This window comes from Crenothrix polyspora, from assembly GCF_900163755.1.
Taxonomy (GTDB): Bacteria; Pseudomonadota; Gammaproteobacteria; order Methylococcales; family Methylomonadaceae; genus Crenothrix; species Crenothrix polyspora.
Window position 1 is genome coordinate 1 of sequence record NZ_FUKI01000001.1, and the last position, 57,671, is coordinate 57,671.

Annotated in this window: 51 protein-coding genes and 2 tRNA genes (1 of these 53 running past the window's edge); 22 read left to right on the forward strand and 31 right to left on the reverse strand. The window is 41.9% G+C overall.

Features of this window, described 5'->3' with window-relative positions; genetic code table 11:
* The first annotated feature begins 300 nt into the window (after positions 1-300).
* Positions 301-459 (forward strand): hypothetical protein, encoded by a 159-nt coding sequence (locus CRENPOLYSF2_RS18675; protein WP_176370973.1) that lies wholly within the window; start codon positions 301-303, stop codon positions 457-459.
* A gap of 549 nt (positions 460-1,008) precedes the next feature.
* On the opposite strand, the gene CRENPOLYSF2_RS00010 is transcribed toward CRENPOLYSF2_RS18675, so the two are convergent.
* The 20 genes from CRENPOLYSF2_RS00010 to CRENPOLYSF2_RS00105 form a co-directional block, all read right to left on the reverse strand.
* Positions 1,009-1,974: a DHH family phosphoesterase gene (locus CRENPOLYSF2_RS00010; protein WP_087141926.1), complete on the reverse strand. Its 966-nt coding sequence runs from the start codon at positions 1,972-1,974 to the stop codon at positions 1,009-1,011.
* An 8-nt stretch (positions 1,975-1,982) separates the two neighbouring features.
* Entirely contained in the window at positions 1,983-2,597 is a 615-nt protein-coding gene (cysC, locus tag CRENPOLYSF2_RS00015; protein ID WP_087141927.1) for an adenylyl-sulfate kinase, read from the reverse strand.
* Positions 2,598-2,635: 38 nt separating this feature from the next.
* Complete coding sequence (locus CRENPOLYSF2_RS00020; protein ID WP_140396748.1) at positions 2,636-4,156, reverse strand: glycosyltransferase; 1,521 nt, start codon at positions 4,154-4,156, stop codon at positions 2,636-2,638.
* Positions 4,153-5,637, reverse strand: a complete 1,485-nt coding sequence (locus CRENPOLYSF2_RS00025) for a DUF1796 family putative cysteine peptidase (RefSeq protein ID WP_087141929.1) — start codon at positions 5,635-5,637, stop codon at positions 4,153-4,155. Before CRENPOLYSF2_RS00025 ends, CRENPOLYSF2_RS00020 begins: the two co-directional genes overlap by 4 nt.
* 114 nt (positions 5,638-5,751) lie before the next feature.
* Entirely contained in the window at positions 5,752-6,798 is a 1,047-nt protein-coding gene (locus tag CRENPOLYSF2_RS00030) for an RpnC/YadD family protein (RefSeq protein WP_087141930.1), read from the reverse strand.
* A gap of 36 nt (positions 6,799-6,834) precedes the next feature.
* The gene (locus tag CRENPOLYSF2_RS00035) at positions 6,835-7,869 is read right to left on the reverse strand and encodes an RpnC/YadD family protein (RefSeq protein ID WP_087141931.1); all 1,035 of its coding nucleotides are present in this window, start codon (positions 7,867-7,869) and stop codon (positions 6,835-6,837) included.
* Between the two features lie 119 nt (positions 7,870-7,988).
* Positions 7,989-8,912 (reverse strand): GDP-mannose 4,6-dehydratase, encoded by a 924-nt coding sequence (locus CRENPOLYSF2_RS00040; protein WP_087141932.1) that lies wholly within the window; start codon positions 8,910-8,912, stop codon positions 7,989-7,991.
* A 6-nt stretch (positions 8,913-8,918) separates the two neighbouring features.
* On the reverse strand, positions 8,919-9,329 hold the full coding sequence (locus tag CRENPOLYSF2_RS00045) for a hypothetical protein (RefSeq protein WP_176370975.1): 411 nt from the start codon (positions 9,327-9,329) through the stop codon (positions 8,919-8,921).
* Between the two features lie 34 nt (positions 9,330-9,363).
* Positions 9,364-10,395, reverse strand: coding sequence for a GDP-mannose 4,6-dehydratase (gene gmd / locus CRENPOLYSF2_RS00050; protein WP_087141934.1), 1,032 nt, complete (start codon positions 10,393-10,395; stop codon positions 9,364-9,366).
* Between the two features lie 195 nt (positions 10,396-10,590).
* Positions 10,591-11,850 (reverse strand): sulfotransferase family protein, encoded by a 1,260-nt coding sequence (locus CRENPOLYSF2_RS00055; RefSeq protein ID WP_087141935.1) that lies wholly within the window; start codon positions 11,848-11,850, stop codon positions 10,591-10,593.
* A gap of 502 nt (positions 11,851-12,352) precedes the next feature.
* Positions 12,353-13,150 (reverse strand): class I SAM-dependent methyltransferase, encoded by a 798-nt coding sequence (locus CRENPOLYSF2_RS00060; RefSeq protein ID WP_087141936.1) that lies wholly within the window; start codon positions 13,148-13,150, stop codon positions 12,353-12,355.
* Positions 13,147-17,172 carry a glycosyltransferase gene (locus tag CRENPOLYSF2_RS00065; RefSeq protein ID WP_087141937.1) on the reverse strand — a complete coding sequence of 1,342 codons (4,026 nt, stop codon included), beginning with the start codon at positions 17,170-17,172 and terminating at the stop codon, positions 13,147-13,149. Before CRENPOLYSF2_RS00065 ends, CRENPOLYSF2_RS00060 begins: the two co-directional genes overlap by 4 nt.
* On the reverse strand, positions 17,172-17,549 hold the full coding sequence (locus tag CRENPOLYSF2_RS00070; RefSeq protein WP_087141938.1) for a hypothetical protein: 378 nt from the start codon (positions 17,547-17,549) through the stop codon (positions 17,172-17,174). Before CRENPOLYSF2_RS00070 ends, CRENPOLYSF2_RS00065 begins: the two co-directional genes overlap by 1 nt.
* Positions 17,546-18,952: a hypothetical protein gene (locus CRENPOLYSF2_RS00075; RefSeq protein ID WP_087141939.1), complete on the reverse strand. Its 1,407-nt coding sequence runs from the start codon at positions 18,950-18,952 to the stop codon at positions 17,546-17,548. The genes CRENPOLYSF2_RS00070 and CRENPOLYSF2_RS00075 overlap by 4 nt, the downstream gene beginning before the upstream one ends.
* 69 nt (positions 18,953-19,021) lie before the next feature.
* Entirely contained in the window at positions 19,022-20,959 is a 1,938-nt protein-coding gene (locus tag CRENPOLYSF2_RS00080) for a coiled-coil domain-containing protein (protein WP_087141940.1), read from the reverse strand.
* Positions 20,956-23,994 carry a coiled-coil domain-containing protein gene (locus CRENPOLYSF2_RS00085; protein ID WP_087141941.1) on the reverse strand — a complete coding sequence of 1,013 codons (3,039 nt, stop codon included), beginning with the start codon at positions 23,992-23,994 and terminating at the stop codon, positions 20,956-20,958. Before CRENPOLYSF2_RS00085 ends, CRENPOLYSF2_RS00080 begins: the two co-directional genes overlap by 4 nt.
* Positions 23,995-24,103: 109 nt before the next feature.
* Positions 24,104-25,330: a glycosyltransferase gene (locus CRENPOLYSF2_RS00090; protein WP_087141942.1), complete on the reverse strand. Its 1,227-nt coding sequence runs from the start codon at positions 25,328-25,330 to the stop codon at positions 24,104-24,106.
* A complete protein-coding gene (locus tag CRENPOLYSF2_RS00095; protein ID WP_087141943.1) occupies positions 25,327-27,675 on the reverse strand; it encodes a glycosyltransferase family 2 protein in 2,349 nt (782 codons plus the stop codon). Before CRENPOLYSF2_RS00095 ends, CRENPOLYSF2_RS00090 begins: the two co-directional genes overlap by 4 nt.
* Positions 27,672-30,356 (reverse strand): glycosyltransferase, encoded by a 2,685-nt coding sequence (locus tag CRENPOLYSF2_RS00100; RefSeq protein WP_176370976.1) that lies wholly within the window; start codon positions 30,354-30,356, stop codon positions 27,672-27,674. The genes CRENPOLYSF2_RS00095 and CRENPOLYSF2_RS00100 overlap by 4 nt, the downstream gene beginning before the upstream one ends.
* Before the next feature lie 412 nt (positions 30,357-30,768).
* Positions 30,769-31,896, reverse strand: a complete 1,128-nt coding sequence (locus CRENPOLYSF2_RS00105) for a calcium-binding protein (RefSeq protein ID WP_087141945.1) — start codon at positions 31,894-31,896, stop codon at positions 30,769-30,771.
* A gap of 2,028 nt (positions 31,897-33,924) precedes the next feature.
* Between CRENPOLYSF2_RS00105 and cysZ the strand changes: the two genes are divergently transcribed.
* Positions 33,925-34,650 carry a sulfate transporter CysZ gene (gene cysZ / locus CRENPOLYSF2_RS00110; RefSeq protein ID WP_087141946.1) on the forward strand — a complete coding sequence of 242 codons (726 nt, stop codon included), beginning with the start codon at positions 33,925-33,927 and terminating at the stop codon, positions 34,648-34,650.
* A 38-nt stretch (positions 34,651-34,688) separates the two neighbouring features.
* On the opposite strand, the gene CRENPOLYSF2_RS00115 is transcribed toward cysZ, so the two are convergent.
* Positions 34,689-34,925, reverse strand: coding sequence for a hypothetical protein (locus tag CRENPOLYSF2_RS00115; protein WP_087141947.1), 237 nt, complete (start codon positions 34,923-34,925; stop codon positions 34,689-34,691).
* Between the two features lie 1,017 nt (positions 34,926-35,942).
* Between CRENPOLYSF2_RS00115 and uvrA the strand changes: the two genes are divergently transcribed.
* Positions 35,943-38,759 carry an excinuclease ABC subunit UvrA gene (uvrA, locus tag CRENPOLYSF2_RS00125; protein WP_087141949.1) on the forward strand — a complete coding sequence of 939 codons (2,817 nt, stop codon included), beginning with the start codon at positions 35,943-35,945 and terminating at the stop codon, positions 38,757-38,759.
* Positions 38,760-38,908: 149 nt separating this feature from the next.
* Complete coding sequence (locus CRENPOLYSF2_RS00130; protein WP_087141950.1) at positions 38,909-39,457, forward strand: hypothetical protein; 549 nt, start codon at positions 38,909-38,911, stop codon at positions 39,455-39,457.
* A 190-nt stretch (positions 39,458-39,647) separates the two neighbouring features.
* Here CRENPOLYSF2_RS00130 and CRENPOLYSF2_RS00135 read toward each other — a convergent pair whose 3' ends face one another.
* A complete protein-coding gene (locus tag CRENPOLYSF2_RS00135) occupies positions 39,648-40,526 on the reverse strand; it encodes a peptidylprolyl isomerase (protein WP_217884042.1) in 879 nt (292 codons plus the stop codon).
* 200 nt (positions 40,527-40,726) lie between these two features.
* Here CRENPOLYSF2_RS00135 and CRENPOLYSF2_RS00140 point away from each other — a divergent pair.
* From CRENPOLYSF2_RS00140 to CRENPOLYSF2_RS00150, 3 genes are all read left to right on the forward strand, one after another.
* Positions 40,727-40,802, forward strand: a tRNA-Phe gene (locus CRENPOLYSF2_RS00140).
* 26 nt (positions 40,803-40,828) lie between these two features.
* Positions 40,829-40,904, forward strand: a tRNA-Phe gene (locus CRENPOLYSF2_RS00145).
* Positions 40,905-41,223: 319 nt separating this feature from the next.
* Entirely contained in the window at positions 41,224-43,572 is a 2,349-nt protein-coding gene (locus CRENPOLYSF2_RS00150; protein WP_087141951.1) for a zinc-dependent metalloprotease family protein, read from the forward strand.
* Between the two features lie 358 nt (positions 43,573-43,930).
* Here the strand turns inward: CRENPOLYSF2_RS00150 and mobA are convergent, their stop codons facing one another.
* Positions 43,931-44,554 carry a molybdenum cofactor guanylyltransferase MobA gene (gene mobA / locus CRENPOLYSF2_RS00155; RefSeq protein ID WP_245807834.1) on the reverse strand — a complete coding sequence of 208 codons (624 nt, stop codon included), beginning with the start codon at positions 44,552-44,554 and terminating at the stop codon, positions 43,931-43,933.
* A gap of 237 nt (positions 44,555-44,791) precedes the next feature.
* Between mobA and CRENPOLYSF2_RS00160 the strand changes: the two genes are divergently transcribed.
* Together CRENPOLYSF2_RS00160 and CRENPOLYSF2_RS00165 are read left to right on the forward strand one after the other, a co-directional pair.
* Positions 44,792-45,376: a beta-class carbonic anhydrase gene (locus CRENPOLYSF2_RS00160; protein WP_087141953.1), complete on the forward strand. Its 585-nt coding sequence runs from the start codon at positions 44,792-44,794 to the stop codon at positions 45,374-45,376.
* A gap of 154 nt (positions 45,377-45,530) precedes the next feature.
* The gene (locus tag CRENPOLYSF2_RS00165) at positions 45,531-45,920 is read left to right on the forward strand and encodes a hypothetical protein (RefSeq protein ID WP_087141954.1); all 390 of its coding nucleotides are present in this window, start codon (positions 45,531-45,533) and stop codon (positions 45,918-45,920) included.
* A gap of 101 nt (positions 45,921-46,021) precedes the next feature.
* Here the strand turns inward: CRENPOLYSF2_RS00165 and CRENPOLYSF2_RS00170 are convergent, their stop codons facing one another.
* Together CRENPOLYSF2_RS00170 and CRENPOLYSF2_RS00175 are read right to left on the reverse strand one after the other, a co-directional pair.
* Positions 46,022-46,408, reverse strand: a complete 387-nt coding sequence (locus tag CRENPOLYSF2_RS00170) for a hypothetical protein (RefSeq protein WP_087141955.1) — start codon at positions 46,406-46,408, stop codon at positions 46,022-46,024.
* Positions 46,409-46,830: 422 nt separating this feature from the next.
* Positions 46,831-47,232, reverse strand: coding sequence for a hypothetical protein (locus tag CRENPOLYSF2_RS00175; RefSeq protein ID WP_087141956.1), 402 nt, complete (start codon positions 47,230-47,232; stop codon positions 46,831-46,833).
* 736 nt (positions 47,233-47,968) lie between these two features.
* Here CRENPOLYSF2_RS00175 and CRENPOLYSF2_RS00180 point away from each other — a divergent pair.
* The 7 genes from CRENPOLYSF2_RS00180 to CRENPOLYSF2_RS00210 all read left to right on the forward strand — a co-directional run bounded on the left by CRENPOLYSF2_RS00180 (position 47,969) and on the right by CRENPOLYSF2_RS00210 (position 52,576).
* The gene (locus CRENPOLYSF2_RS00180; protein ID WP_087141957.1) at positions 47,969-48,259 is read left to right on the forward strand and encodes a type II toxin-antitoxin system Phd/YefM family antitoxin; all 291 of its coding nucleotides are present in this window, start codon (positions 47,969-47,971) and stop codon (positions 48,257-48,259) included.
* On the forward strand, positions 48,249-48,677 hold the full coding sequence (locus CRENPOLYSF2_RS00185; protein ID WP_087141958.1) for a putative toxin-antitoxin system toxin component, PIN family: 429 nt from the start codon (positions 48,249-48,251) through the stop codon (positions 48,675-48,677). The genes CRENPOLYSF2_RS00180 and CRENPOLYSF2_RS00185 overlap by 11 nt, the downstream gene beginning before the upstream one ends.
* A gap of 1,451 nt (positions 48,678-50,128) precedes the next feature.
* The gene (locus CRENPOLYSF2_RS00190) at positions 50,129-51,322 is read left to right on the forward strand and encodes a hypothetical protein (RefSeq protein ID WP_087141959.1); all 1,194 of its coding nucleotides are present in this window, start codon (positions 50,129-50,131) and stop codon (positions 51,320-51,322) included.
* 88 nt (positions 51,323-51,410) lie between these two features.
* Positions 51,411-51,596, forward strand: coding sequence for a hypothetical protein (locus CRENPOLYSF2_RS00195; protein ID WP_087141960.1), 186 nt, complete (start codon positions 51,411-51,413; stop codon positions 51,594-51,596).
* Between the two features lie 95 nt (positions 51,597-51,691).
* Positions 51,692-51,922, forward strand: a complete 231-nt coding sequence (locus CRENPOLYSF2_RS00200) for a hypothetical protein (RefSeq protein WP_087141961.1) — start codon at positions 51,692-51,694, stop codon at positions 51,920-51,922.
* Between the two features lie 128 nt (positions 51,923-52,050).
* A complete protein-coding gene (locus tag CRENPOLYSF2_RS00205; RefSeq protein WP_087141962.1) occupies positions 52,051-52,302 on the forward strand; it encodes a ribbon-helix-helix domain-containing protein in 252 nt (83 codons plus the stop codon).
* Positions 52,289-52,576, forward strand: a complete 288-nt coding sequence (locus CRENPOLYSF2_RS00210; RefSeq protein ID WP_087141963.1) for a type II toxin-antitoxin system RelE/ParE family toxin — start codon at positions 52,289-52,291, stop codon at positions 52,574-52,576. The genes CRENPOLYSF2_RS00205 and CRENPOLYSF2_RS00210 overlap by 14 nt, the downstream gene beginning before the upstream one ends.
* Positions 52,577-52,733: 157 nt before the next feature.
* On the opposite strand, the gene CRENPOLYSF2_RS00215 is transcribed toward CRENPOLYSF2_RS00210, so the two are convergent.
* The 3 genes from CRENPOLYSF2_RS00215 to CRENPOLYSF2_RS19065 are packed head-to-tail and all read right to left on the reverse strand — an operon-like array spanning position 52,734 to position 53,417.
* Positions 52,734-52,982 (reverse strand): hypothetical protein, encoded by a 249-nt coding sequence (locus tag CRENPOLYSF2_RS00215; RefSeq protein ID WP_087141964.1) that lies wholly within the window; start codon positions 52,980-52,982, stop codon positions 52,734-52,736.
* Positions 52,969-53,211 (reverse strand): BrnT family toxin, encoded by a 243-nt coding sequence (locus tag CRENPOLYSF2_RS00220; protein WP_336469707.1) that lies wholly within the window; start codon positions 53,209-53,211, stop codon positions 52,969-52,971. The genes CRENPOLYSF2_RS00215 and CRENPOLYSF2_RS00220 overlap by 14 nt, the downstream gene beginning before the upstream one ends.
* A complete protein-coding gene (locus CRENPOLYSF2_RS19065) occupies positions 53,139-53,417 on the reverse strand; it encodes a hypothetical protein (protein ID WP_245807835.1) in 279 nt (92 codons plus the stop codon). Before CRENPOLYSF2_RS19065 ends, CRENPOLYSF2_RS00220 begins: the two co-directional genes overlap by 73 nt.
* Before the next feature lie 80 nt (positions 53,418-53,497).
* Between CRENPOLYSF2_RS19065 and CRENPOLYSF2_RS00225 the strand changes: the two genes are divergently transcribed.
* Positions 53,498-53,920, forward strand: coding sequence for a putative toxin-antitoxin system toxin component, PIN family (locus tag CRENPOLYSF2_RS00225; RefSeq protein WP_087141965.1), 423 nt, complete (start codon positions 53,498-53,500; stop codon positions 53,918-53,920).
* The gene (locus tag CRENPOLYSF2_RS00230; protein WP_087141966.1) at positions 53,917-54,144 is read left to right on the forward strand and encodes a toxin-antitoxin system HicB family antitoxin; all 228 of its coding nucleotides are present in this window, start codon (positions 53,917-53,919) and stop codon (positions 54,142-54,144) included. The genes CRENPOLYSF2_RS00225 and CRENPOLYSF2_RS00230 overlap by 4 nt, the downstream gene beginning before the upstream one ends.
* A 110-nt stretch (positions 54,145-54,254) precedes the next feature.
* Here the strand turns inward: CRENPOLYSF2_RS00230 and CRENPOLYSF2_RS00235 are convergent, their stop codons facing one another.
* Together CRENPOLYSF2_RS00235 and CRENPOLYSF2_RS00240 are read right to left on the reverse strand one after the other, a co-directional pair.
* On the reverse strand, positions 54,255-54,545 hold the full coding sequence (locus tag CRENPOLYSF2_RS00235; protein WP_087141967.1) for a type II toxin-antitoxin system RelE family toxin: 291 nt from the start codon (positions 54,543-54,545) through the stop codon (positions 54,255-54,257).
* The gene (locus tag CRENPOLYSF2_RS00240) at positions 54,535-54,783 is read right to left on the reverse strand and encodes a type II toxin-antitoxin system Phd/YefM family antitoxin (protein ID WP_087141968.1); all 249 of its coding nucleotides are present in this window, start codon (positions 54,781-54,783) and stop codon (positions 54,535-54,537) included. Before CRENPOLYSF2_RS00240 ends, CRENPOLYSF2_RS00235 begins: the two co-directional genes overlap by 11 nt.
* 473 nt (positions 54,784-55,256) lie before the next feature.
* On the opposite strand from CRENPOLYSF2_RS00240, the gene CRENPOLYSF2_RS00245 reads away from it, so the two are divergent.
* The 3 genes from CRENPOLYSF2_RS00245 (at position 55,257) to CRENPOLYSF2_RS18680 (ending at position 56,130) form a co-directional block, all read left to right on the forward strand.
* On the forward strand, positions 55,257-55,493 hold the full coding sequence (locus CRENPOLYSF2_RS00245; protein ID WP_087141969.1) for an antitoxin: 237 nt from the start codon (positions 55,257-55,259) through the stop codon (positions 55,491-55,493).
* A gap of 195 nt (positions 55,494-55,688) precedes the next feature.
* Positions 55,689-55,910, forward strand: coding sequence for a PIN domain-containing protein (locus CRENPOLYSF2_RS19400; RefSeq protein ID WP_336469708.1), 222 nt, complete (start codon positions 55,689-55,691; stop codon positions 55,908-55,910).
* A 67-nt stretch (positions 55,911-55,977) separates the two neighbouring features.
* Positions 55,978-56,130, forward strand: coding sequence for a hypothetical protein (locus CRENPOLYSF2_RS18680; protein ID WP_176370977.1), 153 nt, complete (start codon positions 55,978-55,980; stop codon positions 56,128-56,130).
* An 80-nt stretch (positions 56,131-56,210) separates the two neighbouring features.
* Here CRENPOLYSF2_RS18680 and CRENPOLYSF2_RS00255 read toward each other — a convergent pair whose 3' ends face one another.
* Positions 56,211-57,014 (reverse strand): formylglycine-generating enzyme family protein, encoded by an 804-nt coding sequence (locus CRENPOLYSF2_RS00255; RefSeq protein ID WP_087141970.1) that lies wholly within the window; start codon positions 57,012-57,014, stop codon positions 56,211-56,213.
* A 200-nt stretch (positions 57,015-57,214) separates the two neighbouring features.
* On the opposite strand from CRENPOLYSF2_RS00255, the gene CRENPOLYSF2_RS00260 reads away from it, so the two are divergent.
* Positions 57,215-57,671, forward strand: partial view of a TlpA family protein disulfide reductase gene (locus tag CRENPOLYSF2_RS00260; RefSeq protein ID WP_087141971.1) — the 5' portion only. The gene runs 35 nt beyond the window's last position; 457 of the gene's 492 nt are visible here — the first part of the coding sequence; the start codon lies at positions 57,215-57,217; the stop codon falls past the right edge of the window.

Consider the following 57,671-nt stretch of genomic DNA (forward strand, 5'->3'; position numbering starts at 1 on the left):
TTTTTATTGCTGACCAGCTTAATACTCATAAGTCCGCATCGCTGGTGGAATGGGTTGCTAAAGCCGACATTCCGCACCCCTAAATAAAAATTCAGCATTTAAGCAACATATTGATATTTAATGAATTTTAGTATTTTAGACTTTCGAGTTAAAACAAGAAAAATTCATCTCTCGTTTGTTTTTTGTTAAATATAAGCTGATATAAATGACTTTGAAAATACGCCAAAAATTCAACAAGTTTATAACATACTGAAATTATTAAATTAAATTTAATCATAAAATTATGAATAGGGGTGCGGAATGTCGGCTAAAGAGTGCGGAGTGAAAGATAAATTGGGCGAGAAAGGCAAGACCGGTATTTTAAAGGATATGACAACAAGGGCTGACTTTTTGCAAAATGAGGGCCACAGGATCCGTTTTATTTACACACCCAAACCGACATTCCGCACCCCTAAATAAAAATTCAGCATTTAAGCAACATATTGATATTTAATGAATTTTAGTATTTTAGACTTTCGAGTTAAAACAAGAAAAATTCATCTCTCGTTTGTTTTTTGTTAAATATAAGCTGATATAAATGACTTTGAAAATACGCCAAAAATTCAACAAGTTTATAACATACTGAAATTATTAAATTAAATTTAATCATAAAATTATGAATAGGGGTGCGGAATGTCGGCCCAAACATTGTTCGTGGCTCAACCAGGTTGAAATCTGGTTTGGCATTTTATCGCGACGATTACTGAGGCGCGGCCAATTCCAGTCAACCGAAGAACTGAAGGAGCGGATTTTAAAGTTTATTGCATATTTCAATGAAACATTAGCCAAACCTTTTCGCTGGACCTATATCGGCAAGCCTCTGATGGTGTGAGGTTAATCCCGTTGACTTTCGATTTGATGTACTAGCTTTACACAAATATTGCCGTGTTTGCATCAAATATAGCCCGCGTCTGATGTATCAGGTTTAGAAAACTAACGTACAGCGTTTTTATTCTCGATTGCTAAATTTCACTTCAACGTTGCGTAAAATACCTCAAATTGTTGAATAAACGCATCCACTTGATCACTGGGCAAATGGTTGATACCGGCTGCCGCCTGCCGTCCTCCACCGGAAACAAAGCGGCTACACAAGACATCCGCGCCAACTTTATTAGCTAATGGCGCGCGCAGGCTAACTTGGTAATCTCCGCCTTCGCGCGGTACCAAAATGGCATTCGCCTTATTCGGATGTAAATTGGCAAGCTGATTGCCAAATACCCCGTTGACACGCCTAGCCCAAGGACTATCGGGCAACATAAACACGTTGACGGCAGGGCTTGCAAAAAACGACTTAACCGTTTGTGCTTTACCAATGTCCTCGTAATAACCTGTTTCTAATTGGTTAAAAATAAAACGGTTGCCAGTAATAAACTCAAGCGGGGATTGAAAACTGGCCATTTCTTGGTAAAGCTGCGCTGGCGCAAAATGTAAATCAGCCAGCTTAGCAGCGTAACTGTTGTAATTTACATAAATACCTAAGTTTTCTAGTTGCTGTAATTCAGCAGGGTTTATGGTTAAAGATGTCGCCAATTGTTCGGCAGAGTGGCGCAAATTATCGCCGAATGCCGCAACTATCGCCCACAGCGGGTATTTTCCGTGTAAATAGCGATTGACCAGCAAGCTGGTAGAGATGTTGGGATCGGTATCAATCAAGGTAAACAAATGAGGGTGCTGGGCAATTTCACCGGCTTGGTGGTGATCGACGTAAAAAATATGCGCCCCTTGGGACAAAAATTTATCTACGCTGTGCCGGTTTTTTTGCAGGGAAATATCCAATACAGTCAGTTGGTCGCCAGCATTGACAGTCACGTTATCCAACAATTGTATATCTCGCTTCACCCCGGTTATTAACTGTGACGGCAAAGGGTTATGCAAGCGCAATTGGATTAGGGCGCAAATACCGTCGGCATCGCCGTTAAAAATATCAAAATACATGACGTGAGTTACTCTTTGGCAGCACTAGCCACCACGCCGCGCTCACGTAGCATGGCTATGACCAGCTCAACGGATTGTTCTAGGTCAAGTTGCGTGGTATCAATGACCAGTTCCGGTGCATCAGGCTCTTCGTAAGGTGAGGAAATACCCGTAAAATCTTTGATTTCGCCTGCGCGGGCACGTTTGTACAAGCCTTTTACATCGCGTTCTTCACACACAGCAACGGGGCAACGGCAATAAATTTCCACAAAATCGGCATGCGGCAGTAATGCACGTACCCGTTCGCGGTCGGCGCGAAACGGAGAAATGAACGCGGTCAACGAAATGACCCCAGCCTCTAGCAAAAGTTTAGCCACCTCACCCACTCGGCGGATGTTTTCCGTGCGGGCTTCCGCAGAAAAACCCAGATCGGCGCATAACCCGTGGCGAACATTGTCACCGTCCAGCACGTAAGTTTGGCAATCCATGTGATACAAGCGCTCTTCCACCGCATGTGCCAGCGTGGATTTCCCTGCACCCGATAGTCCCGTAAACCATAGAACGATGCCTCGATGGTGGTTTTTTTGCTCGCGACGTAAACGGGTTACGGTGGCTTTATGCCACAGTACATTTGAAGAAGCCATGTTTTTTCCAGGTTTTTTATTAAGGTTTGTTATCAGCGTCAGTCTGATCGCCGAGTAACCATCTTTTCTATGCAATGTAATCTTGAGCGGTAGCGTAAACCAATTTCCTGTGCAGAAAATTGTGGCCAGTTATTTTCAAATACAGTGCCAATTTGAATGGGGTTAGTGACAAAATTGCGCATCAGTTCAGCGGCATGGTTAATATCGACATCAGCCCACAGCTGGCCTTTACCGTATGGATACTGATTTTTTTTAATTTTTACTAATTGATAACGCACTAAATTAACTTGTGCGGATGATTTGCAAAAATCCACATTACCCGAATAACCTGTTGTTATCACATGCAAACCCAGTTGCAAAGCCTCGGCAATACCACGGCCAAAACCTTCGGCTCTGTGCAGTGATACAAAACAGTCACAGGATTGATACAGTAGTAATAAATCGGGGCGAGAGAGTGTTATTTCGATGATATGAATACGCTTATCCGCTTTTGCCAAAGCCTTTAATTTTTCCCAAATAGCGTGTCGTTTAGCGGGTTTATGCACTTTAATAACTAAGCCCACCTGATCTTTTGAAAATTCATCCATAGGGAATGCTTGTAAAAAAGCATCTACACAGGCCTGTGGATTTTTGCGATGAATAGAAGAGTTCAGATCAAATGAAAAGCAAAATAATTTTGCCGTAACTGGCAAACAATAATGCTGCCTCGCCAGTATCTGTGAAGAAAATTTCGTCACTTCACCCAGCTCTACCGCCATTGGCATAATAAAAACAGGAACATCTGAAACAGCCGCCAAGGCATCGTAGGTATGTTGTGTGGAAACCCACACTTCATTCACTAAACGGGTTAAATCTTGCCACTCTGTTGGCCACTGCGACAACTCCCAAGGCCAATAGCCAATGTTGTAACGCCCTTGTATTTGCGTTTTACCCCGTTCTGCGTAATAGCGTCCATGTTCCAGAGCGGTCATGCAAAAAAGATTATACGCATACTCCCCTGTCTTAGAGACATAAGCCGCCATGCTATGATCATTTTGCGGAATTTCTTTACCTGGTGCGAAATTGAGCAGTGTAAAAGGTATTTTTGCAGACTGTAGAGCGCGAGCCGCCATACGCAAGTCTTCACCAATGCCTAATTGGCCATAAACATAGCCAATCAGATTGACCCCCCATTTTCGCTGATTGAAACTTTGGTATCGTTTTTTTTGCTTTTGCAGAAAGGGTGCTAAACCATGCTCAGCAATACCGTGGCGCTCAAACCAACCTTCAATTGCGTTTATTCCTTCTGCCAATGGATAAACGGCCTGCACATCGGGTCTTGTTGCATATACCAAGGCTAAAAGGCGTTTAAGCTGAGTTTGGCTATCAATCTCACTAAGAAACGCCCTTAAGTCATCATCTTCAATTAAAGATTGGTATTCGCGTGTACCACTGGTAACTAGCCACGATAAAAATTCAAGTCGATTAGAAGCATTTCGTTCGGGAAAAAGCTTACAGAGATCGGGGCGTAAACGCAGAATTAAAGACATAATCCACGGGCAGATGTCTTGTTCGCTCAATGGCGTCCCTCTTTGCGACCGTGTAACTCAAAATGCTGCCTGCCAGAAGCAAAGCGTCCTTGTTGTATGGCGGTAATGACATCGGGATAACGTTCTAAATAACTCGCTTCATCAAAACTGTCGTCAGTAATGACTGCCACGGTTGCTTGACGAGGATGGCGTAGCACATTAAAATTTTTTAAAATTTCAGATAACAGTTGATTATCTATTTCATTGACAAACTCAACACCGTTGGATGGGCAACTAACGCTAATTTCCAATACCGCAAAGTTATCACAATGATAAACAAGACAAGTTGAAGTCATTAAATTGTGTGTAACAATGTCTGGTTTAACAACAAGCTGCAACAACAAAACTGAATAGCCTGTACCAAAATTATTCAAAGCATCCATTATGGGTAAATAGCGACTCAGTTGAAATGATTCTTGCGAAATCATCACCAGTAAAGGGGGGTTAGGATTTGCCATTGCACCCCGAAAACGCTGCACCGCTCGTAAAAAATAGCCATAATCTTGGGGCTGATTTGGGGAGTGGTGATTAAAGAAATAACGAATACCAAAGTGTTCACGATAAAAACGATGTTCGCACAGGTTGGCTTCAGTTTGCATACGCTGCTCTATCGGTACGGGTTCGTACTGTACAGCATCTAAAAACAGTGTGAAATTATCGCGTAATATGTGCGTGGTGGCTTCTGGGTAAGAAAAAATCCAATCAAACGGCCCTGCAAAGGCACGGTAGTCCATGTCTCTTAACAATTTGGCGGCATGACAAAAACTGCCCAAAGATATGGCCTGAGAAAAAATGCGTCCTGCCCATGAGGGAACCAAGCAATGATTGGGTGCGGCACAATTATTATGCAATCGCGAATAAGCTAGCACGGTATCAATAAAACCGATACGATCGGGCAGTTGTCTGAGGGCTTTTAGCCAATAATCAAAGTCAACGGCTGTTGTTAAGGTTTCATCTAAAGAACCTAGCAAAACAGTCAAGCTACGCTTAAAAAAAACACTTGGCTGGCAAATAAAGCAATTATTAGCAAATTCAGCCAGTGGGTTTTCTGGTAATAGCATGGTGCAATGATTGATGATATTACCCGCCACATCCATTTGTACACCACGGCCATAAACCATTAGCCAGTGCGGATTAGTTAAAAAAGCATTGACTGCCAGCTCAACTGAATCGACGGTATAAAGATCGTCAGCGTTTAACCAACCAATAATTGTGCCTCGCGTTTGGCGCAGCGCCTTATTTAAAACCCTGGCTGGAACTACCTCGGATTCAGAAAACCAGCGTAGCCGATTGTCTTCAGCCTGTTTTTTCGCTAGCCAGTTAATGCTGCCATCAATTGAGCCACAATCAGCCACAATTAATTCAAGGTTGGTGTAGTTTTGTGACAATACACTTTCTACAGCCGCCATAATAAAAGTCTTCTGATTTGAAGAAGGCATCACTACAGAAATTAAAGGCTCGCCATGAATCATCGTTTAGACGGTATCTGATGATTAAAAAATCCGTTGGCACGGCGCTTGATAACAAAACTCAGGCCGCAGTGCCAACTGGCGAATAACATTCACTCCATTTTTTTCGCCCATACATCAATGGTCTTCGAAAACGGCCAAAAGCGTCGGGGCATCCAAAATGCGGTCAGTCCAGAGTTCAAGTTGTCTCAGGGTAGCCGTTTTCAAACGCAGTTGATATTCTTCGGTAAGCAAACCAAAACGTTTGGTCAATAAGCGTTCCAGTACAGCGGCTTCGCCTTCAAGTTTACCTTCAAGTTTACCTTCAAGTTTACCTTCAAGTTTACCTTCAAGTTTACCTTCAAGCTTGCCTTCAAGCTTACCTTCAAGCTTGCCTTGTTGCAGGCCACGTTGTACGGCCAATCGTTCGACACTAGTAACATAGGGCATTTTTGTTTCTCCTTCAATAATTTCAATATCTTGCCATAGTTTCTGTTCAAGTTCTTCAGGCAATCGCATCATCCAATCGAGAACGGCAAAAAAATCGAGGATGCGTTGCTTCTCCCAGTCATGGCGATAAAGCAGGCGTACCAATGTGCGCTTGGCTTGGTAGCGGGCTTGGGGGTCGCGCTTGGTTTGTCGCGTTTGCAAATGGGCGGCAGTAACCAATGCAAAAGGGTTAAAGCCGGTTTCAAGTTGCCCAGTTTGATCCGCATAATCAAGCAGTTTAACGACTGGAAATTTCAGGGTATGCAAACAACCGAGGATCTCAAAACCATAATGGTCTGGCCTCCAGTTATCTTCATCATCGGCCAGTACGGCAAGGCTGGCTATGGGGCAGGCATAACGGTCGAAAAGTCGATAGTTGTAGGTAAACATGCGTTTGGCGAAATCAACATCGCGTTGTCCTTGGATTTCAATGTGAATGTAAATCCATCGTTGCTCGCCACCAACCAGGGTTATTTGCACGAGAGCATCGGCGAAGCGTTTACCTAATTCGGCATCACGCACAACTTGCCGCAGTTCGGTGTTTTTGAATTCGTGGCCGCACGCCCAATCGATCTGGGTATGTGCGTCTGGAAAGTAAAATGCCATGAATTCGGGGAAGGCGTGTTCGAGCACGATTTTCCAAGGGCTGTCATAATCATCGGCGACGTTTTCGTCTTGGGGCTGTAATCTGGTCATCGGCTTTCAATTTTCATATTTATTTTTACCCATACATCAATGGTCTTCGAAAACGGCCAAAAGCGTCGGAGCATCCAAAATGCGGTCAGTCCAGAGTTCAAGTTGTCTCAGGGTAGCCGTTTTCAAACGCAGTTGATATTCTTCGGTAAGCAAACCAAAACGTTTGGTCAATAAGCGTTCCAGTACAGCGGCTTCGCCTTCAAGTTTACCTTCAAGTTTACCTTCAAGTTTACCTTCAAGTTTACCTTCAAGCTTGCCTTCAAGCTTACCTTCAAGCTTGCCTTGTTGCAGGCCACGTTGTACGGCCAATCGTTCGACACTAGTAACATAGGGCATTTTTGTTTCTCCTTCAATAATTTCAATATCTTGCCATAGTTTCTGTTCAAGTTCTTCAGGCAATCGCATCATCCAATCGAGAACGGCAAAGAAATCGAGGATGCGTTGCTTCTCCCAGTCATGGCGATAAAGCAGGCGTACCAATGTGCGCTTGGCTTGGTAGCGGGCTTGGGGGTCGCGCTTGGTTTGTCGTGTTTGCAAATGGGCGGCAGTAACCAATGCAAACGGGTTAAAGCCGGTTTCAAGTTGCCCAGTTTGATCCGCATAATCAAGCAGTTTAACGACCGGAAATTTCAGGGTATGCAAACAACCGAGGATCTCAAAACCATAATGGTCTGGCCTCCAGTTATCTTCATCATCGGCCAGTACGGCAAGGCTGGCTATGGGGCAGGCATAACGGTCGAAAAGTCGATAGTTGTAGGTAAACATGCGTTTGGCGAAATCGGCATCGCGTTGCCCTTGGATTTCAATGTGAATGTAAATCCATCGTTGCTCGCCACCAACCAGGGTTATTTGCACGAGAGCATCGGCGAAGCGTTTACCTAATTCGGCATCACGCACAACTTGCCGCAGTTCGGTGTTCTTGAATTCATGGCCGCACGCCCAATCGATCTGGGTATGTGCGTCTGGAAAGTAAAATGCCATGAATTCGGGAAAGGCGTGTTCGAGCACGATTTTCCAAGGGCTGTCATAATCATCGGCGACGTTTTCGTCTTGGGGCTGTAATCTGGTCATCAGCTTTCAATCCAGGTTGGACAAACAGGCGGCTATACTGCCATCCCTATTTGTTTTTCGGTTTTGTGAGAAGTTTTTATTGCAAGTCACCATAAATGCAATTTTCTCTGGTTTGATTATCAGCAACCTTTATTAGCTCTTGCCACGGCTTCGTCAAACATCCAGCGTAAGGTCGTTTCTAGTGGGATGTCTTCAATTGATCCCATAATATTTTCTAACTGTTTTCGATCTCCTTGCAATATTTTTACTTCATTAGCCCTGACAAAATCAGGATTAACACGAACTTCAATGTTATATCCTGATATTTTATTCATTAAGTTAATGACTTCTAGAAGAGTATATGATTTTCCACTGCAAACGTTGAAAATATCACTGATTGATTTAGGGGTTTCTAATAATCTCTTGTAAATAGACGCAACTGTCCTCACATCCGAAAAATCACGAGCAACTTCTAAATTTCCAAGCTCAATAACGGCCTTATGTTTGGCGTAATGTTCAACAATTTTAGGTATTAAAAAATGTTCAGCTTGACCGGCACCGGTATAATTAAAAGGACGGACAATCGTAATAGGTAACCGCGATTTATATAATTGTGCTACATATTCCATGGCCACTTTGCTAACGGCATAATCATTAGCAGGTGCAAACGGTGTTGTTTCTGCCAATAATCCACCCTGAGCATTACCATAGACATTGGCACTGCTCGCTAATAATACTGCTTTTATTGAGTCGCCTGCCGTCACTAAGGCTTCAAGCAAACAACGTGTTCCTAATACATTGGTGCGATAAATTGCGTCAATATCACCATGAGCAACAAAAGTGATCGCCGCCAGATGTACCACAACATCAGGTTGTACTGTTTGAATAATCCGTACTATTTGACCAGTATCATTTAAATCCCCAGTATAAATTGATTTAACCCCTGCTATTTCAGCAGTATTACTATGCGAAATACCAAAAACTTCATAACCTGATTTTTGTAATTCTATAGCGAGATAGCGACCGGTAAAACCATTAATACCCGTAATTAATGCTTTTGTCATAATATTTTATTTCAACTGCTTGGGTTTTATGTTTTTAACCCAAGGCGGATTTACTTTTATTCTGATCTTTACTGTTTTAAACCCTTTATTTTCAAACCAAGCTACACCTTCTTTAACTAGCGTTAGCACTATAAAGTAAATTCCGGCCTTCTGAGGGGCGGCTACTTTTATTTCTGTTATGAGCGATTGACCGGGAAATATTGATTTAATTAACTTGGTGCGTAAACCATCAAAAATATGCATTTCTCCGGATTTTTTTGACCAGTGATACGATAAGTTACACGGATTTATACCATCCGATGCCCATTCATCTGCACTGTCATTAAATATTTCAACTTTAATTGTTATTTCTTCCGAAGAAGTAATAGTAGATATAGGTTTTAATACTTTTAATTTACCGGCATATCCCATATTCATATATTTCTCGTTAATTACAGTATTTCTTAATAAATTAAAATGAAAAACCCAATTCATTTCTTCTAATATCGGCTTCTACCATCATTTGGCAAAGCTGCTCTAAAGATGTTTTTGCTTCCCAACCTAATTCTTTTTTAGCTTTTTCTGGATTACCAATTAATAATTCAACTTCAGTAGGTCGATAAAATTTTGGATTGACGCGCACTAGCGTTTTTCCACTTGCCGCCTCTATAGCCACTTCATTTTCTGCATGACCTTGCCAAGCCAAATCAAAGCCTGCTGCTTTGGCGGCCATTGTCACAAAATCACGTACTGTTTCAGTACGGTTGGTGGCTAAAATGTAAGTATCTGGATTATCAACCTGTAACATACGCCACATGCCTTCAATGTATTCTTTGGCAAAGCCCCAGTCACGTTTGGCATCCATATTACCTAGCTCTAAAGTGTCCAATTGTCCCAGTTTTATTTTTGCCATGCTATCGGTAATTTTACGAGTGACAAATTCACGGCCACGCAATGGTGACTCATGATTAAATAAAATACCGCTGGTTGCAAATATATCGTAGGATTCACGATAATTAATGGTCATCCAGTGGGCATATAATTTAGCCACACCATAAGGGCTGCGTGGGTAAAACGGTGTGCTTTCAATTTGGGGAATGGCTTGTACTTTACCAAACATTTCTGAGGTGCTGGCTTGATAAAATCGAATTTTCGGGTTGACAATACGAATGGCTTCCAGCAAATTCAATGCGCCTTTACCGGTAATATCTAAAGTAGTCATGGGCTGATCAAAAGAAACTCCCACAAAACTTTGTGCAGCTAAGTTATAAACTTCTGTTGCTTCTGTGCTTTGTAATAAACGAATACTTGCTGATAGATCAGTAAGATCATATTCGACTAAATGCAAATTAGTATGCGTATGAATATTTAGTTCTTCTATGCGCCAGAAATTGACTGAGCTAGTACGGCGATAGGTTCCGTAAACTGTATAGCCTTTGTTTAATAAAAATTCGGCAAGATAAGCTCCATCTTGCCCAGTTATGCCTGTAATTATCGCATTCATATTATTCATTTTTTGATTTTTTGATTTTTTGATTTTTTGATTTTTTGATTTAAATTATTACTTATTATTTTCTAAAAAAATTGAAATTTTGGTAATGGTATATTATTTTAAATACCATAGTTCAACGCGAGGAGAAAAAAACTTATACTTCTGTAAATACTCCTAAAACTATAGTGTTAGTAGGCCAAATAAAAACTAATTAAAGTAAGAGTTAAGAATATAGAAATCTTCTTTCGAAACCCAATCAGTTGGATTTATTTTATTATTAATTAGATGATCCCCTAATATTTGCCCTTGGTTTTCATTACCTAAAAAAGGCTCATCAAGTGCTTTAATTAGTTTAAATAGATCACATTCTAAAAAAATTGCAAAATCATTCAATAGTATTGGATCTCTCGAAACAAATTTTTCATAATCTAAAAAAAAAATTCGCTCACTATTTTCGTTAACACATTGCTTATAAGCTGTTAAATATTCTTCATAATAAGGTATAAAGTCTCGACTAGACATTAATAGCCATTTATTTTCTGTCTGTTTAACTTGTTCATCAGTTAATCCAATTAATCTTTTTTTAATAGATGCAAATATTTCTAATGGGTCTCTTTTACAAAAAACAATTTTTGAATTATCAAATACATCAAAAATAACACGCCAATAAAAAATATGATCAGGTGTTTTATCAATTAATATGTTGCAATCATAATAATTTACTACGAAGCTATAGTATTTTTCTACTAATTCTCTAATACTATCTTTATTAAAGTCACCTTCTAAACAATTTAGAATGTAATTGAAAGCATGAACTTGATCAGAATTACCACCTAAAAATGAAAGAGCGCTCTCTTCATGAAATTTGTTTTTTTGATTATCAAACAAATAAACCAAAAAAAATGACTCTAGTAACGACTGTATTTTACTAGTGAATATTGAATTTAAAATTTTATATACAATCGTTGTTCCAGATCTAGGAACACCTGTCACAAAAATTTGTCTGAAATCATTATTAATTTGAAAGCCAAATATGTTTTTAATCTCATCGGAATAATCAATAAGTTTTGACCTAAAATATGCTTTATCAAGCCATAAACTTATAAGTTCAAAATCACCGTGGTTTTTTGTTTTGAAGGTTAAGAGTCTATCATTATATATTGCATGTGAATCAATTGTAAAACTTCTAACGAAATGCTCGTCTATAACGCGATCTTCTATCCATGAAGCGACAGGAATACCGTTAAAACTCACATCTATATCGCTCAAACATTTACAAGAAATATTTAAAGTTATATTATCTCTAGTTGTATCAATATGAGGAAGCCTTATTGAACAACAATTACTTGAGTTTTTTACTCCCCAAGTTTCTGGAGAAGACCAACCTTCGTATAGACATAAACTTCCATAATTACCTATTCCAAAAATAAGCTCTCTGTAATTATTATCGTTATTATATTGATTCATAATATTTTGGATTTATCTTAAATATGATATTTCTATTTTACCTGATAAGATACTATTTCCGTATTATCAGTTTATATTTTCCGCCGTATGAAAAAAAATCTCTTTTATCAGGATAAGTCTTCCTTAATAATTTAATGTGATCATCAGGCAATGTGTTATACATACAGCGTTTTCACAATTCAATAGTTACAGCGTAACCTTCTTAAGTTGAAAACGCTGTAATCTCCATGCAATCAATCTGAAATTGGCCGTCTTCAAAAATTCTTATGGAGTCATCGTAAAAAAATATACTGATTATTTAGGTATCATATAACCATTTGATAAAACTATAATTATACTAAATTGAGGTCAATATATTTTTGATTTTTAAGTGTATCATAAAATATTTAATTATATTCGATGAAGTACAAATTTATATTTGTACTCCACTGCTAATAATAAATATTATTTACCTGATGTGAAAACGCTGTAAGAGCAATAATATTTTTTTAAAAAAAAATTGTTAATTTTTTTGTAAAATAAAATACATTCCTCGCGTGCTAAGAGATTCTTTTGAATATCCTAAAGCAAGACACATATTAAAATTTTTATGATCTATATTAGTATCATCAGCAAAACCTGCCCATTTGACATGGGCTAATATTTTAAGCCCGTATTTTTCAACTTGTGAAAAAATATTTAAATAATAATCTAGCTTTAAGCGATTCATTCCATAAGTAAAATCAGAAATATCCTGTTTACTTGCTCCAGCTGTATGCATTTGATTAATAAAGTCTTCATCATTTAAAATTAAATGTGCCCAAGGAGATTTTACGAGATGACTAAAATGACTGCCAGTATCGGCCGTCCAAATTGGATCGAAAGTTAAATATATATAGCCACCAGGCTTCAAAACTCTAGCACATTCGGAAAGAGCCATTGCAGGATCTGGTATATGCTCAAAAGCATTAAACGAACTGATAAAATCAAAATAATTATTTTTGTAAATCATATTCATGGCATCAACAACATGAAACTCGACACGATCAATTAGAAAACTTGATTCGTACCGTTTGAATTTATCAGCAAGTAGCTTTACAAACTCTCCACCATACCTTTGCTGATTATCGCAAATATCAGCACATAAGACTTTTAATGCTTTATGCGCTATAAATCCTGCTTGAATTCCTCCGCCGCCACCTACATCTAAAGTAATTAATCCATTAAGATCAATAGCTATTTTATGATTAACGAAACGAGTTAGCATTTCTTGAACATCATTTTGATGATGAAAAAATATGGATTTTTCATCGCAACTCATCGCATTACCTCCCTACATTTTTTAATAAAATCTATTGAAATATTATCCCAAGCGTATCTATTTACTATTTTTTTTCCAGCTTCACCCAGTTTATCGCCAAATTTTTTTTCATTAACTAATCTGTTCATTGCTAAACCTAGAGTCTGTGTTGTAACTAATAATGCATTTTCTTCATGAATAGCTAAATCTTGGAAAGCTGAACAACTAGAATTTACAATCACTGGACGACCTGCTTGCCAAGCTTCAAGTAAAACAATTCCAAAACTTTCACTTGTACTCATATTAATTAATCCGATACATGACATTAATGCACCTTTTACTACATTCCTTGGCTGTCGCCCTAAGTGAGTTGCATAACTAGATTTTATTGGAATACCATCATCATCTGGGCCAATTAAAATGAGATGAATATTTTGATTAGTGGCGAGTTTTTCAATTTCTTTTATTATGTCTAAATAGCCTTTAGCTGGTGCTTTACGCCCAAGAACAAGAAAAAAAGGTTCGGATCGCATGTGCACAAGTCTAAATGCCAATTCATCTTCAGTGGAAAAAACTTCTGAAATATCAATGCCTGCTGGTAGATATGCCACATTTTTTACACCAATTTGTTCATAAAATTGACAAGCAGCTTTTGGGGCGGCCAATACCATACTAGCATCGCGAGCACTTTGATGAAGATCAGAAAAATGATAATAATCATCGTCAAGATGAGCATGAGGAATTAGAATTGAAGAGATATTCGCTTTTTTGGCCGCTGAAATTGCCTTAATGGCAGGTAAAAAAACATTATTATGTGTTACTACTATATCGTAATCTTTAGTAAATTTTTCCAGAAATAGCTCTAAATCTGGTGAGTGGGGACCTCTAATATCGGTTAGATTTACATCATATCTACCCCGCGACATACGGGCAGCAGATTCCATTTGTAAATAAGTTTCAAGCCCATTTTCTCCTGGTGGCTTCACAACTGATGGTGCTCTAAGATCTAATTCTTTTTCATTTAGAAAAATGTGCCTAACTAACATTCCTAAAGGTCTTGAATCAGCTAAAGAACACGTATTTTTCGCTGATACATAAAAGCTAATGGTGCTTGTTTCTGCTTTAAAGTAAATCTCAAAATAAGAACTAATATCGCAGTGAAGCAACTCTTCTCCTACGGTATTACATACTCGCAATACTGATGCCTGTGAAACATAACCCAATATTTTTACAGATGAGTTTTCGTTTAAATGGAGACCACATTCGGTGAATCCCCATCTAATAGGTAATTCGGTAGTTCCCTCTGGCTCTCCCCAACCCCATGCCAAACCTGAATCTTTTATATTGGATTTAATGATTTTATAGAGCTGCTTTTCGAATTCCGATTGTGCTCTCCAAGCCAACGCCAGTTTCTCATTTTTTAAGCAACTGTCTACTTCTACGATAGGAAATCGCATAAATCTTACGTTTTTCAAGCCAATTGGAGCCCCAATTTCAGAATCATAGTTATATCGACCAGAAAAACGTTGATTTTCTCCTATTGTGCATACTTCTGGAGCGATAACATCGACAGTAAATTCATTAGAATTACCTATCCCAGAAATCAACGATAAAAGCATTGATTCCGCACCACCTAAAATTGGTGAAGTGTAGCGATAAGTAACAAATAGCATGCGTTTCTTTGGCTTTTCGAGACTCTTTAAGTGTTCGACGAACTGTACTGCTAAAGAAGACATAGACAAATGCTTAAAAAATACCGATTTTCGCTCTTTACGCTTTATTTCACCTTCTATTTGTGGATTATCTAATACATTAAGTACAGTATTAGCAAACAAATCTTGATTTGTAATAGTAACGAAAGGTTTAACGGTATCAGGGTAACCTCTAACGCCAAAAGGAGTAGAAACAACGTGTAAACCATTTGCAAGAAAATCCGCAAGTTTTATATTGGAGCCACTTCCAGAAAACATCGGATTAACTGCAATTTTGCAACTTTGCAACACAGCAGATTTCATTGAGTCACTTAAAACACCCCAAATTTTTACATTTGTAGGGATATTTTGAGGTAAGGCATTACAAACCGAACCAACTATGTGAAATTCAACGTCATTACAATCAACTGCCAAAGTTTCAACAATAAATTTTGCAGCGTCTACATTTGGCATATGCGCTGAACCCAAAAACACTACTGATCTTTGTGAATTAATTAACTTACTTACAACATTCAGATCTGCACGTTTAGGTAGCATTGGCGCTCCAGCACCATTAGGCACTACTACAATGGGTGCAACGGCATTCATGCCTTTTGTGAAATTGCAGGCATCTTCAGAAGAAACTGCTATAACTAGAGCAGAGGATGAGACGCATAAATGCTCAGCGTAACGCATGTCTTCAAGTAAGATGTCTTTATCGGGATGCCATTCCAACAATGATTTTTTTAAACCATATTCAAAATTTTGTGATGAATAAACAAATCTATCCTTAAAATGATCCGGAAGTGAAACCATATAGGGATGCTCACACAACACAATTCGAGCATATTGCCTGAGTACTTTATATACCTTATTAAGAATATTATTAGAGCCAGTATGACGAAAAGCTACAATGTCATTTACCGAAACATGAAATCTAGAATTAAAATATTTTTCTTCTTCAATATGTGCTGTTGTTTTAGGAATACGAATACATTTAATGCGCTCCGTAATATCTGCCACTTCAATAGTTGTGCCCTCTGAAAAGCACAATACAACGACATCCGACCATTCGGCTATTGCTGTATAAATACCTTGCAAACGTGTTGCACCTCCACCTACTACATGAAATGGATCGTAGTCATTCAACGATACAACGTATGATTTGGAAGCATTTAAAAGAGCATGTTTCTCGAATAATTCACCAATAAGATTGTGAAATTTATTAGTGATAGACATCCAAGAATAGTATTTAAAAGCAAACTTCCTGGCTGACAACCCTAATTCTAATAATAATTTTGATTCATTAATGTGTGATTTAAGCACGCTAGGGAAGTCTTCTGCCTCTGATAATAGACAATCTTTTCCATCTTGAAAATCAAATCCTCTCATTCCTATATGTGTAGATAACACAGGAACACCATGCGCTACAAAATCAAGAATTTTAAGGCTAGAGCCACTGCCTGATAACATTGGATTAATAGCTATATCGGCAGATGAAATCAGAGACGATTTAACTTTTGCATCTACTAACCCATGTCTAATAACATTATTTGGGTAATTACCGGGAATCAAACAGTTACCGATCAAGTCAAATATAATTTCAGAACAGGCTGGAGCAATAATTTTTACAATATATTCAGCTGCCTGAACATTAGGTAAATGTCCGCTACCAATAAACACAGCTCTTTTTATAATGTTCGGTAATTTTGTATTTTGAACAGCAATACTGGTCATTCCGTTTGGAATAAATAAAGTTTGAGGCAATGTTCTTGAAAGCGTTTTTTCAAATGCAGCTAAATCATCTGCTCCACAATAGGTAACTAAAGAAGCTGACTTAAGTAATCTTACTTCAATATCGCAAACAATATCTTGGATTTTATTTGAAGAGGATGAGGCGTGTAGTTTTTTGTACAGTTCGTATTCGCAGTTATATGAATTGTATATTCTTGGTTTGTTATCTAGTTGATTGAATAGATCGTAGTAAAGTGTAAAAGGAGAATCATGGATTATTATGTCTGAAATTGGATACTGTTCCAAATACACGTTATGCATTTTTGTAAAAAACTTTCCGGAAGCTGCAATACAAGGGCCTGATAAATCTCCCTCTCCTGCATGCACACTAAGTTTTTGCCATTGCTCTACAAAATGAGAATCTTTTGGTATTCTTTTCTCTGCAAAATTATTTGTATGCCATATTGTTTCAATATCTGAATCTAAGTGCCCAGAACTTAACAAAGTGATATTGAAAAATCGACTTAACTCGAAATAGAAATTAAATAATCTAACTTCACCGCCACTTTTTGGAGGCACAAAGGCAGGAAAAAAACTAAATACCAGTAAGTTTTTCATTATCGATTCCCTCGAATATATTCGCGACCCAATTCTTCTAAAGGAGTTTTTATATTTCTATGTGCATTAAAATAAAAATCAGGCTCTACATTAATTTTATTTTTAGTGGAATGTAAAGGAATATCTAATAGATTAGAGCCTGATTGATTATTATATTTCCAACGAGTTTGGTCTTCTGAAGAACTTGTAAGTACAGCAAGGAATTCAGCGGCGCTTAATCCATCAATAATTTTTTTGGTTTGATAATTTAACTCGCCATCATCTATTTTACGACCGAGTATTGAATAGCAAGCTAAACGAACAAAACGCTCATTATGATATCTGCGTAAATTATCTAATGAGGCAAATTTTTGTATATCTGAAGAATTAAAACTCATAAAATATAACATTCGGTGGGAATTAAAATATCGGGTGTAGATGGATCATTTTGGCTATCCAAAACCTCTGGTATAGGTTTTAACAAAAATTCACCAAACACATCAAGATTACGCCGTAAAAAACTGATTTCAAGCACTTGTGGTATGGATACGCCTTCAACCAAACTAACCCCTGCAAAATTATTTGCGTGCCAATGCACGGGTACATGATGAGTTATTAATTTATTAATAGCCTGATGAACACCTTCAAAAAACACTGGGTCAACTAATCTATCAAGCCAATGAATTTCGCACACAATAATATCGAAATAAGCCAGTAAATTAGAATCAGTTGTAGCTAGGGTGGCATACTCATCACCCTCAATATCAAACTTTAATAGTGCTCTACCAGGCGATATTGATTTAAAGCGAGAAAATAAAGCATTAAAATCGAGAAAGTCGCCTTCGGTATGCCTTCCCCAGCCTTTTTTTTCAAACACAAATTTCGGATGAGAAATAGGTGGAGCATCAACAGTATGGTCAAATTGCAATACCTTTATGCCGTGGTTAGCCAACTCAAGATCAAAACTAACGTTATCACCAATACCAATCGATATTGCGCTATCGCACTGTAGTACACAATCGGGTACTACATAACCGCCATCATGGTCTCCACCAATACGCACCTTTTTCCTGGTTCGCATCACACGCGGAGACATTGACTTCATTAATGCCAGTATTTTTTGCTGACCTGAAAACGTGGCTGTCTGTCGCGTATCTGTACTTTGTTGCCCCAAAAGCGGCATAGATTGAGATATTAAGCCTAACCGTGTTAGTTCCTGTTGGGTTCTAACTTGATGTATCAACTTTAGGTCACCATTAATGCCTTTTACTGAACATTGAAAGTGATTTAAGGCACGTTTTTCATCACCGCCAAGCAAGGTAGCAGCCCGACCCAAGGTGTTATGCACTCCTGCTATCAACAACTGTGCAATCAGTTTTTTATCACAGCCCCATTCTTTAGCGAGCTTAAGATATTGGCGTGCGGCTATAAAGTCATTGAGCTGTTGCCAAGCACACGACACCAATAACGCAAGTTTGGCTCGCTCTGGATGGTGTTCGATATCAGAAACATTGATTTGGGTAAGACTTTCCCAGTCGCCAAACTGCCACTGTGTACGCGCTTTTTCCAATAGGTTTTCATCGTGAGACAACGCTTGGGATGGCTGAATGGTTACAGGTGCATTACCTTCAATCAAAATCGAATTCGAGACAAATTCGGAAACTATTTTAGTTAATTCACTCACATGCCAATGCAAATGTACGTGTTTTGGTGATGTTGTTTCTGCGATATTGTGTGGTGTAAGCGTGGCTTTCTGAAACTTGTTACTGAGATTATGTAGCCACTGTTTTACCGGTAACATATTATTTACACTCCACAAAACAGTCTTGCTGAATCAAGGATTGCGTAACTATTGAATAATGCAATTTGATCATAAAGCGGGATCACGTAACAAAAGATCTTTGATGAGATCAATTTGAGCTTCGGCTCTCAATAACTCTTCTTGTAAGAATTCATGCCGCGTATGACTACTAGTATTTTCTTCTTCAAGTCTATAGAGGTGTTGTTGTTTTTCTTCTAACTGCTGCAAAGTTTGAATATGCTCGTGGCTAATCTGTTCAATCTGTTGCTGACGTTCACTCGCAAGCTGAGTTTGATTGTCACGCTCACCTGTTAGCTGGTTGATGTGAGCTTGACGTTCTTCGGCTAATTTATTCTTGGCATCACGATCTTGCGCCAATTGTTCAAGCTGTTGCTGCCGTTCGCTGGCAAGTTGGGCTTGGTTGTCACGTTCCCCGCTCAACTGATTAATCTGTGCCTGACGTTCACTCGCAAGCTGAGTTTGATTATCTCGCTCACCTGTTAGCTGATTGATGTGAGCTTGACGCTCTTCGGCTAGTTTAGCCTTGACATCACGATCTTGCGCCAATTGTTGAATCTGCTGCTGACGCTCACTGGCAAGCTGGGCTTGGTTATCACGCTCACCTGTTAGCTGGTTGATGTATGCTTGACGCTCTTCGGCTAATTTATTCTTAGCATCACGATCTTGCGCCAATTGTTCAATCTGCTGCTGACGTTCGCTGGCAAGTTGAGCTTGCTGGTCTCGTTCACCACTCAATTGATTAATCTGTGCCTGACGCTCACTCGCAAGCTGAGTTTGATTATCTCGCTCACCTGTTAGCTGATTGATGTGAGCTTGACGCTCTTCGGCTAATTTATTCTTAGCATCACGGTCTTGAGCCACCTGTTCCAGCTGTTGCTGACGTTCGCTGGCAAGTTGGGCTTGCTGGTCTCGTTCACCACTCAATTGATTAATCTGTGCCTGACATTCACTCGCGAGCTGAGCTTGATTATCTCGCTCACCTGTTAGCTGGTTGATGTGAGCTTGACGCTCTTCAACTAATTTATTCTTGGCATCACGATCTTGCGCCAATTGTTCAATCTGCTGCTGACGTTCGGCGGCAAGCTGAATTTGATTATCTCGCTCACCTGTTAGCTGATTGATGTACGCTTGACGTTCTTCGGCTAATTTATTCTTGGCATCACGATCTTGCGCCAATTGTTCAATCTGCTGCTGACGTTCGGTTGCAATATTGGCTTGAAAAGACAGCTCTTCAGCTAATTGTTCATTCTGAGCTTCGCGATATTCGACAAGTCGAATAGTCGCCACCCGCTCAGTAATCAAACTAGAGCAAATCTTGTTCAAGTCATCTAGTTTTGCAGGCCAATCCCTCAAGAATAAAACCGACGCAAAAGCGGGGTGGTTTTCTTCAACGCTCAATATGCGTTTAAAACCTTTTTTAGTAAGATAGTCTTCCAGCGGTTCAACACCATACTCAGCCAAAGCCGTATCAGGTTGCAATATTGCTCTGACCCAAATAACGTTAATGGTATCCAGCAGTTTCTGGCTACCTTTCAGAATCTCTAAGGCTGGCAAGCAATCCACACAAAGCCAGTCATAAGCTCTGGCCAAAGCGTCGGTTTCCTGCAAAAACGAGTCCAGGCTACGTGTTTGCAGTGTTTGCACATCGGTTGCGACAAGATTTGGCCAAAAGTTATTGAATAACACAGGTGCGCAAAGTCCGCTTTCCTGAGTATTATTGGCGATGTGAAATAAAGACTCACCATCTTCAGATGCCAATACAACGTGATACGTCTGCCATTCAGGATAATTCTGCAACTTGGCCGTTATCGACTGTAATTGCTGTAAATTGGCATCAAGCAACAATGCCTTTTTAACATCGGCATGTCGCCATAATTGCATTGGCCCAGTGCCGGCACCAATACCAATATGAATAACACCTTGCGGTGGCATTAGCCAGGGCAATGCGTGAGCCAAAGCCGCTGCACTTACTTCATTGAGTGTCATGCTGCAATCACCTCAATATCACATGAGGATTCTATGCCTAATTCAATTGACCTAGCGTTGATAGTCGCAATAGTACCTTGAACGAGCGACTGCCAATCTTGCCAAGAGCGGTTAATCGCAATCTTTTGCATTTCAAGATCTGCCAAAAATAATGGCAAATACGAAATAAGCGCTAGCAGCAATGACTGGTCTGCAGCTGAAAGACTATTCCAGAAATGAATATCTATCGCTTGCGTTTTAATCTCGCAACGCAACTCCATTTTTAAACCGTAATCATCTTCAATATCAGGCTGCCAGTTCTCGAACAGTGGCAAGCCGGTCTCCGGTTGCGGGAACTCCAGTTTAGGGTGACTGGAAAAGCCTTTCTTTTTAACAAGCGCAGCGCTTAAACGAAATTCAATGCTAGGCCACTGTTTACCCTTATAGTGTAAATTGCTGACATGCAACCACAGATGTTCATAATCCGGATTGACCTGCTCGCGCTTTAGCCTAACCTGGTCATAGCGAAGACAATCGCTGTCTTCTTGCAAAGCCTGGCTCAGTTGAGTTAACGCTTGTTGCCAGATGGCAGGGTTAAATTTTCTATTATCCTCAGATAATTGAAAATCACCTTGCTGCAACGCATGACCCAATGTTTGGCTCAGCGCTTGCAAAAATTGCCAGTCGCTGGTGGATAAATGCGCCAATCCTGAAACGGCTTTAGTAGGTTTTACAGGGATAACTAGCGTTGTTTCATCAGCCGATTCAACAGGCCAGCGTAGCAGTGGATTCGGTAACTGAACATCTGGGCGTTCAATAATGATGGCGGCATTTTCATCTTTGACTTGGACACGCAAGCTGTATTGTTCAATGTGGCGCGAGGCATGATAAACATCCGTTGCCGTCAGGACAATTTCCTGTAACTCTTTTCCAAAAGCTGGAACAATCTGCAACCCCGCCATATCTACAAAATTTGGCCAGCGACCGAGAACCCGCGTTAAACGCTGATTGGTTTGTTCTCGAAGTTTTTGTTCTTGCAGGTGTTGCAGAAAATAATACTCTAGCTCCTCTTGAACCTGATGCAATTGTAGAAGCAATAATTCGTTTTCCTGCCTTACGTCAGTTGTAATTCTTATATAACTATCACGTTCCTGTTCAAGCTGATTGATATGTGCTTGGCGGTTTTCCACTAGCTGGTTCTGAGTATTTCGTTCTTGAACCAACTGTTCAAGCTGTTGCTGGCGCTCGGCGGCAATCCTGGCTTGGCTGTCGAGTTCACCGCCCAGCTGGTTGATCTGTACTTGGCAGTTTTCGGCTAGCTGGCTTTGGGCATCACGCTCTTGCACTAACTGCTCAACCTGCTGCTGACGCTCAGCGGCAATCCTGGCTTGGCTATTAAGTTCACCACCCAGCTGGTTGATCTGTACTTGGCGGTTTTCGGCTAGTTGGCTTTGGACATTACGCTCTTGAGCCAAGTGTTCAATCTGCTGCTGACGCTCAGCGGCAATCCTGGCTTGGCTATTAAGTTCACCACCCAGCTGGTTAATCTGTACTTGGCGGTTTTCGGCTAGCTGACTTTGGGCATCACGCTCTCGCACTAACTGTTCAATCTGCTGCTGGCGCTCGGTAGCAATCCTGGCCTGATTGTCGCGTTCACCGCCCAACTGGTTGATGTGTTGTTGACGTTCTTCGGCTAACTTTCGTTCGTTGGTCAAATTAGCATCATTGGCCTTAAGCTCATTTTCCAGCGTAAGATTTTTAAGGAAATATTGTTCCAGCTCTTCTTGAACCTGATGTAATTGTAAAAGGATTAATTCGTTTTCCTGTCTTACATCAGTAGCGATTTTTACATGGTTGTCACGTTGCTGTTCAAGCTGGTTGATCTGCGCCTGGCAGTTCTCCACCTTGTCGCTTTGGGCATCACGCTCTTGTACTAACTGTTCAATATGCTGCTGGCGCTCGGCGGCAATCCTGGCCTGGTTGTCGCGTTCGCTGCTGAGCTGGTTGATGAGCGTTTGAGATTCTTTCGCTAAATTTTTCTCCTTAATTAAATTAACACTCAAGGTATTAAGGTCGTTTTTGAGAGAATTATTTTTAACGAGCAAGGCTTCTTGATGTGTTTCTTGTATTTTCTGCTGGTGTAAAAACTGCAATTCATTTTGTTTTATACGAGCCTGAAACTCAATTTCTTGTTGTTCCATTTGTGCATTACACACAAACACCTGCGTAAGCTGCTCATCTCGTGCCTTGCTCATTGCCTCAAGGGCAAGCTCAGCACCCTGCATAACGCTACGCAGCTCAGTGATCGCATCCGGAATCTGCATGATTTGATCATACGAATTCGAGCGCTCTACAGTCGGTAATACAGTCAAACTTACTTTAATTTCTTCCCATAACCCCAGTGCTTCTGGAAATCTTTGCAGTGCTTGTTTAGCAAGTAAGCTGGCAAGTGGATTAAAAAATGCAGCAGGTTGCGCCTGAGATTCAGGGTCTATTGCGCTGTCATCTAGTTCCAAGCTGAATAATCTACTGGCCGTTTCAATTAACAGTGCAGGATCATTATTGATCCGTTCCAAATCAACCAATAAGCAACGCTGTTGGTTACGCAAATAAAATCGTAGCAACTCCCGCTCATAGACAAGCCAAGTGGCTATGGTATTGTCAAGTGAAAAGGGTATTTGCTCATCTATTTGGCTGATTGCCTGTGCAAGTGCTTGCTCTGGACTAACGTGGACGAGTATAAAACAAATTTCCGGATCGAAATCACGCCAGAAATCGAGTAACCACAGGCTACGACTGTCTGCCCAACCCCACGGCTCTTGCCCCCAATTAGCCATAAATATTTCACTAACTGACTGCTCCCACGCTTTACCTAATTGAACTTGTCGATACTCATGAGACCGCTTACCAGAGAAAATTTTATCGTGCCAACTGCCGATCGTAAGATCCGTGTTATTTTCAGTACTCAAGGCATTTTTTATACCGAGTTTTTGTAAATTGGGGAATAACTGTCCACTATCAATCCAAGGACTTCCCGTTAAAATAACTGTATTCATTATTATTCAGCTCCAGAAAATAAATGCACACCGCCTTGGCGAAAACAAATCTTGTTGCTAACAACAGTTCCTTGCTTTATCAGGCTAAATTGTATTGTTGGAGTCATAATTAATGCTTAGCCAACGTTTCAATTTTGGTAATTAAGGTCTGCAAACACTGCTCAAAATTATATTTATCTTCAATGGTTTTGCGGGCTGCTTTACGGAGCGCATTAGCTTTACGATTGGATAATGTCAGTGCTTCGTCAATACGGTCAACCATAGCGTCTGCATCAAAAAAATCAAACAGCAGGCCATTTTTGCCGTCTTTAATAATTTCCCGAACCGGCGCGGTATCAGAAGCCACCACAATCGTGCCTGTCGCCATCACTTCCAGCATTGACCACGACAATAAAAATGGGTAGGTCAAATAAACGTGAACCTTGGACAAGGTCAGCACATTACGATAAATATCTTTAGGTAAACGCCCCAAAATATGTACCCGTTGCGGATCAAGCAGTGCATGCAACTCATCAAGCATCATCGCTTCATAACTGGCATAACCTTGTGCAGGTAAACCATAACCACCCTCATTACTGCCCATGATAATAACGTGCGCATTAGGACGGCGCGTTAGCAGCGCGGGCAATGCCCGCATAAACTTATGAAAACCCCGTACAGGTTCCAAATAGCGGGCAGCGTAAGTAATAATTTCATCGTCACACGTTAAAGTCAGGCCTTTTTCAGGGATGCTAATAGACCGACCCGCCTCTGGCGAAAAATAATCCATATCAATGCCTTCGTGCAGCACATCAATTTTGGACCGCGCCCATTCTGGATAGGTATCACGCTGCCAACGGGTGGGCGAAATGCCCGCATCCATATCGTTTAAGGCCTGTAGATTAACAATGTTTTTTAAACGTAATTTAGCCAAACTTTCCGCATCGCACTGACTAAACTCAGGATCAAAATCAAAATCTTGTCCGCTAGCGGCATAAAAATATTCAAAATAGCCCAGATATTTTGCATCCGGCCAAATATCCTTCAGCAATAATGCTTCGCCCCAGCCAGGGTGAGCAACAATGACATCCGGTAAAAAGCCTTTATCTTTTAATAAATACGCTGTTTTTGCGACCGCTTCTGCACGCAATATTTTTGCTTCATAATTTTGCATCAGTGGATCAATCCCAGGCGATGAACCACGCGTCAACTGGTAAGCAATCACCCCCACGCCTTCAAAATCTATCGCAGGGTACTGGCGTATGGCAAGCACCTGGTTAGCAGGATTTTGTGCCAGTCGTTTAGCAACATGATTAAACTGAGCCGGAAAGTTTTGATGGAGAAAGAGTATTTTCATGCAATGAGAGACGAATAAGGTTGAGAGTTTGGCTTAATCAGACTGGCAATTTTTCGTGGCGGAAACGACAGGCCATTATGCGAATAGTGATCGAGATTTAAATTAGGATTGTAAAAAGGATCAGCAAACAATACGCCGCCCCAGCGTTGCTTTAATTCATTTTTTTCTTTTTCCAGCCGTGCCTGCTTAGCAGGTAAATCATCTTGGCCACGGCTGGCAGACTCTGCGTGCCATAATTTAGCAGCCGGTGTCCACACAATATGATTACCTAATGCCGCTAAACGCAGGCAAAAATCCACATCATTAAAGGCAACCGGAAAAGCTTGCGCGTCCATACCCCCCATAAGCAGATAGTCAGCTTTGTAGCACAACAAACACGCCGCTGTTACCGCACTCACCCGCCGTGTCATTTGGTTATAACCAAAATACCCGGCATCATTATCTTCCCAATTATTGCCGATATGCCCCGCCAAACCGTGTAAACCCAATAACACCCCCGCATGTTGCACCATGCCATTAGGCCATAATAATTTTGCGCCTACCGCGCCGACACCAGGGCGAAGTAACTGGGTAACCAAATTTTTTAACCACTGCGACTCCATTGCCTCTACGTCATTATTAAGCAAAGCAACAATGTCACCACTCGCCTGCAAAACGGCCATATTATTAATGGCCGCATAATTAAAGCGCTGCGGATAAGACAAAATACGACAACCTTGTCGGGTTAGTTTTTTTAAATAGCGCTGGGTAACGGCTTCTTGTGAATCATTATCAACAACAATAATTTCAACATCAGGGTAGTCGGTTTTTTGCAAGCTTTCGATACAGCGTTCTAGTAACAGTTTTTGATCACGGGTTGGAATAATGACACTGACTTTAGGCCAGGCTTTAGGCGGCGACCACTGAATCAATCGGCATTGTGCAGCGGGGTTTGTGCTTAATACCGTTGCTCCTGGTGCGATATGTGGTAAAAAGACACTGGCTATCGCCGCTGTTGCACGCAAGTCATACGGCGCACAGCGATGATAAAGCACAGACGCTATATGCCGGATGCTGCTGGCCTTATCACCTATAGCTGTAATAGCTAACCACGGCCACGCATCTGGGCTGCTTAACCAGGGCGACTTCGACGGCATAACAGCGGCGCGGATGGCGCATAAATACTGCAACGGGTTACCCGCCAAAAACAAATCCAAGTCCCAGTCTGGTTTAAACCACGGCTTAATCACCCCGTCATCTTGATAATCACAATCACTGTAAGCCAATAATACAGCGGGGTCGGTAAATGCCGCGCTGATGGCTGTTAGTGCATCCGGCTCTAAGTGATCCCCCGCTTCTACAAAACTCAGCAAACCTGAATGCTGTTTTACCTGCTGTGCTAACGTAGCAGACCATTGCTCGATCGCTATCGACTCAATACGTGGGTCATCGTGTGTAAAACTACCACAGATAAGCATACGAAAATCTGTGTGCGTCTGCGCCAATACGCTACTGACCGTGTGCGCAATATTCACCGTCCCAAAGATAACCAGCAAAAAACTATGCGCGGTGCTTGGCACAACGTCAGCTTTACCAAAGCGTTCAAACCAAGAGGGGTACATAGCAAGATCAAGCGAGGCCGGTACATAATGTTGATAGTGCTGCGACAAACTACTTAAAAAAACATGTTCAGACGCGGAAAAATCTTGCCGATTCAGTTCGTTATCAAAGCCTGCTGGAAAGCTTATCACCCTTAAAGGGCTGCCTGGAATAGCACGGCTTTTTTCATCGAAAACGCGTATTTCGTGTGGCTGACCATCGGCCAGTGCAAAAGGCAGACTAAAGCTAAAACCATGCTGACCATTGCCAATTCCCTGCTCTAACAAATCGCCGCGCAACTGATCAGCCAGTACGTCACCCAACAGCTGATTGGCCTCATAAAACCGTAAAGACACCGTGTGCTTGGGTAAATCAGGATCCCACGCCCAGCCGTGTACTCGCAAACCGCTGTGGTTGGTAACGTGACCCAATACAGGTCTGCTGTTGTCAGCGCTATCAACCGAAGGATAAACCGTGCTGGCTAACCAATAATCGGTATTGGCAACCCGTGCGCGTATGCGTTGAATATAACCCAGTTTTTCTAACGGTAATTGAATAAAAAAACCATAACAACCGTCACCAATCGATTGGTCGCTCAATTCTGGTAGCCAGGTTTCTGCACGAACAACACGGATTGGATAATCATCCGCATAAATTTCCACAATAGCGCGTTCGTCGTATTGTGTGCTGTTATAAACCCAACCGTATAACAAACCGCGCTGCATACCCAGTAGTTTGCCATGAAAATTTTCGGCTATTTTTTTCATGCAACCGCACTCAACTGTGCAGGCCGCAGCATAATTTGCAGCCACTCCTCCAGAGTTTTGTTTAAAGATAAGCGAATGTCGCCGAGATTTTCATCCAGCAGCTCTTTATAAATACCCAGTTCAGGTGCTGCTAACGGTAAGCCCGCTAATTGCGCCATCTGCCACGCTAAGCCATCAATTTCAGGCCAGGGGGCTAAATGCAGTGCCAAACGACACCCATACAAACGTAATAAATCGGCAACGTCTGCTTTGGCAACAGGCCCTGTTATCCAGGCTTTGCCGGTGGCAAACAGGGCTTGATCATCCCAGCTTGTACCCAAAACAATCAGTTCTATAGGACTACGTTGACGCGCCAGTAAACGGGCTAATGCCAATACGTTAAAGAATCCTTGCTCAGCGGTGGCCGCAAAAAATACAGCAAAGCGTACTATGTCAGTGTTTATGACAGCCGTTGGCTGTTTAATACCTAGCGCTGCTGCCTGCTTGATAGCACGGCGGTCAATTTTAAAGTGACTGTTTGGAAAATACGCACGGTGTCGCTGCGCGGCATCCGCTGAGGCAACAGTGATTGTTTCGGCTTTTTGAAACAATTGCACCGAAAAATCACGTAATGCTTTTGGGTGACTGTAGGCCGTATTTTTACAACCTTGTTCACTAACACAGGCCACACAGCTTGCATCATCCACGACGCTGATAGTGCATACTGCTTTCGCTTTTAGTAAAGTGCTTTGCAAACAATACGCACTGTAATCGTGCAAAATTATGTGGTACGGAATACCTAACAAACATAGGCCGTTTAAAATAGACTCTGGCCAGCCCACTAAGGCATGGATCTTAATGGCTTTGAAGCCAGCCGCACGCAGATCGTGCCATAACACGCTGCCATCAGTCGGCCAGGTATACGTTAAGGACAGTGGCTCGTTGCTGTTGCTACTGCTCAAGGTAATTCGGTAGTTTGCTTGCGTTGTTTGCGCTATCGCTAAATAATAAACACTGTGCCGATTGCGCGTGTCTAATGCCCTGATAATGTCATGGCTAATTGCATCCGGCAGTATGGCAGGCAGCACGACCAAAGCCGTTGCTTTAGCGGCATAATCCGGCAAAATAGCGCGTTGCAAAGCGTTATAAATTGGCGTTAACGGTGCGGTTGTTAAAAAATCGTTGTATTGCGCCTCGTGTTCTGGGTAGCGCTCATGAATACGCGCTAAGTTTTTGGCAACCAGGTGTTTTTTACTGATCCCGAAAGACACATTGCCCGCATGAGCCACAAAGACATTGCTGGCACAAACGTTTTTCCAACCTTTGGCTGCCGCACGCAAACAAAAATCCGTATCTTCCCCGTAACCACGCTCAATCAGAACATCATCTAAAAGCCCTACCTCGTTTAAACAACTGCGTTTTATATACCAGCAAAAACCCACCCCAGAAGGTATTTCAATCGCATTAATGCCGTGTTGCTGCGCTAAAATAGTGTCCATTTTTGCCAGCATCGCAGGTTCTGGCATAGCAGCAACCTGCATAGGAATTGGAAAGCTCAATAACTCTGCGTTATTACTTAAAGGTGTAACGCTACCAATACGCTCCGACCGATAAGCAACTGCATGTAAGCGATCCAGCCAATCACCGTGTACACAGGTATCAGCATTTAATAAAATCACATCGTTATGACAACTGGCACGCAAACCCTGATTAACAGCCCCAACAAAACCGATATTTACCGGTAGCTGAATCAGCTCGATACGATTTTTTGCGTGAAGTTCCCGTAAAAAATCAACCAATAAAGGCTCTGGACTGGCATCGTCAATCACAATAATTCGGTACGCGATTATGTTTTTGGCGCTTAACAACGCATTAAAACAAGCTTTAGTTTCTTTTAAGCCTTTGTAAACCGGAATAATAATATCTATTACGGGGCTTTTACTGGCGGTTACTCGCGTGTTTACATGCGGGGTAATAGCTGTCGTTTGTGACGTATTTTGTAGGCGCTCTGTATTCAAATACAGAGGTGATCCCACTAAATCCAAGCCGTTAAGGTGAATACGAATAACTTTAAAGCAATCAGCTGATACCGTTAATGAAAAACCATCCCGCCCCGAACCAAAACCTTGCTGATGCAAAAACGGCGTTGTAAGGTAAGGCGTTAATTTAAAATCCGCGTCGTCTAAAGTAACGGTTAAAGCCGGTAATATGTTTGAATCAAGCAACCAGCCGGTAATGGCAGTGCCGTCATAATGGCAAGCACCCACAGGATTAAGTTGTAATTGCTTAAGTATTTGTAAGGCAATAATAATACTTTGCCAGTCATTTTTTTGATGCAGCGTTAAACGTGCTAACGTAAAGGCTTGTTCTGCGTGTTTGGGTAACAGTTTGGCATGTAAACGTAATAAATACTGCTGTATTTCTGGGCGATTTGCATGCAATTGATAGGCGCTTTCTACCACATCAAACGCCTCAGAAAAATAATGACAGCGCTCTAACGCTTTGGCACGCAACAACACCAGTTCAATAGCGACATTAGGATTACACCTTTCGGCTCTCTCTAGCAGTCGCCAGACAGCAGATGCCCGATTTTGTTCAAAGAGAGACAACGCCATTTTTAGCAATCGCACATAATCACTCGCTAAACCACTTAGCTCGTAATGGAACGGCTGGTAATCAAAAACATGATTAATGTCTTTCATGGTTACACACAATATGCGCGGTGATGGATTTTTAAATAAATAACGTCCGTGTGCGATACAAAAAATCATTAATTCTAAATGATTTTATAATGGATAAATTGAAATTTCGTAAGTATTCACTTCCCTCTTTGAAAAAGGGGGATTTATTTTAAAAATCTCCCCTAACCCCTCTTTTTCAAAGAGGGGGACTTAACCGTTACGAAATTTCTTTATTCAAAATACTTTATATAAAATTATTAACATGCGTATGCTGTGTATTGTAAATAACATAATAAACAGGTTAATAAAGACATATACTTACTGATACCATGTTAATTAATAAACTGTTTGCTTATTAAATAACCTGAGTAATTATTAATGCAACCAAAAAACGATACCGAGACATCGGTATCGTTTTTGTAAAGACTACTGCTTAGATAAAGTTATGATTCAATAAACCGGTTAATGTCACCGTTTCACTTGCGCCATCAATTACACCATTATGGTTAAAATCAACAGCAAATGTTTCTACATTGGAAACATGCAAGGTGGTATGGTCGGTTAATCCAATTACCAAGCCATTTCTACCGATAGCTTGTACCGAAGAAACTTGCGCATTAAGATCAGATAAGAATAATTTATCAATTCCTGCTCCACCATCAATAGTAATTATGTTGTTACCAATGTCATTACTGATAACCACTGAATCATTACCTACACCGGTATTGATCGTATCATTACCAGCGCCAGCGGTTACTGAATCATGGCCTGCACCCGTATTAATCGAATCATTGCCTGCACCCGCGTTAACGCTGTCATTACCTGAACCCGAATTAATACTGTCATCACCGGCTCCGCTATTAATTGAATCATGACCCGTTCCTGTGGTAACAGTATCTTTACCCGTGCCGGTAATAACCGTGTTGTTACCCGCGCCAGCATCAATACTGTTATTGCCATCGCCTGCACTAATTAAATCATTACCTGCACCTGTACTAATCGTGTCATCGCCAGCCCCGGCAGTGACGGTATCAGCACCAGTGCCGGTAATAACCCTGTTATTACCTTCGCCCGCCCTAACCGCATTACTGCCGTTACCTGCGTTAATTACATCGTTACCCTCACCGGCATCAATAGTGTCACTACCGTTGCTGGTAGTAACAGTATCATTACCCGCACCCGCCGTAATTTGCAGTGCCTTGCTGCCTCTAGTGGTAACGACATCATTACCGCCACCAAATACAACAGTGCCGCCAAAGAGTGTCGGTAGCTGTAAATTAACGGCGCTGTTGGTATTAAAGATTAAGGCGTTTAAATCATTAGCAACGGTAGGTGGGGAGTTAGTTAGAGTAATACTACCGCCACCCTGCACAAAAACGACATCGGTACCAGGGGTAATACTACCAAGTTGATTAGCGTTGAGTGCATCATAGCGGACGGGAACTCTTTCGTTATTCAGCTGAGTCATAAATCTATTAAGCTCTGTCTGATTTAAGCCACTTGCAAGCAGATAATTTGACATATCGGCTATATCTTTGCTAGTGGGCGTGTAATTTGCCATTTCATAATCCTTATAGTTTAAATTTGGGCATTAGATTGTTACTCACTTGCGTTAAAACGAGCGCGATACAATTTTTACATTCATAGCGCTCGTTTTTCACGAAGTATGGGATTATCAATACCTTTACCAAATTTAAATGTAATGAATTTTTTGTAGAGTGACTGCCATTGAATCGACGGATTAAAAATATTCAAAACGCAAATTTTATTTTTCACTTGGTTTACATATTTGGCTTAAGGCATATCAAAAGTGCGGTTATTGTGACTTTGCGTTAATTCATTTTTCTTGTGCTGTTCAGATTTTAAAGAACAATTCTCAAAGTAAAATTTTTACAGTATTTTCAGATGTTGAAATAATTTGCTACCCACCACTTAAGGCGGGACACCCTGTAAGGCTTAACCGTTCGCCCTGAGCGTGCCAAAGGGCGGGCGGTTAAGTCGATCATGGTTCGACACGCTCACCACGAACGGCTTAACCTGAAACTGTCCCGCCTTAAGTGGGTAGCCAAATAGTTCAACCAGCACAATTAACTTTTTTCTAAAATAATTTAATGCTTGGACACGGATAAGACGTAACAAAGCTGATTTTTCGCAATAAACCAAAAAATCATCCTGATAATTACGTGCCGACACTGTAAAAAAATTATACGTACAATTCAAATTAACAAAAATATTTTACACACATTAATTTATGTATAAAAATAGCACATTATTTAAAATGTGTAATATTTGTTATGGATAAAAAAATTTATTGACTAAATTGTATACCATAAAAAATAAAATTTCCACATGTAAAAAATATTTACACAAAAAACTTTACATTTTTTACAGATTTACACCCTAAATATATAAAGTAACAATTTGAAATAAAAAGAATAATTATAAAAAACTATTTATTTACAAGTCATATAAAAAACTTACAATATCTAACATATTCTCGAAATAATCTGTATCGGCTTAAATTTTCATCGCTTATTTTTGAGGCGGCTTTAAAATAAGGCTACCCGTTTAATAAGGGACAAAATGTAGGTTGGGTTGAAGCCTTTCTCAATCCAACATTTCCAAGACATTGTAAATGCGGGGGTTACCCCAAACAGCAAGTAACCCAACCTACCTGAATGGTATGTGTTCACTCCCCCCCTTTGAAAAAAAAAGGGGGGGGAGTTTACGAGGGATGGAGGAGGATTTTAAAAAAAAATCTCCCCTGAACCCCTCTTTTTCAAAGAGGGGCACTGAATAATCACTTTGAATGTTATTATTTTTTATCCCGTGTTAAGTTAAGAACGCGCACGAAATAACTTGAGCAAGTTCATGCTTCGACAGGCTCAGCACGAACGGTGGTGGCGTTTAAGTTGTTCAAGTTATTTCATGCACGTTCCTTAGTAGCCGCTTTAGCGATACGAACTAACACTTTTATGCAGTCGTTTTACATTTAGAAAGACAGCATAAAAATAAATAAGCCGTGCAGTTGTTAAAAACAACCGGAAAACAAGAAAAAACTCAAGATACAGCGTTTTCAACTTAGGACAGTTACAGCCACCGTTCGTGCTGAGCTTGTCGAAGCATGAACGGCACACTTCGACAAGCTCAGTGCGAACGGTTACGCTGTAACTATTGAGCTGTGAAAACGCTGTATATTGATATGGCAACAGAAGCTACCTACTTAAGGCGGGACAGTTTCAGGTTAAGCCGTTCGTGGTGAGCTTGTCGAACCATGAACAACAGCCTTCGACAAGCTCAGGCCGAACGGTAGTTGTAGTTTGTTGTCCCGTCTTAAGTCGATAGCCTAAACAGAAGAGGGCGAAGCATTGGCAAACAGCGGGCGGGTGAAAGGTGTTATTCTCAACTATGCGTAGCGTAATTGATGAGGATGGGTATAAGGGAAATGTGACAGCCATGCGTGTCATTCATATCTGATAACCGCAAAATGCCGGATTGGTGACGTGTTTATTTCTCAAGCTACTCGCACAATTCGCCTCAAATAGGCGAAGACTGAGAAGATACAACCAACCACACGAGAGATTAAAAAATGCTAGTCGATAAAAAAGCTAATAATCCTGCCATAGCGATAGGCTGTTTTTTACAAGGCATTAAATTGCTAGGCTCAGCACCGCTGCGTCGCTTTGTTATTATGCCGGTTCTCATCAACATCGTGCTGTACAGTATCGCCTTTGCCTTAGGGTATTTTTTTCTTGGCCAATGGATCGATCACTTTATTCCCAATTGGCTACAATGGCTGCGCTGGTTGCTTTGGCCATTATTTTTTAGCTGTTTTTTTGGTGTGCTATTTTTTAGCTTTATGCTGTTGGCTAATGTATTGGCCGCACCTTTTTATGGCCGATTATCAGCAAAAACCTTGGCCATACTGACAGGACAAACCAGCACTATTATTGAGCCACCGGTGGCCAAAGTGCTTTGGGCAGAATTAAAACGCGGCTTATATTTTGCAATTAAAGCCATTCCACTACTGATTATTTCTTTTATTCCGGGTGTTAATGTGATTGCGCCAATACTCTGGCTAGTGTTTGGCGCATGGAGTATGGCCTTGGAATACACCGCTTACCCAATGGAAAATGCAGGGCTGTTATTTAGTCAACAGAAGAAAATTTTACGCAGTGTTCGCTTAGGCGCGTCAAGCTTTGGCGGCATTGCAGCGTTAGCATTAACTATTCCTGTGCTAAATTTTATTGTTGCACCGGCGGCTGTGGTGGGAGCTACTTTATTTTTTAATCGACTGATGCCACACAGACATTAAGATGCTGTCTAAAAAATAACACGTAAAGCGCAGTTGTGTTATTCATTATCACGCAAAGCGTCACTGCCATTATAAGGGCTTCTACGCTTGGTCATTTCAATAAGATACCGCAATGCCTCATTAACCGACTCACTGTCTGGAAATATTAATGCAACATCTGATTCCAAACGGATTAATTCACCATAGCTTTTATGTGTGGCATTAAGCTTTTTGAGCTTTAAGTTTTTCAAATCGTATTCTGGTCGGAATTCATATTCCGTTTCATTAATGTCCATGAGCTTTTATCTTATAAGTATAATTGTTTATAAAACACCTGCGGCAAGTAACAGATGCGTATTTAGGTAATTTATGACATTTTTTGTCTACATTACAGACAGTGCAATCTACGGCATGGCATCAATAGTGATGATTTAAATGGGTAAGTTGCACATAAAAAACAAACTTAAAATTCCCAGCGTAATGACATTTTGCATAACCTCATCCCAGTTAATTGTTTTTGGTTCCATCATTATGTTGTCTACACGGTTGCGTACTTGGTCATGCATATGGACAGGTGTCATGATAATATTCCTGTAATCTATTGGTTATAAATGTATTTACGGTTGTTAAATACTGGTAATTCTCAATGAATACTGTCAGTCACGCGTCATTTTGCGTTGTAAAGCGGCACTTATTTTCCCTGTGCAACTCAGTAATTACGTTGGTATCAATATTTATGTATTGGTCTTGGCTATTGCAAACAAAACAGCTGTATTGTTTTTCACTTGGATTGAAATAGCAGTGAATTTTATTTTTGCAATGTACTAATAAATTAAAAGCAGATAGTGTGCCAACATTTTCATAAAGTTTTTCCCACAAAAAACACATATAACAAACTGATTAATATACATAATTTATATAATAGAACTAAAGTCATTACAACAAAAATTTCCTCATGTAAAACATACGGACAAAAACTCACGATAGCGTAAAAATCATCTGTAATTAATGTAAGAAAAAAGTAAAAATGCTACAAAAATAGATGAATTACAGATTTTTATGACAGTTACTTACAAGACTTAATTGGCAGCATTCATGTAGTTCTAAGCTTACAGCCAATGCCCAAGACACCGCTATGCAGCTTTATTTCACCGCAGTTTTCTGTAAAAAAAACGGACACTTCGCTATCAGAAATAATGCTCTGCTGTGTACAGATTTTTTATAAATCTATCAGCCATAATGTTTCAGTCTGATTTGTTTTACGCGCACTTTAAACATATATTATGCGCTTGGATAATCAGCGGAAACTCTAAATGGACACCATCAGCATACGTGGCGCACGAACCCATAATCTGAAAAATATTGATATTGATCTCCCCAGAGATCAACTTATTGTTATCACGGGGCTTTCCGGGTCGGGCAAATCTTCACTAGCCTTCGATACCATTTATGCCGAAGGCCAGCGGCGCTATGTCGAATCGCTGTCTGCGTATGCCAGACAGTTTTTGTCGATTATGGAAAAGCCGGATGTTGATCATATTGAAGGCTTATCGCCGGCTATTTCCATTGAACAAAAATCCACCTCGCATAATCCACGCTCCACGGTGGGTACCATTACCGAAATTTACGATTATCTGCGCTTGCTGTATGCCCGCGCGGGTACGCCGCGCTGTCCAGAGCATCAAACCTCATTAGAAGCGCAAACCATCAGCCAAATGGTTGATCATCTGCTGGCACAACCGCAAGAACAACGCTGGATGTTGCTCGCGCCCGTGATTAACGAGCGCAAAGGCGAGCATCTGCAATTACTGGATGACTTGCGCAGTCAGGGTTTTATTCGGGCGCGTATTGATGGCGAAGTGTATGAGCTGGAAGAAACCCCAGTGCTAGATGCCAAAAAGAAACACACAATTGAAGTGATTGTTGACCGTATAAAAATACGCGATGACATAGCATTACGCTTGTCAGAATCGTTTGAAACCGCGTTGCGCATCGCAGATGGTATTGCGATTGCCGTGTGCATGGATGACGGCACTGAGTTGCTGTTTTCGGAACGTTACGCCTGTAAACATTGTGGCTACAGTATTACCGAGCTGGAACCACGCATTTTTTCCTTTAATAACCCCAAAGGTGCGTGTGGCAGTTGCGATGGCTTGGGCGTTAGGCAGTTTTTTGATGCCAGTTTAATTATCCATAATCCGGACATTAGCCTAGCGGGTGGTGCGGTACGCGGTTGGGATAGGCGTAATGCCTATTATTATCAAATTATTTGTGCGTTGGCCAAACATTATGATTTTGATCCTGAAGAACCGTTTTCGGCGATGTCAAAAAAACATCAGGACATTGTGCTGTACGGCAGCGGTAAAGAGGCCATAGAATTCAGCTTTTTTAATGGCACCGACAGCGCCAAAAAGAAAAAGCACAGCTTTGAGGGCATCATTGCCAACATGGAGCGACGCTACCACGAAACCGACTCGCAAATGGTGCGCGAAGAACTGGCCAAATATTTATCGCATCAGGTGTGCAATGTGTGTCAGGGTGCGCGATTAAATGTATCAGCCCGCAATGTGTTTATTGATGAGCACCCGATTAATGCCCTGACCCGCTTCCCTATCCGCAGCGCGTTACATTTCTTTAAACAACTGAATTTGCCCGGTATACGCGGTGAAATCTCCGTTAAAATTGTCAAAGAAATTCAAGAGCGTCTGGAATTTTTAGTTAACGTGGGGCTGGATTATTTAACCCTGGATCGCAGTGCCGAAACCTTGTCCGGTGGCGAGGCGCAGCGCATTCGCTTGGCCAGCCAGATTGGTGCAGGCTTGGTGGGTGTCATGTACGTGCTGGATGAGCCGTCGATTGGTTTGCACCAGCGTGATAATCAACGCTTGCTGAATACCTTGTTTCGTCTGCGCGATTTGGGCAATACCGTTATTGTGGTTGAGCATGATGAAGATGCCATCCGCGCCGCACAGCATATTGTGGATATTGGCCCTGCGGCCGGTGTGCATGGCGGACAAATTGTTGCTCAAGGTACGCTGGCGGATATTCTGGCCAATGAGAATTCGTTAACCGGCCAGTATTTGTCCGGCAAAATGCGCATTGCCATTCCTGAGACCTTAACTGCTGTAAATCCCGATAAGCAAATTTGCGTGCGTAACGCACAGGGCAATAATCTTAAAGATGCCACGGTTAATTTTCCAGTCGGTTTGTTTACCTGCGTGACCGGCGTGTCTGGTTCCGGTAAATCGACGTTAGTGAACGACACCTTGTACGCCCATGCAGCACGATTGATTAATCGCGCCGGTATTGTGCCCGCGCCGTGTGCGGGTATTGACGGTTTGCAGCATTTCGATAAAGTGGTGGATATTGATCAAAGCCCGATTGGCCGCACGCCGCGCTCTAATCCTGCCACCTATACCGGCTTGTTTACCCCCATACGCGAATTATTCTCGGCCACGCCAGAAGCGCGTTCGCGTGGTTACACGCCAGGACGCTTCAGTTTTAACGTAAAAGGAGGTCGCTGTGAAGCCTGTACCGGCGACGGTGTGATTAAAGTAGAAATGCACTTTTTGCCGGATATTTATGTCAATTGTGACCTGTGCAACGGCAAACGTTATAACCGGGAAACCCTGGAAATTCGCTACAAAGGCAAGACCATCGATCAAGTGTTGGCGATGACAGTGGAAGATGCCCACCAGTTCTTCAGCGCGGTGCCAACCTTGGCGCGAAAATTACAAACCCTGGTTGAAGTGGGTTTAAGTTATATCACCTTGGGGCAAAATGCCAATACCTTGTCAGGCGGTGAAGCGCAGCGGGTAAAGCTGGCTAAAGAATTGTCCAAGCGCGACACCGGTAAAACCTTGTACATTCTAGACGAGCCGACTACAGGCTTGCATTTTCATGATATCCAACAATTACTGGCGGTATTGCATACGCTGCGTGACCACGGTAATACGGTGATTGTAATAGAACATAATCTGGATGTAATTAAAACCGCTGATTGGGTAGTGGATATGGGGCCTGAAGGCGGTGATGGCGGTGGCGAGCTGGTAGCAGAAGGTACGCCGAAACAAGTCTCAGAAAATCCGGCTTCGCACACGGGATTATATTTACAGCGGTTTTTTCAATAACGCTGAGCGTGTTAACTGTGGTTTTAAAAAATGAAACACGGAGGATATGGTTAGATGAGTATGTGCTTTTGCCGCGATTGTTGCACTATAAATACACAGGCAACATGTTATTATAAGGCACTTTTTTTCTGTCCCGTTTTAGGAATATTATGCACGAACTTATTGAGGGTGAACTTTACCAGGCTTTGGAATACGCGAAAAGTGTCGATCAGCATCAAGGCCAACGTATTATTATTCAATTTGAAATTGATCAACCGCTGCTGTCACAAGCGATTTTTAATGCATTCCCTTCCATGATTGCTGAGCATAACGAGGAGCTATCGCACTTTTTTATGGATTTATGTTTTGAGATTATCTGCGTTTACCAAAAAGCATTTGGCAGTACACCACGCTTTAAAGATGATCCAACCTGGATGGAACGCCAAGCGGTATCATTTGATGACATATTGCAGCCAATGGCGGGTAAAACCAAAATTGATGCTAAGCAAAGCAATAAAATGAAAAAACTATTTTTTCAACCCAAAGAGGGCGAGATTATTCAACACGGCTTGGTGCAGTTTTTGAATGATTCCATTGATGACGATGCACAAGGTAATAATTACTCAAAGCCTGCGATTGAATTGACTAAATCCATGCTGTTTGTCACAGTGCGCTTATTCAGTAATTTGTATACTAATCACGTTAGGCTAGCTAGCTGATATTAAAACAATAGCTACCGCGTTTTCAACTTAGGACAGTTACAGCCACCGTTCGTGCTGAGCTTGTCGAAGCATGAACGGTACACTTCGACAAGCTCAGTGCGAACGATTACGCTGTAACTATTGAACTGTGAAAACGCTGTAACTGTCTCGCCAAGACAAAAAGCCACACAGTGACTGAAAGCACGTTTTACTGTGTAGTAGCGCCCACTTTATAAAATAATGCCGTACAGTTGTGATTACCCTTCTTGGTATTGATGTTGATTGTGCTAGCAAATCCTTGGCAATCACCGCGCCAGCCATTAAAATAAAAACCTTTTGCAGGTGTTGCGGTTAATTTTAAAGCGGCTCCCCTGGCTTGTGATTTTGTGCAGGCGCTGCCACATGCAATACCCGCTGGCTTACTGATCACCTTACCTTGGCCAATAACAGTAATGCGTGTGACTGCTAGCGCATCGTTAAGCGCAGCAGATAGGTAAACGTTATCTATGCTAATCACTTCTGATAAGGCGTTGTAGGCGTTGTCGTTGAAGTTGGCTAAATTGCTGATACCATCAACCACAGCCATCCCTTTTATAACCTTACCAAAAACAGCGTAACCTGCGGGATTATTTTTATTGACCTGATAATCTAAAAAGGTTTTATTTTTGTCCGCTAAGTTAATAAAAAATTGTGATGTCGCGGTATTAGCGCCTTGCGGGTCTTTAGGATCCGATGAGTTAGAAAGACGCGCCATTGCAATAGTGCCTCTTACGTTACTTAAGCCGTTGCTGGCTTCGTTTATAATCGGCGCATGTGTTTGTTTTTGCAAACCAGTGGCCTTATCAAAACCGCCGCCTTGTGCGACAAAACCTTTAATAACTCGGTGTATTAGGGTATTTTTGTAAAAGCCACTTTGTGCATAATCAATAAAATTTTTCGAACTAATAGGTGCTTTTCCATGATCTAACTGGAGGGTAACAGTGCCTTGCGTGGTTTGTAGCTCAACAATATTAAAAGGCGCACCGCTTACAGTGTGATTAAAAAACGCAAGTGCTGGCACTAAAAGTAAAAAAGACGGTTTACGCACGGGAATTCCTATTAAGCATAATTAAAGGGGATGTTGTCTGTGTGTTTTTACAGTTTAAAGTATAGTCTAAACATGCGCTGCCAATTTTCTTACTTGGATTGTGTTTTGAATAGATTTAATCTCACCGCCCTACTATTCAGTAATGTTTTTTTTGATTAAAAATGGATTACCAAGTATACTAGCCAGCTTTGTAGAGACGCGCCCAGGTAGCTCAGTCGGTAGAGCAAAGGATTGAAAATCCTTGTGTCGACGGTTCGATTCCGCCCCTGGGCACCATCTTACAATGTGTACTGCTAAAAAATGCCCAGGTAGCTCAGTCGGTAGAGCAAAGGATTGAAAATCCTTGTGTCGACGGTTCGATTCCGCCCCTGGGCACCATTCATTTACATCCCCTTATTTTTCCAGCGTTTGCATCCTTAAAACGCACGATATACACCCGCCTTATCTTTTCTTTATCTGATTTTGTTAAGCGCCGTATTACGCGCGTTTTTTAACGGTATTTCCATTGCCTGCAATGCGGCCAAAAGCTGTTATCAAATGATACATTCGGCACAGCCCATATAATAATACAACTCATAAATATAAATAAATTTTATATATCAACAAGATATGATTTATTATGTAAGATAAATAGACAACTATTCTCGATTAACTTACCATTTGAATTCCCCAGCTCAGCCGCTATGGTTACACCAAAATGAGAAAGTATCGAGTTACATCCCAATTATTAATTTTTGCTATCAGCGCAATGCCATTGGCAGCCTTATCAAGGCCTGCTAACGTTAAGCATTTTGGTAGAAATTCACCGTTTAAAATTGCTGATTTGCCAGCAAGCCGCGTAAAATCAAGTTTACAGGCACTGCCAGCAGCGACCCAAGAAAAAGCATTAACACGGCTACATAGGTTTTCTTTTACAGCAGCAGATTTACCGTATTTAAATATAGACTCCAAAGGCGCAGCTTTTTACAGCGATACGTTTTTACCAGAACCGACTGCAAAAAATACTGCGGCAGCGTCGGGTTTTGTACATGCACCACAACCCATTAGTGCTGCGGATGCGTTTGCTTTGCACAGCAAGCCCGGTGCCACTAAAGTGGTATATCTTGATTTTAACGGACATGTCATTAGCGGCACAGCATGGAACGATGCGACACATCCATCATACAAAGCCAAGCCTTACGATACCGATAACGCTCTCGATACGTTTAGTAGCACTGAATTAAGTGCAATCCACGAAATATGGCATCGTATTGCTGAAGACTATGCGGCTTTTAATGTTGACGTGACCACGCAAGAGCCGGTTAATTTTGGCCCCACAGTAGGCAGAGTTTTAATTACTCACAGTACAGATCGCGATGGCCAGATTATGCCATCTTCCACCGGTGGTGGCATCGCTTATGTTGGCGTTTGGGGAGACAGTGATTATGCAAGTACACATTCGCCGGCAATGGTTTTCTACAATCATTTAGGCCCTGGATATTCGCCTTTTATTGCAGAAGCGGCTTCTCATGAAATGGGGCACAACCTTGGACTCAACCATGATGGCACTTCAGTACTTGGTTATTACAAAGGGCATGGTGATGGCTTAGTATCGTGGGGTGCGATTATGGGCAACAGTTATAGTCAAAATGTAACTCAATGGAGTAAAGGCGAGTATGCAGATGCTAATAACCAACAAGACGATCTTAGTATCATCAGTAATTTACTAACTTACCGCACGGACGATCACAGCAATCTTTCAACGGGCGCTACCGCGCTACTGATTGATACAGCAGGTGCAATAACGGCGACTAATCCAGAAAATGACCCTTTTAATACCGCAACAAGCAATAAAGGTATTATTGAAACCCGCGATGATATTGATTATTTTAAATTTAATGCAGGCGACGGGGCATTACAAATTAATATTAACCCTACTTGGATAGCGTTTTTAAGATCTGATAATAGAGGCAGCAATTTAGATATTCAAGCAACGTTATACGACCAAAATGGTACACAAGTAACGCAAGTTGATCCTATCGATAATACCAATGCCGTCATTAACGCGACGGTGACAGCAGGAACATATTTTCTTGCTGTCGCCGGTGTGGGTAACTCGGTATCCCCTTATAGCGATTATGCCAGCCTAGGCGAGTATTTTATTTCGGGTACGATAACACCCGGTGTTCCAGCTGACACAACAGCACCGACACCCAATCCGATGACCTGGTCTATCTCGCCCAACGCAGGTGGCAGTAGCAATAGTATTAACATGACAGCTACAGTGGCAACCGACAATTCGGGTGGAGCTGTACAATATCAATTTATCTGCGTTTCCGGTGGACAAGGTTGCGTTACCAGTGCCTGGCAAGCATCTAACCAATACACAGCAACAAACTTGGCCGGCGCAACACCTTACAGTTATCAAGTAAAAGCCAAAGATGCGGCTAATAATGAAACCAGCGCATCTTTAAGTGTTTCGGCAAGCACCATGCCGGTAGATAACACGCCGCCTACACCAAATCCTATGAAATGGCAGCTAAAACCCAATGCCGGCCAAAGTAGCACCAGTATCACAATGACGGCAGTGCTGGCAAAAGATACGCCCAGTAGCGCTATAGCGTATAAGTTTGTCTGTGTGTCAGGTGGGAAAAATTGTGTCGACAGCAGTTGGCAGTCCACCAACCAATACAACGCTACGGACTTATCGCCTGCAACAAAATACACGTTTAAAGTTAAAGCTAAAGATGCCTCCGGTAATGAGACAGCTCTATCGGCAGCTGGGTTGGCAACAACCAAGCAGGCAGCGCCATTAGCACCAACAAATTTAACAGGTAGTCGCTTAACGGCTACAAAAACTAATTTGACTTGGGGCGCTATTAGTAATGCAACACGCTATGAAATATGGCGTTGTACAGTTGCCGGTAGTGTGTGTAACTACAGTCGCACGGCCACAGCAAATGTAAACGCATACAACGGCGTTGCCCCCACTTCTACTGTACGCTATAAAGTGAGGGCGACTAATACAGCAGGATCATCTGCCTTTAGTAATGAATTGAATTTATAGCTTATACAGCGTTTTCAACTTAGGAACGTGCATGAAATAACTTGAACAACTTAAACGCCACCACCGTTCGTGCTGAGCTTGTCGAAGCATGAACGGCACACTTCGACAAGCTCAGTGCGAACGGTTACGCTGTAACTATTGAACTGTGAAAACACTGTATTATTGTGGCAGATACTTTAGTCTCGATTTTTTTCGGCTAAAGCCTCTGCCGCGCAGTTCAAAAATATTTCGATCAACTACTTACTGCTCATGAGAAACGGTTACAGTAAGCTTTAGACTCACATTTTTAAAAACACCGCGTCAACATTACGATTAGATACCTAATTTTTGTGTGTAAAAATGCTTTAGCTATATCAACTTACTTCAAAATAATATGGCTGTACGCCCTTTCTAACTGTGCAAGTTCATTTAACGTATTCAGGTTGGTGAATATATCGGCTTCAGCGCTAAAATCTACACGACTAATAGAATGCTGCGCTAACCAGTCGCCCACTTTACGCTGGCCACTGGCTAAAAACTCACCTAGATTTTCGCGCAAGCCAGTACGCACCGCAAAAAACACCGGGTGCAACTGTGTGCCATCGCTTGCAACGGTGAGGATGCTTTGCGTGCTTAGCTGCTGTTGCAATAAGCGCTCAACATGGTTGGCGGCAATTAATGGGCAATCACACGGCATTACAATTAGCTGATCAGCATCGGTTTTAAGCAGGGCGGCATACACACCGGCTAAAGGCCCGTCGTAGCTGTCGGTCGTGTCGCTAACCACTGGCCAGCCAAAGTGTTGATAGGTGTTCAAATTGCGATTGGCATTAATAATTAACTGATCAACAACCGGTGCCAGCGCAGCAATGGCGTAACAAATTAAAGCTTTATCTCTGTACGCAACAAGGCCTTTGTCTTGGTACGCCATGCGGGTAGCACGACCTCCGGCAAGAATAACGCCTGCTGTTTTTGATTGATAATGATTGGATTTTGAACTCACGTTAAGCTAGGTTGTCCAAGTGGGTTAACTGATGCAGATCATACCTAAACGTGGCGTATCTGTCCGCTTGTTTCTACTTTATGTAAATCAGTTATAGCACTATAGGCTATTTAAAAGGCCGTGTTAATGCGGTAGAATCCGTCATCCCAGTTGTTTTGCACATGGCAGTTTAGCAAACGGCGTGAGGATACAGTAGTTGGTGACATTAAAAAATAATAACGAGAGGAGTTAAACGTTGTGAGCAAAATTTTAGATGAAGTATTAGCGGCTAACCAAGCCTATGTAGCGGATTTTGGCGATAAAGGCGAGTTGGCATTGCCACCCGCCAGAAGCTTTGCCATTTTAACCTGTATGGATGCACGCTTAGATCCTGCTAAATATGCCGGGCTGTCAGAGGGCGATGCCCATGTCATCCGTAATGCGGGTGGTCGTGCTAGCGATGACGCGATTCGTTCATTGGTTATTTCTTACAAATTATTAGGTACCCGTGAGTGGTTTATTATTCATCATACCAATTGCGGTATGGAATTATTTACCGATGAAATCATGCGCCGTTTGTTAAATAGCAGCTTAAAAACCGCGTCTATTGATGCAGAAGGTTGGCATGATTCCGGCGATGGCCCTGGCTCCGCAGAATGTAATTATATTGATTGGCTGACTATTAAAGATCAAGAATCCAGCGTATTGGAAGATGTCACACGGGTTAGAAATCACCCGTTAGTGCCTGGCAATATTCCTGTCTATGGCTATATCTACGATTGCAAAAGCGGTCGTTTGATAGAAGTGCCTGCGGCAACGGAAGCGGGTAAGGCTTGCTGCTAAGCCTTTGCAGTGCAACCATGTTGGCATTTAAGGTGCTAGCATGGTTGCCGTTTTGTGGACTTAATCTTGCCATTGAATGTGCGTAAGCGCAATCTAGCCGTTAAAATGGCTGACACTATTCGCCCTAGCGGCATTAACTGACTGATTGAGCTATATGAAAAAACCCTACACAGCCCTTATTTTAAGCGCGATTGCGCTTAACCTTGCCGCATGTGCCACCACAGCGATACCAGAAAAACCCACTGAACCAGCCAGCCAAGTAAATAATTATCCAACACGGGATCGTGTGGACTATGTTTTAAACTGTATAGCGGAACACGGCGGCTTAAATTATATTAGCCAATACGCCTGTGGCTGTAAAATTGACAAAATAGCCGAACAGATGAGCTTTGAAGCGTTCGATACCGCCAAAACATTTACTAATTTGCGTGGTGTGCCAGGAGAAAGTGGCGCGGCGTTTCGTGATCCGAAACAATCGAAGGATTTGAAGAAAAAACTGAAGGAAGTGGAAGCGTCTGCGGAAAAAAGCTGTTTTGTAAAATAACGAATGGCAGTTTTGCACAGAGTAATCAAACTAAAATAAAGCACTGAAGCCTCCTGATTGAGGTAAACTCAATCAGGATAGCGTGTATCAGGTTATAGCCGTTAAACCTGGCCGTGCAGTGCTTCAAAGGCTTTTTGTGCCTTTTCCAATTCTTGTTCAGCTTCTTGCAAAGAACTGGCTTTAGCATGTGTTTTAGCAGCTTTTAATATGTCGTTAGCTTTTGAACGATTTCTATCAACAACGTCATTGGCATTAACTTCTTTACTGGCATCCAGTGCCGCTTTAATCATTGGTGCAACGGCAGCACCATCTGAACCGCTTTTTATTGCGACGATAGCCGCTTTTATTTTACCGATAACCAAGTCAATAGCTTCATGAGGACCGTAAGCTATTCTGCCTTCATCCACTTCAGCCAAAGCGGCGGTTGAAAAACTGCCCATAGATGTGGCAATCAATAATGCTAATCCGAATTTTTTTAAAAGTTTCATAATTACAGTCCTAAAAATTAGGTGTTAGTTTAACTTACGTTTTTTATCTAAATTTACATCTATCTCGTAGCTTAAAGACGCACACAAAATAAGTTGAATACTTGAAAATACCAGTTTTGCTCGTACTGATCTTGTCGAAGCATCAACTTGCTCAAGTTTTTTATACGCGTTCCCTAGAAAGTTGCCGTTGCGCAACTAGTTGACATCCTCCCCGCGTTTAAGCACGGGGATTCCTTATTGCTAAGGAGTAAGCTTGCCTCGCGGCTTCTTGCTGGTTACTGTTGCCGGTGGCATTAATGCACCACTCGCTTGGCAGTCTAAGACGCGGTGTCCACGCGCCAGTACATTGATATAATAAGGAAATTGGATTACATCCTCGCCCTGAACGGCGGGACTTTACGCTTCACTTTGATAAAATGGTCTTACCAAGTACCGTGTGTGATCAAATATCTTAAGTCTTCAAATTTTGTTGTTGCTGTGGCAAGTTCTGCACTCGCTTCTGTCAAATTACCTTCTTTAGCGTGTTTTTTGGCAGATTTCAAGATGGTATTGGCTTTCATACGTGCATTGTCAACTTTATCATTTGCATTGATTTCTTTGCTAGCATGTAATGCTTCTAAAATCATGCCAGAAACCTCTTCTCCGCTCTTTTTCGCTGCGATGCCTTCTTCAGCTATTTTAATTTTAGCTTTTACTAAATCAATGGCTTCTTCAGGGCCGTAGGCTATTCTGCCTTCGTCAACCTCAGCCAGTACGGCGGTTGAAAAAGTACCCATAGAAGTTGCAATTAACACAGCCAATCCGAATTTTTTTAAAAATTTCATATTACAGTCCTAAAGTTGTTGCTATTTATTATTAAAGTTTTGTTAATGGCTTATATACCGACTCACATTTTATTCGTATTTTAAAAAATTGCAATCAAACAGTCATGTAAAACAAAGCAAGCCTGCATCTAAAATAGAGTTAAGAGCCGATTTAACACCACCTGTAGCGATAATCAATCGTACGTGTCAGATAAGATGAGGCTTATTAAGAGATTAATCAATTACATCTCATTCTAATAACGGTGAATCGAACTAAGCAGCCAGATTCGAGCCAGATTCTAGCATGAAAGAATGAATAAAAGCTGAATGTCTCGGCGTTGGTGCATAAATTGACAAATATGGCATTATATTGGTGTTGGTGCATAAATCATGGCTGTAACAACATGAAATAAAAAATATTTTAAATTTTAGAATATTCCTTTTTTTGCTGATTTTTGCGAAAAACAGCGTATTTTTCGTAAAAATTTAACTATAACAATATGATTTTTAAAAATATTATTTATGCACCAACGCCGGTAAAGGGGAAATGTCGGCATCAATTAATTTATGCACCAACGCCAATTTTCAGTGGCATTTTGAGGATGATATTGACAGTGCAGAGAAAATAACTTGATCGTATTGTTCCGTACTCTACGAATTGCGTCTTATAGCTTGTTTATAATGCTTATTTTGACATTATCCGTATAATATCTATAATGGCCATTATATTGATAATATAGTTATTTGGAGAGTTCCCATGCAAATTATTACTGCCCGTGATGCACAGACTAAATTCGGTCAATTTTCAAGAGAGGCACAGCGCGACACGGTGGTTGTCACCAGTCATGGGCAACCGGTTTTTTTAACCATTCCCGTTAAGATGACATCCAGCATTGCACGCTTGATTCGTGAGGTATCACCAAAAGATGGTATTGAGGCTAGCAATGAGCTACGCGAATTTTTTGGGCGCTTAAATGCCCAGCGGCCAGAGAATCCAATCTTAAGCGAAATGGAAGTTAGCAGCCTGATTAAGTCTAATGACGATTAAACCGTGTATTGTCTTTGATACCAATGCGCTCATTAGTGCGTTGATGTATCCTGCGTCAGTGAGTGCAACCGCACTAACGGAGGCGGTTAAGCAATTTCAATGGGTGGCTTCTGATGCTACGTGGTCAGAACTAGAAACTGTTTCAGCGCGTAAAAAATTTGCAAAGTACTGGACAGAGTATGACCGATTGATATTTCTGGCTAATTTAGCCAGTATGACAGACTTGCATGTCACGCAAAGCGTCATAGAAGCCTGTGTGGATAAGACGGATAATAAATTCCTTGAGCTTGCCGTAGATACAAACGCTGTGGTCATTGTCAGTGGTGATGCCCATTTGCGCACGATGCACCCGTTTCGGCATATCTCAATTATTTCGCCTGGCGAATTTTTAAGTTTTGTTAGGACACCCATCTCCTGAATGTGATTGCGCCTTACCGCGTTGTGTTTGCGGTTTAAGCAATTATTAAAATTTTGCCTGAAGGTATGGGTTTCATTTCGTGTAATTATTCAAACCCTAGCTACAATATCTCCCCTCATTTTAGCCTTCTCCAAAAATAGGCCTTTTAAGGTAAAAGTGTGAAATATTACCACTCCAGTTGGTTATTATTTTGCGTTTTTAGCTATTTTACGGCGAGTGTTAAAAAAACTTACAACTCTTAATTATAAACTCTGTTTAAAACACGGCGTTTGTGTCAAATTTTGCGCGGCACTAAGACAATAAAACGAGTATTTAGTTCCATTTAATAAAATATTATTGTCAAATTAATTTACGACCTATTATTTGCGTAAATTATAAGTAGAAGTACGGATATTTATAAAAACTTTACAACTCTTACAAAAAATAACAATTTTTTGCAGAAATCACACTTTCCTTCCAGAACAAGCAATTTTTCAACCAAACATGTCAAGTCAGTTGTCAATAGCAGTCATACAAGCTAACTCATTCATTTTTAAATAAATTCCATCCTGTTTACAGAAAAAATATTTTTTTGACAACAGTTTGTCAATTAAGTTTACAGCTTGTGCTTATTAGTATTTTAACTAATTGATTTATAAAAAAATATAAATTGTAAAATTTTGGCACGGTTGCTGCTTTAAGATTAACTGTAAGGTATTAGACAACACAACCGTAAAATTTATAACCCGAAACAAACTACAGCACTATGACTTGTCAATTTAAAACCGCCGCGCATACTTTTTGCCAAGCCAAGCCAAGCCAAGCCAAGCCAAGCCAAGCCAAGCCAAGCCAACAATAATTTTCGGCTTGCCGCAACTGGCAGTCAAGCGGCAGCGTTCCCATTTCGTTTTAAAACACCCCTAAACCCGATGTCTGTTTTTGCAGGCATCGGGTTTTTTATGCCTTGTGTTTTGTGCCGGTGTTGGCGGGCTGACATCAAATATTGGGTTAACCGAAAAACGGTTAACCCAACTTACTGGAAACACTTCCCCAGTGAATAGGAGGTGACATTATTACTTTTAAACGAGGAAATACTATGAAAATCGTAAAACTATTAGCAGGTTCAATGCTTGCTGTCCTGCTTCTAAATAGTGCGGCAGCATTTGCTGGACCACCACCTAAGCGGCCGAACGTGCCGCCGATTAACGTGCCACCGCCGCCAGTGCGTTAATTTAATTTTCCATAGGAGCTGCGGAATCCTGGATTTTGTGTTCTGGATTCTGCGTTGCTACAGATTGACGCGTAGCCAATGCCTTACGCAATAAACCCGGCTATAGGCATTATGCCCCACCTATGGCCGGGCGAATAATCAACGGGGCGAAAGGCTTGGCTAAAAGTGAAGATGAAATGGAAGGCATACGTCAAGTCGAACTAATAACCCACTAAATCCACTGACTTTTGGAGTCATGCTTATGTACAAACATAGATTACCAAGATTGCTCATATTCGCCATTGGCATCTTGCTAAGTGGCAGGGGGCAGTTTGTATTGGCTTTACCTGCTGTACCAACCGATGCTTGCGCATTGCCTGAGAAACCAGCAGGTAGCCCGGAAGAAACCGCCTGGCAGATTTTCGTTGCGATAAATTGCAAAGTGGCGAATCAGCAACTCACTTGGGAAACCTGGAAAACACAGGCGTGTTTGAATAACCCAGCTGATTGTAATGTTCGCCGTCTTCACGGCAGCGTACTTCGCGCAGCAAATACCAAAGAGAGTACATCTCACCATCCACGGCGCACAGGGGCATGCTCAGCAATGACTACGAAGGATACAGCGGATCCATCGTTAGCGCCCTTCGTGCCAGCAAACCTCAATGAAAAGGAAAAGGAAAAGCCTCAGTTTTGCGAAGAAGTCACCATCAATGCCAGTGAAGAAGCCTATGCAACACGCAAAGGCTTACTAACAAATGCAGGTCAGATGACCTTTCTGCAATCCGGTGGCACAATTAGTTTCCCCACGGGTGCAGTTGAGGTCAAAGCCGACTGGGTTGCAGCGTCGTCTTATAACGGATCAGTGACCTTCGACTGCAAGTCGCCGAATACCACTACGATCTATCAAGAGAAAATCGGCGACATCTGTTACGCACTGACTGGCATGCATATCAGTTCTAAACTTTATCCAAAATGGCTATGGGCAACATTTGAACCGCAAAACAAAGCCACAAACCCCAATCGCTGCAATCCGGATCTTTACAACGTATGTTATGACCCTTGGGGTTCAGTTCCCGCTAAGTCTAAAGGTAAAAAAACAAAGATATCGCTAGAGCTTGCAGCGTTATTTGACAAGGCAGGTACAGCACTCGATCCATCGTTCAGGAACTATCGCCTAGTCGGCACCCAGACAGCTTTCGATCAACCGGCTGTCAGTCACGCCAATCTGGGCAATTCCTTTGTTGAATTCAACGCTGGAGTTAAACCTGGGCAGGCTTCATGTATCACTTGTCACAATTACGCCCAGCGGGCTATCTCTGGAGCGGCAGCAGGTTCTACACCTGGAGGACTCCCGCCAGACGGATCGGCAGCTGTAGACAACCCAACGCCGCTACCAACTACGTATAAATCACTTGATTTCTCGTGGCTGCTTGGGTTAGGTGTGCCGTCGCAATAGATAAGGCTTGGGGCATCCCGGCTAAGAACTGGAACTACCTCCCCAGTAAATAGGAGGTGACATTATTACTTTTAATTGAGGAAATACTATGAAATTTGCAAAACTATTATCAGGCGCGTTGCTTGTTGTACTGTTTTTAAATACTGCGGCAGTATTTGCTGCTCCACCATCACAACCAGACAGGGCGGCGGCAAAGGCGGCGGCAAAGGCGGCGGCAAAGGCGGCGGCGAAAGCAGAGATGAGGAAGCGACTCCACCCCCCGAAAGTGCGATAGCAAATCATTTTGCGTGGCTTGAATTTGGAATAACCACCCTAATCCAATAGGTGGTAACAATGTGACAATATCACTTTTTTAACCGAGGAAATATTATGAAATACACAAAACTTTTAACCACCGCACTGTTTGCCGCCATGCTTTTAAACACTGGACTGGTAGCCGCTGAAGAAGCTGCACCTGCACTAACGCCGGAAGAGCAAGCGCAGATAGAAGCACAGGCGGTAACAGAGGCAGCAGCGGAGATTAGAGCAGAGACCGCATCGGCATCCCCAGAAGAAAAAGCCAAAGTAGAAGAAGCCATTAAAGCGGTGGAAGCGCAATAATAGCATTGCCCAGGGTGGGCACAGGTTGGTTTGTGCCCATCCTACTGCATGATTTCTATTTTTTACCTTTCTTAGCTGCGTTTTTGGTGTAAAATTGCACCAAAAACGCACCTAAAACGGAGGGTATAATGACACGACAAAGCATTTCTTTTTCTGCACCTAACGATCAATGGTTGAACAATCTGCTTGAGCGCGAGGAATATGCCAGCAAAAGCGAGATTGTAAACGACTTGATAAGAAAGGCACGGGCACAACAAAGCGAGATTGAACTGATACGCGCCAAACTGATGGCATCCGAAAAAAGCGGCTTTATTACCCAAACCCGTGAGGAAATCCGCGCAGAATTTAAGGCAGAGCTACGGCGTAATGGCGAACTATAAAATCACCGAGGCCGCAAAAGAAGACCTTAGACGCATCTACCAGCGGGGATTTCGAGAATATGGCGAAGCCCAGGCCGATAAATATTACGATGCCCTTTTTGCTCGCTTTGAGCAAATAGCGGAAAATCCATTTTTATATCAGTCTGTTGACCATATTCGAGAAGGTTATAGACGCAGCGTTTGTGGAGTGGATAGCATCTACTACCGTATTGTGAGTGACAGCGTAGAAATTATTAACGTCTTGGGGCGGCAAGATATTGGCGAAATCCTTTAACGCGTAAGGTAATTTAGCCGCGTAGGTTGGGTTGCCTGCTGTTTGGCAACCCAACACCATTGCACAATTATAATGTTGGGTTGGAACAGCACCAACCCAACCTACCATACTGACCTGGTGATTTTTTAGTGATGCACACGGTGTCTGATCCAGTACCTTAAAGCAATGGAGGATTATTTACCGATGAATCTACTTTAAGGGTCAAGTTAGTGGAACGCTTTGCTATTTCAATCAGGGAACGCAACGCAGCATTGACAGATTTAGCGTCTGGAAATGCAGCAATAACATCAGGTTCTAAACGAACCATGTCACCAAAGCTTTTACGTCCAGCTCCCGTTCTTCTTACTTGTAAGCTTTTTAGGTCGTATTCTGGCCGAAGCTCATCTTCAATTTCAATTTTGTTCATATGCTTTCCGTTCTGATTGTGTTGCTTCTCTTGCGCTAATTAACCGAATAACCTCGTTACGCTCCATATAGGAAATGAACAATAGCCTACCCTGATTAGATTCACCTATAAGAATATAACGATGCTCACCATAGGAATGATCGGGATCGTAAAAATCTACATAAAGCGGATCATTGAAAACCGTTTTGGCTTCTTCAAATGTGATGCCATGTTTAGAATAGTGGCAGATGCTTTATTTTTATCCCATTCATATTTCATAGAGAGATTATATTTGGCAGATGATGAAATATCTACACTAATTGTAACGAAAGCCAGCAATAAATTAATAAAACCGCGTAGGTTGGGTTGCCTGCTGTTTGGCAACCCAACCTCGTAACCTGTGGCATTTGGAATTTCAACAACGCGATTTGTGGGCACAGGTTGGTTTGTGCCCATCCTAAATACCTGCGTTGTTACAGATAATTTTGGCTTAGTTCAGTAGCTACTATGGTGGCAAATATGCTACCATTTTGAGCATGATTATTGTGATCGACACTAATATTATTGTGGCGGCTTGTATGGGAACCGGTTCTGCTGCCGAAGTGGTTGCGGCTTGTCTACGCAAAGACCATACGCCACTGATGGGCGCAGCCCTGTTTGCCGAATACAGCGATGTGGTTAACCGTGAAGACCTCTTCAAGACGTGTCACTTAAACAAAGCTGAACGCAACGAATTACTGGACATCTTTTTTGGCGTATGCCGTTGGACAGACATCTATTTCGGCTGGCGACCCAACCTAAAAGACGAAGCCGACAACCATTTGATTGAACTGGCCGTGGCAGGCCATGCCCAATGTATTGTGTCGCGGAATATCAAAGACTTAAAAAGCGGTGAATTGTTATTTCCCGACCTTTCCCTGCTGACACCCGAAGTGTTTTTACGAGGAGGCACTGCATGAACGCATTAACCCTGAGATTGCCAGAACAAAAACATCAACGCCTAAAGGCACTTGCCAAAAGCAAAGGCATGAGCGTCAACCATTTGCTGGATGAAGTCACCACCCTCATTTTGGCTGAGTTCGATTTAAAAACCCAGTTTGAAATTCGCGCCCAACGCGGGCAGGGCAAAGCCGAGCGTGGGCAAGAATTGTTGACCAAAGCCAAAACTGGATTTTTTGAATAGCCGCGTAGATTGGGTTGCACGCTTTTCGCAGCCCAACACATTGGGGCGTTGAATGTTGGGTTTACCAGAAACAGCAACAACCCAGCTGAGGTAACTGGTTGAAAGCCTGATCATTTGTCTAAGCGTGCAAGGGCAAGATCATACACAGCATTTTTGCTGCGTTGGCCAACCGCAATCACAGTGACGATGATGGTTTTATCGTCAACCTGATAAACCAAGCGGTAGCCCTGTTGACGCAGCTTAATTTTGTACAAGTTGGGTGCGCCCGTCAGCGCCGCAGAGGGCACATGCGGATTGTCGAGCCGCACTTTGAGCTTATTTTTAAATTGCTCTTTTAACGTGTGGCCTAGCTTATGCCACTCTTTAAGCGCCGATTTTTTAAATTCAAGTTCATAAGTCATCCAGCGAGACCTTAATGGATGCCTCTGTCGCCCGTGCTTGCACAATTTTTAGCAGCTCGGCATCGTCAATCAAGTCCATCATGGCTTGGTAGGCCGTTGCAGGCACACAATAAAACGCCGGTTCATTTCGGTTTAAAACCGCAATCGGCATCCCGTGACCACTGGCAACCACCTTCATCGGGTTGGCTTTCAATTCGGAGATGCTGGCGGCAATGTCAGTGAGGACATGAAAAGTCATGGTAGCGTACTCGCTTTAATTTAATGACCTAATAATAGGTCTTTTAACAGGTCTTGTAAAGATTTCATGCTGCACCAGGCAGCCTAGTGGCGCTTATAGCATGATCACGTTTAACTGAAAGAACCCAATGAAAACCACACCACGCATTAAATCAAATAGGATACCTCTGGCGATAATCACCGCTATGTTCGCGGTTTCCAACGCCAGTAGCGCTAAAGACTGCGGTGAAAAGCCGCGTAGGTTGGGTTGCCTGCTGTTTGGCAACCCAACACATGGGGAATAGTAAATGTTGGGGCACACGCTTTTCGCAACCCAACATATGGGACTGAATGTTGGGTTGCAACAGCACCAACCCAACCTACTCGTAACCCGTGACACTTGGAATTTCAACAACACTATTTCCTTTTTTGGACGCTTGACATGTTGAAAGCCGTGGCATATGCTCGTTCATATACCAATGATAGGGGATTGTCATGCACAACGAACGACATGTTAGCTTGTTCAGAAATGGCCGCAGCCAAGCGATACGAATTCCGCGCGATTTTGAACGGGAAGGCACCGAAGCGATCATCCGTAAGGAAGGCGACACACTGATTATTGAACCGGTCAGAAAAAAAAGCTTGAAGGAATTGCTGGCAACCTTGCCAAGGCTGGATGAAGATTTTCCCGACATAGTTGATCCGGTAGTCGAACCTGAAGATATTTTCTAAAATGGGCGATTATCGTTATTTGCTGGATACCAACATCGTCTCAGAGCTTGTGAAAAATCCTCAAGGTAGGCTGGCCGAAAAAATGCTGACTTCAGGATGGGAAAAATACAGTTGCACCAGCATTATTGTCGCGTGTGAATACGTTACGGTGCGGCTAAAAAGCAATCACCGAAGCTCACGTTTAATGTCGAGCAAATTCTCGCAAGCTTACCGATATTGCCTTTTCAAGATTCTGCGGACGTTACCTACGCAATCATCCGAGCCGATCTGGAGCGGAGAGGTTTGCCCATCGGTTGCCATGATTTATTGATTGCTGCCCATGCTTTTTCGCTAAATTTAATCGTGGTAACCGCAAATGAGCGGGAATTTTCTCGCATACCCGATTTAAAAGTGGAAAACTGGTTCAATGACTTATAACGCACTAAAGCTTGGCAGAATGGAAGCGATCCAACGATTATCATAAACGAAGTATTGCTGTAATGCGATGTACCGCCTCAAACAACTGTTTGGTAACAGCTTGGCTTCCCGTATTTTTGAAACACAGCAAACTGAAGTCCATGCCCGTGTCGCGGCGATGAACATTATGACCTGCCTGAGTATGCCGGTTTCGGTTCGGGTAGGGATAGCTCTGTCCTAAAAAAAGGGGGTAAGGGGAAATGTCGGCATCGATTAATTTATGCACCAATGCCGAATGTCTCTGTAAAATCAAGATAACGCTTAGTCGACCTGCCTGAGTAATCTAAAGCCAATATCGTTACTGCGCGTCATCGGCAAGCCACTAAAACGTACCGAAGAGCGTAGACTAATAGCATCACCCACCCAACTACCGCCACGGTACACCCGGTATTGGCCGGTGCTGGCACCTTCTGGATTTTTATTGGGACTTTGGCTGTAATAGCCAGGATCGTACCAGTCTTGCACCCATTCCCAGACATTGCCGTGCATATCGTGCAAACCCCAGGCGTTGGCTGTTTTCTGGCCAACTTCATGGGTATCGCCGCCGTAGCCTTTATTGCCAAACCAAGCGTAGTCGCCTAAAGTGCTGGCGCTATCGCCAAATGAATACAATGTGGTAGAACCTGCTCTGGCCGCGTATTCCCATTCCGCTTCGGTTGGTAGACGATAGTTCGTACCGCCTTCTTTGGCATTTAAGCGTTTAATAAATTCTTGTGCATCATTCCAGCTAACTTTTTCGACAGGTTTGAAATCGCCTTTAAATTTGCTGGGATTTTTCTCCATCAGTGCTTGCCATTGTTTTTGGGTAACTTCGGTTTCGCCCAAATAAAAGACTTTATCGATACACACTTTGTGGCTGGGCATTTCGGCTTTGCTGCTGGCCTGGGCTTCTTTTAGCGGCTGTTCTAACCCCATTTGAAAACAACCGGCTTCTATTTTAACAAAACCGATACCCAGAAAATTTTTGTGTTCGGCAGCGTGTAGTGGTTGAATAAACAGTGAGCTTGCCAGTAAACTTAAAAACAGGTTATTTGACGGTATTTTTATTTGATGTTGAGATTTCATAAACGCTCCGTAAGCTGTGACAGAAAAAGCATAAAATGACGGTTGTGCCGTGTTAACGTTTGGGGAATAAAAGAACTTCTGCCGTTAATGGTACACTAAGTAAAACACATTACAACTGCATTGCTACGCGGTATTATCAACCAGCAAGCAGGCTAGAACACCACAATTAACCCTGTTTTTGAACTACAGAGCAAACTGTTATGCGACTGAAAAAATTTGTTTTACCGCTATTCGTGTTTATGGCCGCGCAACATAACGCGGTACAGGCCGAACAAGCTATTTTAAAACCTTTTGTACTGGGCAGTTATCAACACCTAGTAACCGCTGCCAACAAACAGCCGTTTATGCTGGTGATCTGGTCAATGACCTGTTCATCTTGTTTAAAAGACATGGCTTTACTGAGTAAGCTGCATAAAAACAAACCTGATTTTAAAATGGTTATGTTAGCTACCGATGGCGCAGAAGCAGCCGCGCAAATTGAGGCTATTTTAGTTAAAAACAAGTTAACCACGGTTGAAAACTGGAATTATGCCGATGAAAACACACCAAAACTACAATATGAAATTGATTCTACCTGGTATGGCGAATTACCCAGAACCTATTTTTTTGATAAAGCCCAGCAGAGAATCGGTGTCAGTGGCGTGTTAACCGAAGCGG

Bases quoted from the DNA above. Each gene is read 5' to 3' on its own strand.
- CRENPOLYSF2_RS00190 (WP_087141959.1), top strand. From the start codon at position 50,129: ATGTACAAACATAGATTACCAAGATTGCTCATATTCGCCATTGGCATC.
- CRENPOLYSF2_RS00130 (WP_087141950.1), top strand. From the start codon at position 38,909: ATGCACGAACTTATTGAGGGTGAACTTTACCAGGCTTTGGAATACGCG.
- CRENPOLYSF2_RS00090 (WP_087141942.1), bottom strand. From the start codon at position 25,330: ATGAAAATACTCTTTCTCCATCAAAACTTTCCGGCTCAGTTTAATCAT.
- CRENPOLYSF2_RS00070 (WP_087141938.1), bottom strand. From the start codon at position 17,549: ATGAGTTTTAATTCTTCAGATATACAAAAATTTGCCTCATTAGATAAT.
- CRENPOLYSF2_RS00095 (WP_087141943.1), bottom strand. From the start codon at position 27,675: ATGAAAAAAATAGCCGAAAATTTTCATGGCAAACTACTGGGTATGCAG.
- CRENPOLYSF2_RS00230 (WP_087141966.1), top strand. From the start codon at position 53,917: ATGAACGCATTAACCCTGAGATTGCCAGAACAAAAACATCAACGCCTA.
- CRENPOLYSF2_RS00065 (WP_087141937.1), bottom strand. From the start codon at position 17,172: ATGAAAAACTTACTGGTATTTAGTTTTTTTCCTGCCTTTGTGCCTCCA.
- CRENPOLYSF2_RS00240 (WP_087141968.1), bottom strand. From the start codon at position 54,783: ATGACTTTTCATGTCCTCACTGACATTGCCGCCAGCATCTCCGAATTG.
- CRENPOLYSF2_RS00115 (WP_087141947.1), bottom strand. From the start codon at position 34,925: ATGGACATTAATGAAACGGAATATGAATTCCGACCAGAATACGATTTG.
- CRENPOLYSF2_RS00205 (WP_087141962.1), top strand. From the start codon at position 52,051: ATGACACGACAAAGCATTTCTTTTTCTGCACCTAACGATCAATGGTTG.
- CRENPOLYSF2_RS00255 (WP_087141970.1), bottom strand. From the start codon at position 57,014: ATGAAATCTCAACATCAAATAAAAATACCGTCAAATAACCTGTTTTTA.
- cysC (WP_087141927.1), bottom strand. From the start codon at position 2,597: ATGGCTTCTTCAAATGTACTGTGGCATAAAGCCACCGTAACCCGTTTA.
- CRENPOLYSF2_RS00100 (WP_176370976.1), bottom strand. From the start codon at position 30,356: ATGAAAGACATTAATCATGTTTTTGATTACCAGCCGTTCCATTACGAG.
- uvrA (WP_087141949.1), top strand. From the start codon at position 35,943: ATGGACACCATCAGCATACGTGGCGCACGAACCCATAATCTGAAAAAT.
- CRENPOLYSF2_RS00185 (WP_087141958.1), top strand. From the start codon at position 48,249: ATGACGATTAAACCGTGTATTGTCTTTGATACCAATGCGCTCATTAGT.
- CRENPOLYSF2_RS00085 (WP_087141941.1), bottom strand. From the start codon at position 23,994: ATGAATACAGTTATTTTAACGGGAAGTCCTTGGATTGATAGTGGACAG.
- CRENPOLYSF2_RS00215 (WP_087141964.1), bottom strand. From the start codon at position 52,982: ATGAACAAAATTGAAATTGAAGATGAGCTTCGGCCAGAATACGACCTA.
- CRENPOLYSF2_RS00245 (WP_087141969.1), top strand. From the start codon at position 55,257: ATGCACAACGAACGACATGTTAGCTTGTTCAGAAATGGCCGCAGCCAA.
- CRENPOLYSF2_RS18680 (WP_176370977.1), top strand. From the start codon at position 55,978: ATGTACCGCCTCAAACAACTGTTTGGTAACAGCTTGGCTTCCCGTATT.
- cysZ (WP_087141946.1), top strand. From the start codon at position 33,925: ATGCTAGTCGATAAAAAAGCTAATAATCCTGCCATAGCGATAGGCTGT.
- CRENPOLYSF2_RS00030 (WP_087141930.1), bottom strand. From the start codon at position 6,798: ATGACCAGATTACAGCCCCAAGACGAAAACGTCGCCGATGATTATGAC.
- CRENPOLYSF2_RS00080 (WP_087141940.1), bottom strand. From the start codon at position 20,959: ATGACACTCAATGAAGTAAGTGCAGCGGCTTTGGCTCACGCATTGCCC.
- CRENPOLYSF2_RS00075 (WP_087141939.1), bottom strand. From the start codon at position 18,952: ATGTTACCGGTAAAACAGTGGCTACATAATCTCAGTAACAAGTTTCAG.
- CRENPOLYSF2_RS00200 (WP_087141961.1), top strand. From the start codon at position 51,692: ATGAAATACACAAAACTTTTAACCACCGCACTGTTTGCCGCCATGCTT.
- CRENPOLYSF2_RS00180 (WP_087141957.1), top strand. From the start codon at position 47,969: ATGCAAATTATTACTGCCCGTGATGCACAGACTAAATTCGGTCAATTT.
- CRENPOLYSF2_RS00105 (WP_087141945.1), bottom strand. From the start codon at position 31,896: ATGGCAAATTACACGCCCACTAGCAAAGATATAGCCGATATGTCAAAT.
- gmd (WP_087141934.1), bottom strand. From the start codon at position 10,395: ATGAATGCGATAATTACAGGCATAACTGGGCAAGATGGAGCTTATCTT.
- CRENPOLYSF2_RS00170 (WP_087141955.1), bottom strand. From the start codon at position 46,408: ATGAAACTTTTAAAAAAATTCGGATTAGCATTATTGATTGCCACATCT.
- CRENPOLYSF2_RS00040 (WP_087141932.1), bottom strand. From the start codon at position 8,912: ATGACAAAAGCATTAATTACGGGTATTAATGGTTTTACCGGTCGCTAT.
- CRENPOLYSF2_RS00150 (WP_087141951.1), top strand. From the start codon at position 41,224: ATGAGAAAGTATCGAGTTACATCCCAATTATTAATTTTTGCTATCAGC.
- CRENPOLYSF2_RS00235 (WP_087141967.1), bottom strand. From the start codon at position 54,545: ATGACTTATGAACTTGAATTTAAAAAATCGGCGCTTAAAGAGTGGCAT.
- CRENPOLYSF2_RS00055 (WP_087141935.1), bottom strand. From the start codon at position 11,850: ATGAATCAATATAATAACGATAATAATTACAGAGAGCTTATTTTTGGA.
- CRENPOLYSF2_RS18675 (WP_176370973.1), top strand. From the start codon at position 301: ATGTCGGCTAAAGAGTGCGGAGTGAAAGATAAATTGGGCGAGAAAGGC.
- CRENPOLYSF2_RS00165 (WP_087141954.1), top strand. From the start codon at position 45,531: ATGAAAAAACCCTACACAGCCCTTATTTTAAGCGCGATTGCGCTTAAC.
- CRENPOLYSF2_RS00010 (WP_087141926.1), bottom strand. From the start codon at position 1,974: ATGTATTTTGATATTTTTAACGGCGATGCCGACGGTATTTGCGCCCTA.
- CRENPOLYSF2_RS00060 (WP_087141936.1), bottom strand. From the start codon at position 13,150: ATGAGTTGCGATGAAAAATCCATATTTTTTCATCATCAAAATGATGTT.
- CRENPOLYSF2_RS00045 (WP_176370975.1), bottom strand. From the start codon at position 9,329: ATGAATATGGGATATGCCGGTAAATTAAAAGTATTAAAACCTATATCT.
- CRENPOLYSF2_RS00210 (WP_087141963.1), top strand. From the start codon at position 52,289: ATGGCGAACTATAAAATCACCGAGGCCGCAAAAGAAGACCTTAGACGC.
- CRENPOLYSF2_RS00025 (WP_087141929.1), bottom strand. From the start codon at position 5,637: ATGATTCATGGCGAGCCTTTAATTTCTGTAGTGATGCCTTCTTCAAAT.
- CRENPOLYSF2_RS00225 (WP_087141965.1), top strand. From the start codon at position 53,498: ATGATTATTGTGATCGACACTAATATTATTGTGGCGGCTTGTATGGGA.
- CRENPOLYSF2_RS00035 (WP_087141931.1), bottom strand. From the start codon at position 7,869: ATGACCAGATTACAGCCCCAAGACGAAAACGTCGCCGATGATTATGAC.
- CRENPOLYSF2_RS00175 (WP_087141956.1), bottom strand. From the start codon at position 47,232: ATGAAATTTTTAAAAAAATTCGGATTGGCTGTGTTAATTGCAACTTCT.
- CRENPOLYSF2_RS00195 (WP_087141960.1), top strand. From the start codon at position 51,411: ATGAAATTTGCAAAACTATTATCAGGCGCGTTGCTTGTTGTACTGTTT.
- CRENPOLYSF2_RS19065 (WP_245807835.1), bottom strand. From the start codon at position 53,417: ATGGGCACAAACCAACCTGTGCCCACAAATCGCGTTGTTGAAATTCCA.